The 57,671-nt window shown below is 54.4% G+C and carries 50 protein-coding genes, 4 tRNA genes and 2 rRNA genes (1 of these 56 running past the window's edge); 32 read left to right on the plus strand and 24 right to left on the minus strand.

The genetic code is table 11. The annotated features are described in order from the left end of the window. The 3 genes from rrf (BM323_RS06450) to rrf (BM323_RS06460) all read left to right on the plus strand — a co-directional run. Positions 1 to 90 (plus strand): 5S ribosomal RNA (gene rrf, locus BM323_RS06450); the annotation flags it as partial. A gap of 15 nt (positions 91 to 105) precedes the next feature. Next, positions 106 to 181, plus strand: a tRNA-Thr gene (locus BM323_RS06455). Positions 182 to 217: 36 nt separating this feature from the next. Beyond that, positions 218 to 333, plus strand: a 5S ribosomal RNA gene (gene rrf, locus BM323_RS06460). A gap of 147 nt (positions 334 to 480) precedes the next feature. Here rrf (BM323_RS06460) and BM323_RS06465 read toward each other — a convergent pair. The 15 genes from BM323_RS06465 to msrP form a co-directional block, all read right to left on the minus strand. After that, the gene (locus BM323_RS06465; protein WP_008105977.1) at positions 481 to 1,242 is read right to left on the minus strand and encodes an amino acid ABC transporter ATP-binding protein; all 762 of its coding nucleotides are present in this window, start codon (positions 1,240 to 1,242) and stop codon (positions 481 to 483) included. A gap of 8 nt (positions 1,243 to 1,250) precedes the next feature. Continuing rightward, positions 1,251 to 2,351 carry an amino acid ABC transporter permease gene (locus tag BM323_RS06470; protein WP_008105975.1) on the minus strand — a complete coding sequence of 367 codons (1,101 nt, stop codon included), beginning with the start codon at positions 2,349 to 2,351 and terminating at the stop codon, positions 1,251 to 1,253. A gap of 15 nt (positions 2,352 to 2,366) precedes the next feature. Next, positions 2,367 to 3,545 (minus strand): amino acid ABC transporter permease, encoded by a 1,179-nt coding sequence (locus BM323_RS06475; protein WP_008105973.1) that lies wholly within the window; start codon positions 3,543 to 3,545, stop codon positions 2,367 to 2,369. A 66-nt stretch (positions 3,546 to 3,611) separates the two neighbouring features. Continuing rightward, positions 3,612 to 4,637: an amino acid ABC transporter substrate-binding protein gene (locus tag BM323_RS06480; protein WP_008105971.1), complete on the minus strand. Its 1,026-nt coding sequence runs from the start codon at positions 4,635 to 4,637 to the stop codon at positions 3,612 to 3,614. Between the two features lie 544 nt (positions 4,638 to 5,181). Further along, a complete protein-coding gene (gene fis, locus BM323_RS06485) occupies positions 5,182 to 5,478 on the minus strand; it encodes a DNA-binding transcriptional regulator Fis (protein ID WP_007891954.1) in 297 nt (98 codons plus the stop codon). 24 nt (positions 5,479 to 5,502) lie between these two features. Then, positions 5,503 to 6,468, minus strand: coding sequence for a tRNA dihydrouridine synthase DusB (gene dusB / locus BM323_RS06490; RefSeq protein WP_036648759.1), 966 nt, complete (start codon positions 6,466 to 6,468; stop codon positions 5,503 to 5,505). Positions 6,469 to 6,852: 384 nt separating this feature from the next. Then, positions 6,853 to 7,581 carry a carbonic anhydrase gene (locus BM323_RS06495; protein ID WP_036648756.1) on the minus strand — a complete coding sequence of 243 codons (729 nt, stop codon included), beginning with the start codon at positions 7,579 to 7,581 and terminating at the stop codon, positions 6,853 to 6,855. Between the two features lie 204 nt (positions 7,582 to 7,785). Further along, positions 7,786 to 8,667 (minus strand): 50S ribosomal protein L11 methyltransferase, encoded by an 882-nt coding sequence (gene prmA / locus BM323_RS06500; RefSeq protein WP_008105964.1) that lies wholly within the window; start codon positions 8,665 to 8,667, stop codon positions 7,786 to 7,788. An 11-nt stretch (positions 8,668 to 8,678) separates the two neighbouring features. Continuing rightward, on the minus strand, positions 8,679 to 10,124 hold the full coding sequence (gene panF, locus BM323_RS06505; RefSeq protein WP_091003337.1) for a sodium/pantothenate symporter: 1,446 nt from the start codon (positions 10,122 to 10,124) through the stop codon (positions 8,679 to 8,681). Beyond that, positions 10,114 to 10,356, minus strand: coding sequence for a YhdT family protein (locus tag BM323_RS06510; protein ID WP_008102001.1), 243 nt, complete (start codon positions 10,354 to 10,356; stop codon positions 10,114 to 10,116). The genes panF and BM323_RS06510 overlap by 11 nt, the downstream gene beginning before the upstream one ends. Before the next feature lie 72 nt (positions 10,357 to 10,428). Continuing rightward, on the minus strand, positions 10,429 to 11,778 hold the full coding sequence (accC, locus tag BM323_RS06515; RefSeq protein ID WP_008101999.1) for an acetyl-CoA carboxylase biotin carboxylase subunit: 1,350 nt from the start codon (positions 11,776 to 11,778) through the stop codon (positions 10,429 to 10,431). A gap of 11 nt (positions 11,779 to 11,789) precedes the next feature. Then, on the minus strand, positions 11,790 to 12,260 hold the full coding sequence (gene accB, locus BM323_RS06520; RefSeq protein WP_008101997.1) for an acetyl-CoA carboxylase biotin carboxyl carrier protein: 471 nt from the start codon (positions 12,258 to 12,260) through the stop codon (positions 11,790 to 11,792). 21 nt (positions 12,261 to 12,281) lie between these two features. Then, positions 12,282 to 12,734: a type II 3-dehydroquinate dehydratase gene (gene aroQ / locus BM323_RS06525; RefSeq protein ID WP_007891972.1), complete on the minus strand. Its 453-nt coding sequence runs from the start codon at positions 12,732 to 12,734 to the stop codon at positions 12,282 to 12,284. A 232-nt stretch (positions 12,735 to 12,966) separates the two neighbouring features. Next, entirely contained in the window at positions 12,967 to 13,569 is a 603-nt protein-coding gene (gene msrQ, locus BM323_RS06530) for a protein-methionine-sulfoxide reductase heme-binding subunit MsrQ (protein WP_091003342.1), read from the minus strand. Beyond that, on the minus strand, positions 13,570 to 14,574 hold the full coding sequence (gene msrP / locus BM323_RS06535; RefSeq protein WP_008101993.1) for a protein-methionine-sulfoxide reductase catalytic subunit MsrP: 1,005 nt from the start codon (positions 14,572 to 14,574) through the stop codon (positions 13,570 to 13,572). Positions 14,575 to 14,898: 324 nt separating this feature from the next. On the opposite strand from msrP, the gene csrD reads away from it, so the two are divergent. From csrD to tldD, 8 genes are all read left to right on the plus strand, one after another. Next, positions 14,899 to 16,845, plus strand: coding sequence for an RNase E specificity factor CsrD (csrD, locus tag BM323_RS06540; protein WP_008101991.1), 1,947 nt, complete (start codon positions 14,899 to 14,901; stop codon positions 16,843 to 16,845). 310 nt (positions 16,846 to 17,155) lie between these two features. Then, positions 17,156 to 18,199 (plus strand): rod shape-determining protein MreB, encoded by a 1,044-nt coding sequence (mreB, locus tag BM323_RS06545; protein ID WP_007891976.1) that lies wholly within the window; start codon positions 17,156 to 17,158, stop codon positions 18,197 to 18,199. A 156-nt stretch (positions 18,200 to 18,355) separates the two neighbouring features. Next, the gene (gene mreC, locus BM323_RS06550; RefSeq protein WP_008101989.1) at positions 18,356 to 19,390 is read left to right on the plus strand and encodes a rod shape-determining protein MreC; all 1,035 of its coding nucleotides are present in this window, start codon (positions 18,356 to 18,358) and stop codon (positions 19,388 to 19,390) included. Further along, positions 19,387 to 19,875: a rod shape-determining protein MreD gene (gene mreD / locus BM323_RS06555; RefSeq protein ID WP_008101987.1), complete on the plus strand. Its 489-nt coding sequence runs from the start codon at positions 19,387 to 19,389 to the stop codon at positions 19,873 to 19,875. The genes mreC and mreD overlap by 4 nt, the downstream gene beginning before the upstream one ends. Positions 19,876 to 19,883: 8 nt before the next feature. Next, complete coding sequence (locus BM323_RS06560; RefSeq protein ID WP_008101985.1) at positions 19,884 to 20,477, plus strand: Maf family protein; 594 nt, start codon at positions 19,884 to 19,886, stop codon at positions 20,475 to 20,477. Continuing rightward, positions 20,467 to 21,936, plus strand: a complete 1,470-nt coding sequence (rng, locus tag BM323_RS06565) for a ribonuclease G (RefSeq protein WP_008101983.1) — start codon at positions 20,467 to 20,469, stop codon at positions 21,934 to 21,936. Before BM323_RS06560 ends, rng begins: the two co-directional genes overlap by 11 nt. A gap of 46 nt (positions 21,937 to 21,982) precedes the next feature. Then, complete coding sequence (gene yhdP / locus BM323_RS06570) at positions 21,983 to 25,801, plus strand: AsmA2 domain-containing protein YhdP (protein WP_008101982.1); 3,819 nt, start codon at positions 21,983 to 21,985, stop codon at positions 25,799 to 25,801. A gap of 64 nt (positions 25,802 to 25,865) precedes the next feature. Then, positions 25,866 to 27,311: a metalloprotease TldD gene (gene tldD, locus BM323_RS06575; RefSeq protein ID WP_008101979.1), complete on the plus strand. Its 1,446-nt coding sequence runs from the start codon at positions 25,866 to 25,868 to the stop codon at positions 27,309 to 27,311. 330 nt (positions 27,312 to 27,641) lie between these two features. Here the strand turns inward: tldD and aaeR are convergent, their stop codons facing one another. Next, on the minus strand, positions 27,642 to 28,559 hold the full coding sequence (gene aaeR, locus BM323_RS06580) for an HTH-type transcriptional activator AaeR (RefSeq protein WP_008101977.1): 918 nt from the start codon (positions 28,557 to 28,559) through the stop codon (positions 27,642 to 27,644). Positions 28,560 to 28,818: 259 nt separating this feature from the next. Here aaeR and aaeX point away from each other — a divergent pair, with 259 nt between their 5' ends. The 5 genes from aaeX to BM323_RS06605 all read left to right on the plus strand — a co-directional run bounded on the left by aaeX (position 28,819) and on the right by BM323_RS06605 (position 33,787). Further along, positions 28,819 to 29,022 carry a p-hydroxybenzoic acid efflux pump operon protein AaeX gene (gene aaeX / locus BM323_RS06585; protein ID WP_007891984.1) on the plus strand — a complete coding sequence of 68 codons (204 nt, stop codon included), beginning with the start codon at positions 28,819 to 28,821 and terminating at the stop codon, positions 29,020 to 29,022. Between the two features lie 10 nt (positions 29,023 to 29,032). Continuing rightward, on the plus strand, positions 29,033 to 29,962 hold the full coding sequence (aaeA, locus tag BM323_RS06590) for a p-hydroxybenzoic acid efflux pump subunit AaeA (RefSeq protein ID WP_008101975.1): 930 nt from the start codon (positions 29,033 to 29,035) through the stop codon (positions 29,960 to 29,962). Positions 29,963 to 29,973: 11 nt separating this feature from the next. Then, the gene (gene aaeB / locus BM323_RS06595) at positions 29,974 to 31,926 is read left to right on the plus strand and encodes a p-hydroxybenzoic acid efflux pump subunit AaeB (RefSeq protein WP_008101973.1); all 1,953 of its coding nucleotides are present in this window, start codon (positions 29,974 to 29,976) and stop codon (positions 31,924 to 31,926) included. A gap of 111 nt (positions 31,927 to 32,037) precedes the next feature. Further along, complete coding sequence (locus BM323_RS06600; protein ID WP_091003345.1) at positions 32,038 to 33,492, plus strand: NAD-dependent succinate-semialdehyde dehydrogenase; 1,455 nt, start codon at positions 32,038 to 32,040, stop codon at positions 33,490 to 33,492. A gap of 25 nt (positions 33,493 to 33,517) precedes the next feature. Further along, positions 33,518 to 33,787 carry a barstar family protein gene (locus BM323_RS06605; RefSeq protein ID WP_036647722.1) on the plus strand — a complete coding sequence of 90 codons (270 nt, stop codon included), beginning with the start codon at positions 33,518 to 33,520 and terminating at the stop codon, positions 33,785 to 33,787. A gap of 50 nt (positions 33,788 to 33,837) precedes the next feature. On the opposite strand, the gene yhcN (BM323_RS06610) is transcribed toward BM323_RS06605, so the two are convergent. The 4 genes from yhcN (BM323_RS06610) to argR all read right to left on the minus strand — a co-directional run bounded on the left by yhcN (BM323_RS06610) (position 33,838) and on the right by argR (position 35,787). Then, positions 33,838 to 34,104 (minus strand): peroxide/acid stress response protein YhcN, encoded by a 267-nt coding sequence (gene yhcN, locus BM323_RS06610; RefSeq protein ID WP_008101968.1) that lies wholly within the window; start codon positions 34,102 to 34,104, stop codon positions 33,838 to 33,840. Between the two features lie 102 nt (positions 34,105 to 34,206). Then, on the minus strand, positions 34,207 to 34,473 hold the full coding sequence (locus BM323_RS06615; protein WP_007891990.1) for a YdgH/BhsA/McbA-like domain containing protein: 267 nt from the start codon (positions 34,471 to 34,473) through the stop codon (positions 34,207 to 34,209). Between the two features lie 90 nt (positions 34,474 to 34,563). Further along, the gene (yhcN, locus tag BM323_RS06620) at positions 34,564 to 34,827 is read right to left on the minus strand and encodes a peroxide/acid stress response protein YhcN (protein ID WP_008101965.1); all 264 of its coding nucleotides are present in this window, start codon (positions 34,825 to 34,827) and stop codon (positions 34,564 to 34,566) included. 489 nt (positions 34,828 to 35,316) lie between these two features. Next, a complete protein-coding gene (gene argR, locus BM323_RS06625) occupies positions 35,317 to 35,787 on the minus strand; it encodes a transcriptional regulator ArgR (protein WP_008101964.1) in 471 nt (156 codons plus the stop codon). 424 nt (positions 35,788 to 36,211) lie between these two features. Between argR and mdh the strand changes: the two genes are divergently transcribed. Then, positions 36,212 to 37,147, plus strand: a complete 936-nt coding sequence (gene mdh, locus BM323_RS06630) for a malate dehydrogenase (RefSeq protein ID WP_008101961.1) — start codon at positions 36,212 to 36,214, stop codon at positions 37,145 to 37,147. 52 nt (positions 37,148 to 37,199) lie between these two features. On the opposite strand, the gene mscM is transcribed toward mdh, so the two are convergent. From mscM to rsgA, 3 genes are all read right to left on the minus strand, one after another. After that, positions 37,200 to 40,535: a miniconductance mechanosensitive channel MscM gene (gene mscM, locus BM323_RS06635; protein WP_008101959.1), complete on the minus strand. Its 3,336-nt coding sequence runs from the start codon at positions 40,533 to 40,535 to the stop codon at positions 37,200 to 37,202. Between the two features lie 14 nt (positions 40,536 to 40,549). Continuing rightward, positions 40,550 to 41,446, minus strand: coding sequence for an archaetidylserine decarboxylase (gene asd, locus BM323_RS06640; RefSeq protein WP_008101957.1), 897 nt, complete (start codon positions 41,444 to 41,446; stop codon positions 40,550 to 40,552). A gap of 93 nt (positions 41,447 to 41,539) precedes the next feature. After that, the gene (gene rsgA, locus BM323_RS06645; protein ID WP_091003348.1) at positions 41,540 to 42,583 is read right to left on the minus strand and encodes a small ribosomal subunit biogenesis GTPase RsgA; all 1,044 of its coding nucleotides are present in this window, start codon (positions 42,581 to 42,583) and stop codon (positions 41,540 to 41,542) included. Between the two features lie 103 nt (positions 42,584 to 42,686). Between rsgA and orn the strand changes: the two genes are divergently transcribed. The 4 genes from orn to BM323_RS06665 all read left to right on the plus strand — a co-directional run bounded on the left by orn (position 42,687) and on the right by BM323_RS06665 (position 43,862). Continuing rightward, a complete protein-coding gene (orn, locus tag BM323_RS06650; RefSeq protein ID WP_008101955.1) occupies positions 42,687 to 43,235 on the plus strand; it encodes an oligoribonuclease in 549 nt (182 codons plus the stop codon). Between the two features lie 299 nt (positions 43,236 to 43,534). Then, positions 43,535 to 43,610: transfer RNA gene (locus BM323_RS06655), tRNA-Gly, on the plus strand. A 28-nt stretch (positions 43,611 to 43,638) separates the two neighbouring features. After that, positions 43,639 to 43,714, plus strand: a tRNA-Gly gene (locus tag BM323_RS06660). 72 nt (positions 43,715 to 43,786) lie between these two features. Next, a tRNA-Gly gene (locus BM323_RS06665) sits at positions 43,787 to 43,862 on the plus strand. Between the two features lie 433 nt (positions 43,863 to 44,295). On the opposite strand, the gene queG is transcribed toward BM323_RS06665, so the two are convergent. Next, complete coding sequence (gene queG, locus BM323_RS06670; protein ID WP_008103630.1) at positions 44,296 to 45,435, minus strand: tRNA epoxyqueuosine(34) reductase QueG; 1,140 nt, start codon at positions 45,433 to 45,435, stop codon at positions 44,296 to 44,298. Between queG and nnr the strand changes: the two genes are divergently transcribed. The 11 genes from nnr to BM323_RS06725 form a co-directional block, all read left to right on the plus strand. Further along, a complete protein-coding gene (gene nnr / locus BM323_RS06675; RefSeq protein WP_071531642.1) occupies positions 45,434 to 46,951 on the plus strand; it encodes a bifunctional ADP-dependent NAD(P)H-hydrate dehydratase/NAD(P)H-hydrate epimerase in 1,518 nt (505 codons plus the stop codon). The two genes, queG and nnr, sit on opposite strands and share 2 nt — an antisense overlap. Positions 46,952 to 46,954: 3 nt before the next feature. Then, entirely contained in the window at positions 46,955 to 47,431 is a 477-nt protein-coding gene (gene tsaE, locus BM323_RS06680; protein WP_008103625.1) for a tRNA (adenosine(37)-N6)-threonylcarbamoyltransferase complex ATPase subunit type 1 TsaE, read from the plus strand. Next, positions 47,428 to 49,089 carry an N-acetylmuramoyl-L-alanine amidase AmiB gene (gene amiB, locus BM323_RS06685; RefSeq protein ID WP_008103623.1) on the plus strand — a complete coding sequence of 554 codons (1,662 nt, stop codon included), beginning with the start codon at positions 47,428 to 47,430 and terminating at the stop codon, positions 49,087 to 49,089. The genes tsaE and amiB overlap by 4 nt, the downstream gene beginning before the upstream one ends. Positions 49,090 to 49,132: 43 nt before the next feature. Further along, on the plus strand, positions 49,133 to 50,986 hold the full coding sequence (gene mutL, locus BM323_RS06690; protein ID WP_008103621.1) for a DNA mismatch repair endonuclease MutL: 1,854 nt from the start codon (positions 49,133 to 49,135) through the stop codon (positions 50,984 to 50,986). After that, entirely contained in the window at positions 50,979 to 51,920 is a 942-nt protein-coding gene (gene miaA / locus BM323_RS06695) for a tRNA (adenosine(37)-N6)-dimethylallyltransferase MiaA (RefSeq protein ID WP_036648157.1), read from the plus strand. Before mutL ends, miaA begins: the two co-directional genes overlap by 8 nt. A gap of 110 nt (positions 51,921 to 52,030) precedes the next feature. Next, positions 52,031 to 52,348 carry an RNA chaperone Hfq gene (hfq, locus tag BM323_RS06700; RefSeq protein ID WP_008103618.1) on the plus strand — a complete coding sequence of 106 codons (318 nt, stop codon included), beginning with the start codon at positions 52,031 to 52,033 and terminating at the stop codon, positions 52,346 to 52,348. An 80-nt stretch (positions 52,349 to 52,428) separates the two neighbouring features. Then, entirely contained in the window at positions 52,429 to 53,709 is a 1,281-nt protein-coding gene (gene hflX, locus BM323_RS06705; RefSeq protein ID WP_008103616.1) for a ribosome rescue GTPase HflX, read from the plus strand. 171 nt (positions 53,710 to 53,880) lie between these two features. Then, on the plus strand, positions 53,881 to 55,116 hold the full coding sequence (gene hflK, locus BM323_RS06710) for an FtsH protease activity modulator HflK (protein WP_008103614.1): 1,236 nt from the start codon (positions 53,881 to 53,883) through the stop codon (positions 55,114 to 55,116). Between the two features lie 3 nt (positions 55,117 to 55,119). After that, the gene (gene hflC / locus BM323_RS06715) at positions 55,120 to 56,124 is read left to right on the plus strand and encodes a protease modulator HflC (RefSeq protein WP_008103613.1); all 1,005 of its coding nucleotides are present in this window, start codon (positions 55,120 to 55,122) and stop codon (positions 56,122 to 56,124) included. 57 nt (positions 56,125 to 56,181) lie between these two features. Further along, positions 56,182 to 56,379: a DUF2065 domain-containing protein gene (locus tag BM323_RS06720; RefSeq protein ID WP_008103612.1), complete on the plus strand. Its 198-nt coding sequence runs from the start codon at positions 56,182 to 56,184 to the stop codon at positions 56,377 to 56,379. A 181-nt stretch (positions 56,380 to 56,560) separates the two neighbouring features. Further along, positions 56,561 to 57,671: the 5' portion of an adenylosuccinate synthase gene (locus BM323_RS06725; protein WP_008103611.1), read on the plus strand. 188 nt of this gene lie beyond the right edge of the window; 1,111 of the gene's 1,299 nt are visible here — the first part of the coding sequence; it begins with the start codon at positions 56,561 to 56,563; its stop codon lies beyond the right edge, outside the window.

Raw genomic sequence — 57,671 nt, forward strand, 5'->3', positions numbered from 1 at the left:
ACCTGACCCCATGCCGAACTCAGAAGTGAAACGCCGTAGCGCCGATGGTAGTGTGGGGTCTCCCCATGCGAGAGTAGGGAACTGCCAGGCATCAAATTAAAGTGTGCTGATATGGCTCAGTTGGTAGAGCGCACCCTTGGTAAGGGTGAGGTCCCCAGTTCGACTCTGGGTATCAGCACCAGTTTTAAAGCGTGAGTTCGGTAAATTACAGAATTTGCCTGGCGGCTTTAGCGCGGTGGTCCCACCTGACCCCATGCCGAACTCAGAAGTGAAACGCCGTAGCGCCGATGGTAGTGTGGGGTCTCCCCATGCGAGAGTAGGGAACTGCCAGGCATCAAACACAGAAGCCCTGAACGAAAGTTCAGGGCTTTTTTGTATGGATCAAAACCTTCAACGCCGCCCAAAACCCCATTAAAATTGCAGTTATAAAAAAGCCCCTGCTTTGCAGCAGAGGCGATTTTCAATCTCACTATCTGGATATTAATGAATTACTTGTGACAGAAATGCACGCGTACGTTCTGATTTCGGGTTAGCGAAGAACTCCTGAGGTGGAGCTTCTTCAACAATTTCACCGCGATCCATAAAGATCACGCGATCCGCTACGGTACGCGCAAATCCCATCTCATGGGTAACACACAGCATGGTCATGCCATCTTCTGCCAGGCCAATCATCGTATCGAGCACTTCTTTGACCATCTCAGGATCGAGCGCTGAAGTTGGCTCATCAAACAGCATAATTTTCGGCTTCATACAGAGTGAGCGGGCGATCGCCACGCGCTGCTGCTGGCCGCCGGAAAGCTGGCCAGGAAACTTATGCGCATGCTCGGCAATGCGCACACGCTGAAGGTAATGCATGGCCAACTCTTCCGCTTCTTTCTTCGGCATTTTGCGTACCCAAATCGGTGCCAGCGTACAGTTTTGCAGAACGGAAAGATGCGGGAAAAGATTGAAATGTTGGAAAACCATGCCTACTTCGGTACGAACACGTTCAATATTGCGCACATCGTGATTGAGATGGATACCATCCACCACGATACGTCCTTGCTGATGTTCTTCGAGGTGGTTGATACAACGAATTGTCGTCGATTTACCCGAGCCAGAAGGTCCGCACAATACGATACGCTCACGTGGTTTTACTTTTAAGTTGATGTCTTTTAGTACATGGAACTGACCGTACCATTTGTTAACGTTTTCGAGTGTAATCATCATGGCATCAGCCGCATTAGTCATAGTTTGTGTCATGTTAAACCTCAGTGCGATGCACGCCCGGTGTGAAAACGCTTCTCCAGATACTGGCTATAGCGCGACATGCTAAAACAGAAAATCCAGTAAACCATGGCAGCAAACACATAGCCTTCTGTCGACATCCCCAACCAGGTTGGGTCGACGGTGGCTTGCTGCACGCTACTGAAGAGATCGAATAGGCCGATGATGATCACCAGGCTGGTATCTTTAAACAGCGCAATGATGGTGTTCACCAAGCCGGGAATGGTCATCTTGAGTGCCTGCGGTAAAATCACCAGCATCTGGGTTTTCCAGTAGCCCAGCGACAGCGATTCCGCAGCTTCATATTGGCCTTTCGGTAGCGCCTGCAAACCGCCACGCACCACTTCCGCGACATAAGCTGACTGGAACAAGATCACGCCAACCAGTGCACGCACCAGTTTATCGATGGTGGTGCCTTCCGCCATAAACAGCGGCAGCATGACCGACGACATAAACAGTACGGTGATCAGCGGTACACCACGCCAGAACTCAATGAAGATGATCGAAAGTGTACGCACCACCGGCATTTCTGAGCGGCGGCCCAGCGCCAGTAAAATCCCCAACGGCAGCGCGCCGGCAATCCCCACTGACGCGATAATCAGCGTCAATGTCAGGCCGCCCCACTGGCGAGTCTCTACGCGCTCTAAACCGAAATAGCCGCCATACATCAGGAACCAAACCACAATCGGATAGACCACCGCCCAGCAGGCGATATAGCGACCGCGACGCGGCATCGATTTGATGAACATCGGAATGATCGACAGTAAGCCGATGACCAGCGACAGATTGATGCGCCAGCGCAGCTCATGCGGATAGAGCCCATACATAAACTGGCCAAAGCGTGCATGGATAAACACCCAACATGCGCCTTCTTTGGTGCAATCTGCACGGGTCTCACCAATCCAGTTAGCCTGAAATACCAGCCAGTTCAGTGCCGGAGGAATCACATTCCAGATAAGCCAGATGCTGAACAACGTCAGCAGCGTATTCAGCCAGCTGGAGAACAGATTTTTGCGTGCCCAGAGCCAAGCCTTACTGAATGGATTGGTCGGAATCGGCGGTGTTTCATGTGTAGTAACAGACATAATGATCCCGTTCTCTTAACGCTCAACCAGCGCAATTTTGCGATTGTAGAGGTTCATCAGCAGTGAAATGATCAGGCTGATAATCAGGTAAACCGCCATGGTAATCGCGATTGTTTCAATCGCCTGACCGGTTTGGTTAAGCACCGTACCAGCAAACAGCGAAACCATGTCTGGATAGCCGATAGCGGCGGCCAGCGATGAGTTTTTCACGATATTCAGATACTGGCTGGTCAGTGGCGGGATAATCACACGCATGGCCTGCGGGATAATCACCTGACGCATGGTTACTGGATTAGGTAAACCGAGCGAACGTGCGGCTTCATTTTGACCATGCGGTACCGACTGAATACCGGAGCGAATCACTTCGGCGATGAACGACGAGGTATAAACCGACAGCGCGAGAGTCAACGCGGCGAGCTCAGGGATCATCACGAAACCACCGCGGAAGTTAAATCCACGCAGTTCCGGCACATCCCAATGCATGGCAACGCCAAACAGGGTATGAGCAATCAGCGGCAGTAGCACCAGCAGGCCAACCGCAGCCGGCCAGGTGCGACGCAGTTGGCCAGTTTTTAACTGATGCTTGCGGTTGTAGCGGAACAGCGCCACGCAACCCAGCACCGCTAACGCCAGCGCGATCAGGAATGGCCAGGTGCCAGGCGCGTACTCGGGCCACGGGATATACAAACCGCGATTGCTGACGAATGCCAAATCAAACGCGTTGAGTGCCTGACGCGGGCCGGGCAGGTTACGCAGTACCGCAAAGTACCAGAAAAAGATCTGCAGCAGCGGCGGGATATTACGGAAGGTCTCGATATAAATGGTTGAAAGCTTGCGCAGCAGCCAGTTCTCAGACAAGCGAGCCAGACCAACGGCAAAGCCAAGGATCGAAGCGAAAACAATACAGAGCGCGGAAACCAGCAGGGTATTGGTCAACCCCACCATAAACACGCGCGCGTAGGTGTCGCCTTCGGTGTAATCGATCAGGTGCTGGACGATGCCGAAGCCGGCACTGCGATCCAGAAACCCGAATCCGGAAGTGATGCCACGATTGGCCAGGTTGATTACGGTGTTGTGGATTAAATATCCCACCACAGCAAGCACGGCAACAATCGCGACGATCTGGTAAAGCCAGGCGCGAACCGTAGGATTACCGAACGAAAAATCCCTTTTTACGGTTGGGCGTTGCGACATGTTAAAACCTCAGTGAAGATTACGCGTGGGCACCGCAGGATGCGGTGCCCGACTGGCAGGACGGAATTAACGAACTGGCGGAGCGTACTGGATGCCGCCCGCATTCCACAGCGCATTCTGGCCGCGCTTAATTTTCAGTGCGCTGTCTTTACCGACGTTACGGTCAAACACTTCCTGATAGTTACCCACTTGTTTGATGATGTTGTAAGCCCACTTGTTATCGAGCTTAAGGTCTTTACCGAAGTCACCTTCCGCGCCCAGCAGATGTGCCATATCCGGCGTAGTTGGCTTGGCTACCATGTCATCGACATTTTTAGAGCTGATACCCATCTCTTCCGCGTTCAGCATGGCATACAGCGACCATTTAACGATGGTGAACCAATCGTCATCACCGCGACGCACAACCGGACCCAGCGGCTCTTTGGAGATCACTTCTGGTAGTACGATGAACTCGTCTGGCTTGCCAAGTTTAATGCGCAGCGCATACAGCTGAGATTGGTCAGAAGCGAGGGTGTCGCAACGGCCGCTGTCGAGCGCTTTGGCGGATTCGTCAGAGCGGTCAAAGGTCACTGGCGTGTACTGCATTTTGTGGGTTTTGAAGTAGTCAGCCACGTTCAGCTCGGTATCAGTACCGGCCTGAATACACACGGTGGCACCATCCAGCTCTTTAGCACTTTTAAGACCGGCTTTCTGGTGAGTCAGGAAGCCGATACCGTCGTAATAGTTCACGCCTGCAAACAGGAAGCCCATGCCGCCATCGCGTGATGAGGTCCATGTGGTGTTACGAGACAAGATGTCCACTTCGCCAGACTGCAGTGCGGTGAAGCGCTCTTTCGCGGTCAGCGGGGTGTATTTCACTTTGGTTGCGTCGCCGAATACCGCTGCAGCGGCCGCGCGGCACACATCCACGTCAATACCGGTGAATTTGCCGTTAGAGTCAGCATAAGAGAAGCCTGGCAGGCCGTCACTGATGCCGCACTGTACAAAACCTTTCTTCTTAATGGCATCCAGCGTGGTGCCAGCGTGCGCCTGTTGAGCAACGGCTAACAGCGAGGCTGCAGCAACCAGAGTGGAAAGCATCATCTTTTTCATAAAGCATCCTGTGTGGCGATATCGTGTGTTGTTATGTTTGCGCGCACTTTAATGTGCGCTTTTTTCTGTCTGTGGTGGTTAGCCATCCACAACTCTGCAAACCTGATGCCAGGTTTGCAGAATCCTGAATTCTCTGGAAAGATCTTTTAATAAACTGAAGCACTCAGAAGATTCTGGCTAATATGGCGCACCAAAAGGCAGCATGACGAGACGACACGATCACAAATAGTGCAAAAAGTTTCACTATATGGAAGCAGTGTGAGCTAACGCTCAGGAGTGGATGTATGAGTTTTCACGCTTACGGCCGAAGCGGTTGATGATCACAGAGAGAGCGGGCTGAAGCGTGATGAAAGGATAAATAAGTGCGAAGTAAAATGGAGGAAAAGGCGTTGCTAAGAGGGGCGGGATATCACTGCGGCAATTGCAACTATCGTTACCATTATCGCGCCAATTGTTTCATGCGTTGCTAACGTCAGGAAATTACTCGTGATGCAGAAACAAAAACGCCAGCCGCAAGGCTGGCGTTATCGCAGCAACGAACAGATTAGTTCATGCCGTATTTTTTCAGCTTCTTACGCAGGGTACCGCGGTTGATACCCATCATCAGAGCTGCACGGGTCTGGTTGCCACGGGTGTACTGCATCACCATGTCCAACAGAGGCTGCTCGACTTCTGCCAATACCAGCTCATACAGGTCACTCACATCCTGACCGTTCAGTTGAGCAAAATAGTTCTTCAGTGACTGTTTAACCGAATCACGCAGTGGCTTTTGGGTCACCTGATCCTGAGAGTTAACGGTAGAAACGGTGAGTACGTCAGAATTTACGCGTTGTTCGAACATAGTTCTTTCAGCTCTTTATTTCGTTTACGCAAGATTTTCGAAGTATGCCTCCAACGCCTCCAGCTGTTCGCTGGCATCCTCTATGGCGTTGAATGTGCGCCGAAACTGGTCATCAGGAGCACTTTCCTGCAAATACCAGGAAACGTGTTTTCGGGCAATACGGTATCCTTTGCGCTGACCGTAAAAGTCGTGCAGCTCCCGTATATGTCCAATCAGCATTTGCTTCACTTCAGCCAGCGGCTTCGGTGCCAGCAGCTCCCCTGTGTCCAGATAATGCTGGATTTCCCGGAAGATCCACGGTCTTCCCTGAGCGGCACGGCCAACCATAAGAGCATCGGCTCCGGTATAGTCGAGCACCGCTCTGGCTTTATGCGGGTCAGTAATGTCGCCATTCGCGATGATCGGAATGGAAACGCTCTGCTTAACTGTCCGAATGCTGTCGTATTCAGCAAATCCCTCAAACAAACAGGCGCGCGTGCGGCCATGAATGGTGAGAGCCTGAATGCCACAGCGTTCAGCCAATTGGGCAATCTCTACACAATTACGATTTTCTTTGTCCCAGCCGGTGCGAATCTTCAGCGTAACCGGTACATCCACTGCATTTACCACTGCGGTGAGAATCGACTCCACCAGTTGCGGATGTTGCAGCAGCGCTGAACCTGCCATCTTACGATTCACTTTTTTGGCCGGGCAGCCCATGTTGATATCGATAACCTGCGCGCCAGACGCCACATTAATGCGCGCGGCAGCAGCCATCTCATCAGGATCGCAACCGGCAATTTGCACGGCGCGGATACCAGGCTCGTCACTATGCACCATACGCAAACGGGATTTGTCACTGGCCCAAACTTCCGGGTTCGACGACAACATCTCGGAGACAGTCATACCGGCGCCGTTCTCATAACACAGGGTGCGAAATGGCTTATCGGATACTCCGGCCATAGGCGCAGCAATGAGTCGATTACGTAGCTGATGTTGTCCAATGCGCATGAAAAAGAAGTGACCCTAACTGTTCGCAAGGCGGCGTATATTACGCATTTTTTAAAGAAGATGAAAGGCCAAACTTTGAACAATTCGCCGTTAGAGAACAGGGAAATCAACTTATCAGGCACAAGGAAAGGTATTAATCTTTATATTTCATATGATTAAAAAAATATGCTGAAATTGTGTACAAAAATTTTTCTCAAAACATGACCGAAATCACAACATAAAAACCGCCACTTCAGGTAATTAGCCAGAGAAATGACGGCAATGTGATTATTAATTGTACTAATTGGTTTTTGTGAGGAAATGAAAATGGCACATAGACATCTAAAAGAACTGCTCTATACCAATGGCATAGAGCAGAACGCAGTCAGAGCGCAATAATGCAGGTTATTCGACGATCACGCGACCATTCAGCGGTTGTACTGGACGGCTATTACCATGTTCTCCCAGTAAACTGGTGAACTTTTTCAGCTGTTCAGCCGATGCATAAACCGGTTGCTTAAGCACCAGCCAGCGTACGCCTTCGGTGCAGGGTGGCGTAGTAAGTGAACCACTAAAGCGATAGTAGTGTTTGTCGCCCGGAATTAATGCACTGAGGTTGAGAGAGTGCTTCAGGGCCATTTCCTTGTTCACTTCAGCAGGCATTTCACGCAGGATTTCTGCCAGCGCAGGGTTTACTGCGCCAGCTTCAAACATCACGCCAACCACAGCTAAATGGCCATCCTTACTGGCATGAACAAAATGCGCCGCCATCGGATAGCGTTTGCCATCAATTAGGTTTTCACTAGGGGTATGGAAGTGGAATTGGCGCAGCGTAAAGTCTTCACCATCAAGCTTAAGGGCATCACCCTCTTTCACATTAATTTGGATGGTGTGGCCATTATTGACGATCGACTCTTTCCTGGCTTGATAGCTCAACGTAAGCGGCGGAAGCTGACCATTTACTGCCTGACGTATGTCGACAGGTGATTGATTTACGCCACTTTTGCAGGTCTGAAAGTCGGTGCTTAAATTGCCCCATTCAGCCGGAGCTTCATAAGACCAGGCGGTATCATGGGCATGCGTGTAGGAAGCCATGCTCGAAAGCAAAGCGAGTAAACAAAGTTTCTTTTTCATAGTCCATTACTTAAGCGATTTATCGACGTGTAATGCCACAAAGGCATTGCCAGCAGGGATAGCGCTATCGCCTGGAGCAGGATTGTAATGACTAATATGTAAAGAAACAGCAGTAGATCAGAAGCGCCTGAGGTTTGAGACTGGTCTCAAGCCAAATGGTTACATGCCAGGCATTTAGTGCGCTGGCATGGGGGAATGAGAGGATTAACGACGTACGCCAGTGATGCGGCACCACTCTTCTTTCTCGGCAACCGGATCAAGTTCAAATTGTTCGGCGTAGGCTTCACACACGCTTTCAGCCTGGCTTGCCAGCACACCGGACAATCCAAGATGCCCACCCGTTTTTGGCAGTACGCTAATCAGCGGCGCCAATTCGCGCAGCGGACCGGCGAGGATGTTGGCGACGACCACGTCAGCCTGCAAGTTATCAGGCTGCTGATGAGGCAGATAAAGCGCCAGACGCTCAGAGACGCCATTACGTTCGGCATTATCGCGGCTGGCCTGAATCGCCTGCGGATCGATATCAATACCGATCGCCTGCGCTGCGCCTAATTTTAGTGCGGCAATAGCGAGAATGCCGGAGCCACAGCCAAAGTCGATCACCGTTTTGCCTTGCAGATCCAGGCCATCAAGCCAGGTCAAACACATCGACGTGGTGGGGTGCGTGCCGGTACCAAACGCGAGCCCCGGATCCAGCATCACGTTGACGGCATCTGGATCCGGCACATCGCGCCAGCTCGGGCAGATCCACAGACGCTCACCGAAACGCATCGGGTGGAAGTTATCCATCCATTCACGTTCCCAATCTTTGTCTTCGATCTGCTCGATCTTATGGCGAAACGCGGATCCCAGCAGCGGGTGCTGACTTAATTCGGCCACCACATCGCTCATCTCGGTTTCAGCGTCGAACAGGCCGATGACATCAGTATCGCCCCACAGCAGCGTTTCGCCTGGCAGCGGCTCATAAACAGGATTGTCGTGCGTATCCTGGAAAGTGACCGACACGGCGCCAACATCCATCAGCGCATCGCTCAGGGTTTCGGCGTTTTCGCCGGTGCTGTTAATTTTGATTTGAATCCAAGGCATAGCGTTTCTCTTTATTCCAGTGCCGCTGCATGCGTTGCAGGCGTGCGGCCAAACAGATTACCCACCAGGAAGGCCAGCAGGCTTAAGGTCAATGACGGAACGATCGGGTGGAAACCCCACCACTCAATTTTCAGGCTGGCAAGCACCGTGTAGCATCCCGCACCGAACAGCATGCCGCTGATCGCACCCGTCGAATTGGCGCGCTCCCAATACAATCCCAGTACCAGCGGCCACAGGAACACCGCTTCAAGACCACCAAATGCCAGCAGATTCAGCCAGATAATCATATCGGGCGGATTCCACGCCGCCAGCAGCAGCAGCACACCAAGCACGAAAGTGATAGTGCCTGACAGCATGCGCAGGCGCGCCTCATTTTCACTGTGCTGCGGTGCAATACGCAGGTAGAGATCTTTGATCAGCGTAGCGGAGGATTGCAGCAGCTGCGCGTTAATGGTCGACATAATGGCCGCCATTGGCGCCGCAAGAAATACGCCCGCCGCCATCGGCGGTAAAACGGTAATCATCAGCGTGGGGATCACGCGATCGGGGATGGTGAGATCGGGCAAAATCACGCGTCCCAGCGCACCGGCCAGATGCATGCCAAACATCAGGATCACCACCACAATAGTGCCGAGTACAATGCCACGATGCATCGCTTTACTGTCTTTATACGAAATACAGCGCACCGCAGTGTGGGGCAGGCCAATCACACCGAAACATACCAGCACCGCAAACGAGCTAAGGAAGGTTGGATTGATGACATTGCCAACGCCTTCCGGCGACGTCAGTTGTGGATCGATGTTATGCAGTTTGGTTACTGCGCTTTCCAGCCCGCCCGCCTGGTGAATTACCGCGAAGAGGAGCAGGAAGGTGCCGATCAGCATCACCATGCCTTGCATCGCATCGTTCAGCACGCTGGCGCGGAAGCCACCGAAAGCGGTGTAAAGCGCGATGGTGCCGCCGAAGATGAGCAGGCCGGTGTCGTAAGGAATACCCGCAGCGGTTTCCAGCAGACGCGCGCCACCGATGAACTGCACGGTCATCGCGCCAATAAACGCCACCAATAAACTGATACTGGAGAGCCAAATCAGCAACGTGCTGCCGTAGCGGCCATAAAGCATGTCGTTGAGCGTCACAGCATTGTAACGACGCGCCAGAATCGCGAATTTCTTGCCTAATACGCCAAGCGAAAGCCAGACGGCGGGCACCTGAATCATCGCCAGCAGCACCCAACCAAGACCATATTTATAGGCTGCGCCCGGGCCGCCAATAAACGAACTGGCGCTGATGTAAGTGGTGGTGATGGTCATCGCCAGCACAAAGCCGCCCATCGAACGGCTGCCGAGAAAGTATTCGCTCAGGAAGTTGCCCTGACGCTGCTTGCGCATCGCAAACACCGACAGTGCGGCGATCAGCACCAGATAGGCCAACAGCGGAAGAATGATTTCAGAGTCCATCGTTATCCTCCAGCGACATGTCGCGGAACAGCACGCGCACCATCAGCCAGCACAACACAATAAACAGCAGCGGGGCGAACAGACACGAAAGCTCGAACCATCTTGGTAAGCCAAAGAAGCCGATCTCATTGCCGCCCAGCCAGGCAGAAAGTCCCCAAACGGCAAGGTAGGCCAGCGTCAGATAAAACGACCAGCGCGCCTCTTTGTTCGCTTGTAAAAAACGCCAATCCATTATGTAACCTCAAAGGCGACAAAAATGAAAAAGGCCGGAGTTAACCGGCCTCTGTCTTGCTCTGCGCTGCGATTACTTCTCTTGCAGGCCGAGTTTTTTCTCCAGATAGTGGATGTTGGTACCACCCTGCTGGAAGTTTTCGTCGGACATGATTTTCATCTGCAGCTCAATGTTGGTCTTGATACCGTCGATGATCAGTTCCGCCAGCGCATTTTTCATGCGCGAGATTGCCACGTCACGGTTTTCACCGTAGGTAATCAGCTTACCAATCATGGAATCGTAGTACGGTGGCACGCTGTAACCGGCATAGATATGCGATTCCCAACGAACACCGAAGCCGCCCGGCGCGTGGAAGCGGGTGATCTTGCCTGGGCTTGGCAGGAAGGTATTCGGATCTTCGGCGTTAATACGGCATTCCACCGCATGGCCGCGAATCACCACGTCTTCCTGTTTGATCGACAGCGGCTGACCAGCAGCAATACGCAGCTGCTCTTTGATCAGATCGACACCGGTGATCATTTCAGTCACCGGATGCTCAACCTGAATACGGGTGTTCATCTCAATGAAGTAGAACTCACCGTTTTCGTACAGGAACTCGAACGTACCCGCACCGCGATAGCCGATGTCGATACAGGCTTTAGAGCAGCGCTCGCCGATGTAGCGACGCAGTTCCGGCGTGATGCCTGGCGCTGGTGCTTCTTCAACGACTTTCTGGTGACGACGCTGCATTGAGCAGTCACGTTCGGCCAGATAGATAGCGTTACCCTGGCCGTCGGCCAGCACCTGAATCTCGATGTGGCGTGGATTCTCGAGGTACTTCTCCATGTACACCATGTCGTTGTTGAAAGCCGCTTTGGCTTCCGCTTTCGTCATGTTGATGGATTGCTCAAGATCCTTGTCGCTGCGCACGACGCGCATACCGCGACCGCCGCCGCCGCCGGAAGCTTTGATGATTACCGGATAGCCGATGCGCTTAGCGAAGGCACGGTTTTTTTCCATGTCGTCGGTCAGCGAGCCATCAGAACCTGGCACGGTTGGTACGCCGGCTTTCTTCATGGCGGTAATCGCAGACACTTTGTCGCCCATCAGGCGAATGGTGTCGGCTTTCGGGCCGATGAAGATAAAGCCTGAGCGCTCAACCTGCTCGGCGAAATCGGCGTTCTCAGAGAGGAAGCCGTAACCCGGGTGAATAGCGACCGCGCCGGTAATTTCAGCGGCGGAGATCAGTGCCGGGATGTTCAGGTAGCTTTTGACCGAAGGTGGCGGGCCAATGCAGACGGTTTCGTCTGCCAGCAGCACGTGCTTCAGGTCACGGTCCGCGGTGGAGTGCACGGCAACAGTCTTAATGCCCAGCTCTTTGCAGGCACGCAGAATGCGCAGCGCGATCTCACCACGGTTAGCAATGACAATTTTATCCAGCATGCTTCGCCTCGTTATTCGATGATGACCAGCGGCTCGTCAAATTCAACCGGTTGGCCGCTTTCGACCAGAATCGCCTTCACAACGCCGGATTTGTCGGCTTCGATCTGGTTCATCATTTTCATCGCTTCAACGATGCACAGGGTGTCGCCGGCATTCACTTTCTGGCCAACTTCAATGAAGGCTTTCGCGTCTGGGCTTGGGGTGCGATAGAAGGTACCCACCATCGGTGAACGCACGATGTGGCCACTGATTTCTGGTTTAGCGGCTTCTGCTGCAGCCGGTGCGGCAGGTGCCACAGCGGTCGCCAGCGCAGGCTGCTGCTGCATCATTGGCGCAGCATAAGCTTGCTGCATCATTGGGTAGCCGGCATTTGCAGGCGAACGGCTGATACGAACGGACTCTTCGCCCTCGGAGATTTCCAGCTCGGAGATGCCAGACTCTTCAACCAGTTCGATCAGTTTCTTAATTTTACGAATATCCATGAGTGTGGTTCCGTACTCTGTTTAATTGGAATGTGACAGGCGTTTTACTGCCGTTTGTAAAGCCCACGAGTATCCATCAGCGCCAAGTCCACAGATGACGCCGGCAGATACATCGGAAAGATAGGAGTGATGTCGGAACGGTTCGCGTGCATGCACGTTCGAGAGATGCACCTCAATAAAAGGAATGCTAACCGCCAACAGGGCATCACGCAGTGCAACGCTGGTATGCGTGAACGCAGCAGGATTGATGATGATGTAATCCACGTTGCCGCGGGCTTCGTGAATACGGTCAATCAACTGAAACTCTGCGTTCGATTGCAAATGACTCAATTTCACATGGTGCTGATCGGCCTGTTGCGTCAGATCGCCGACGATTTGCGCCAGCGTGGTGTGACCATACTTATCAGGCTCGCGCGTTCCCAGTAAATTCAGATTGGGACCGTTCAAAAGCAGTATGTGAAATTTGTGCGCCATCTTGCTGCTATCTCCTGCAATCAGTAAGGCATCGCGTAAAATACCGCGCCATCTTGCGTTTGTCACCCTTGAGGATGAAAAAGAAGACTTCGCTTGCAATAAAGCCGGGCATTATATCCGTTTCGTCGACATTCGCAGCAAAATACTGGTCTTATCTGCGAAGTTGATCGAATGCGGCCCGAAGGCCACACTTTTTAACAGATCTCGCGGGAGGAACACAACCGTGCGGGGATTATCTGGATAGAAGTTTACGCAACTTATTGTTACGCCACGCTAACAGCGCAATGGCCAGCACGGCGTAGATCACCGGCTGCGGGGACAATACTTTCACAGACCAAAGATAGTGGATAGGTGCGAGGATCGCGACCAGATAGACGCCATTATGCAGCGTTTGCCAGCGACGACCCAGTTTGCGCTGCATGCGTTGAAATGAGGTGATGGCGAGGGCGAAGAGGATAGTCCAGCTGATCATCCCCAGTAACAAATAAGGACGAGAAACCAACTCGCTACCGAGTAAACGCAGATGATCGTAGCCAAGTTCCAGCAAGTAGTAGCTGGTGAGATGCAAACTGGCCCAGGCGAAACACCACACGCCGAGCAGGCGGCGGGTACGAATCAGCAGCGGCTGTTTCAGGTAGCGCGTTAATGGGCTGACCAGCAGTGTGGCAAGCAGCAACTTCAGCGCCATTCTGCCGGTAAAATGCTGGATATCTTTCGCCGGATCGGCGCTCAGCCAGCCCTGACTCGCCGCCATAAACAGATAAACAAACGGCAGAAAAGCCGCCAGATGCAGCACGACTTTTAACGCGGTGATGTGGCGTAAATTGAGGCGCACTTAATAGTTCTCCCGTAAATCCAGCCCGCGATACAGTGAAGCCACTTCTTTCGCGTAGCCGTTGAACAGCAGCGTAGGTTGGCGATCAACCTTCAGAATGCCGCCCGCGCCAATAAAGCGTTCGGTAGCCTGCGACCAGCGCGGATGATTCACATGCGGGTTCACATTGGCATAGAAACCGTACTCATTGGCGGCGATCTGGCTCCAGGTGGTCGGCGGGCGATCGTGCGTCAGCGTGATCTTCACAATCGATTTAATCCCTTTGAAGCCATATTTCCACGGCACCGTCAGGCGAATCGGCGCACCATTCTGCGGCGGCAGCGCTTTGCCATATACGCCGGTACTCAGCAGCGTCAGCGGATGCATCGCTTCATCAAGACGCAAGCCTTCTACATAGGGATAATCCAGCCCGCCGCCGATAAAGCGATCTTTCTGACCGGGCATTTGGTCAGGTGCATACAGCGTTTCAAACGCCACATAGCGTGCATTGCTGGTGGGTTCAGCCAGTTTTAGTAGCTTGTTGAGCTCGAAGCCGACCCACGGAATCACCATCGACCAGGCTTCGACGCAGCGCATGCGATAGATGCGCTGTTCCATCGCGAAACGCTTGAAGATGTCATCCATATCCAGCGTGATCGGTTTGGCAACTTCTCCTTCAATGCGCAGTTTCCACGGATCGGTTTTAAGCGTGCCAGCATTGGCGGCAGGATCGGCTTTATCCAGACCAAATTCGTAGAAGTTATTGTAACCCGACACTTTATCAAATGGCGTGAGCGGCAAATCAGCCTGCCATTCGGCCGGTTTAGTGAAATCTAAATCTCTACCAGCAGGCGCGGGCGGGCGGTTATTGCCTTTAAACCAGCTCAGCACATCGGCTTGCGCCGTGCCTGGCAAACTGGCTGCTGCTGCGCCTAGTCCCAACGCTTTCAGCACCTGACGGCGGCGCATATTAAAGACGCTTTCTGGCGTGACGTCGGCTTCTGTGAGCAAGTGCTTCAGGTTCATGACGTTCTCCTGTGAATAGTAAGTTATAACCAGCATGCTCAACTTCAGCGTCAGGCGCGAACTTGCGGGGAAAAATGTGAAATTTCCTGGCAAAACGCACTCTTTGAGAATAGGACGAAAAAGCCCGTAGCAAAGTCAGGCCATCACGGTTTAACGCTATACTCGCGCCGTAGCGCTTATCAAGCTGTGTTATGTGCGATTTTGATGCCAGTCTGGCGCTGAATCACACCTTGATTTGTGCTATTTTGCTCAGGTTTGCGCCAGTGGTCAGAGTGGCGCCAACGGATTAACACCGTTCATAACCGCAGTGATGCAGGCACAGGGATGCGATTAACAACTAAATTTTCTGCGTTTATTACCTTATTAAGCTTACTGGCGATGATATTGATGCTGGTGGGCTGCGCTTTTAGTTTTATCTGGCTGTCGCAGCAGCGTGTAGAAACGCGCATGCAAACGCTGGCGACGGAAGTGGATAAAGCCCTGGCTTCACAATCGCCGCAGGAGATCACGCAGTGGCTGACGCGCATGATGCCGGTGGTTAATGCCGAACAGATGCAGCTGCTGAATGGCGATACCTTAGTATTCAGTTTAGCCCGCCACGAAAATCCGATGTTAGAAGATGAGCCCAATCGCTTTGTGCAGTTCGATTTGCCCCTGACGCATTCGCCTGGCCTTGAACTGCGCGTAGTGGTGCTCGATCCTGCCAAAACCCTGTTTCGCTCCTTTACCGGCACTTATACGCTGGTGGTCCTGTTTACTGTCGTCGCTATCATGTGTGTGCTGCTGGTTATGACCAACCGCTGGCTCAATCGGCGCTGGCACAATATGGAACAACTAGAGGCGCGCGCCGATCGCATTCTGGCCGGGGAACGCCGCTCCCCGGATGAGCATGCGGCGGAGTGGCCGCCGAAAGCCAGTCGCGCCATTGATACGCTTCTGGGCGATTTGCAGGAAGCGGGCGAGCAGCGTTTACGCATCGATACCTTAATTCGCACTTTTGCGGCGCAGGATTCGCGTACCGGTCTCAACAATCGTTTGTTCTTCGATAACCAGTTGGCGACGTTGCTGGAAGATCAGGAAGATGTCGGCACGCACGGCGTGGTGATGATGGTGCGCCTGCCGGATCTCGATACCCTGCACGAAACCCTCGGGCCAACGCTGGTGGAAGAGTATCTGTTTGACCTGATTAATATGCTGTCGACCTTTGTGCTGCGCTATCCGGGCGCATTGCTGGCACGTTACTTCCGCAGTGATTTCGCCGTCTTGCTGCCGCATCGCACTTTAAAAGAAGCCAACAGCATTGCCGACCAACTGATCAATGCCGTCGATTCACTGCCGCCGATGCGCATGGTCGATCGCGATGATTTGATCCACATCGGCATCAGCGCGTGGCGCAGCGGACAAAGTGTCTCGCAGGTGATGGAAAATGTAGAGATGGCCACGCGGCGTGCGGCATTGCAGGGCGGTAATAGCTGGTCGGTTGGCGAAGGCAATACGCTGGACATGGGGCGCGGCAGTGTGCGCTGGCGGACCTTGCTGGAGAACACGCTCAATCGTGGTGGCCCGCGAATGTACCAAAAACCGGCGGTGCTGCTGGATGGAAAAGTCCATCATCGCGAATTACTGACGCGCGTGTTCGATGGCGACAAAGAAGTGGTGTCGGCGGAGTTTATGCCGCTGGTGTTGCAGCTGGGTATGACCGATAGCTGGGATCGCCAACTGGTGGCGCGCATTGCAGCGCTCTCTGAAATGTGGCCGGATGAAACCCTGGCACTACCAGTGAATATTGACTCGCTATTGCAGCGGCCTTTTCAGCGCTGGCTGCAAAAACTGCTGCTGCAGTGCAGCAAATCGCAAAGAAAACGTTTTTTATTTGAACTTGCTGAGGCCGATGTTTGTCAACACATCAGCCGTTTAGTGCCGGTTTTCCATATGTTAACGGCATTTGGCTGTCGCATTGCGGTGGATCAGGCCGGATTGACGGTGGTGAGCAGCGCTTATATCAAGCAATTCCCGATTGAAGTGATTAAACTTGCGCCGGGTTTGGTACGCAATATTGAGCGACGTACTGAGAACCAACTGTTTGTGCAGAGTTTGCTGGAAGTGTGTAAGTCATCACCAACGCAGGTTTTCGCCGCAGGTGTGCGTACGCGCGCGGAGTGGCAAACGCTGTCGGGATTGGGTGTTTCTGGAGGGCAAGGCGATTTCTTTGCGCCCTCGTTGCCAGTCAACAGTAATGTAAAGAAACACTCGCAACGTTATCGAATTTAAACCTTCAGCGCGCGAACTGCGGGCTGAAGTCTGTTTTTATCGCTTATTAGTGCCGGAGCGCGCGATGCTGGCGGCTGGAAATGTTAGATTTTATGTCGAAATTTGCCCGCTATCGCCGGGAGAATTTAGGTTAAAACGGCGTGTTAACGCCATTTAACTGCGGCTAAAGACGATACGATCAGGCCAAAAAAGTATTCAGCGTATTTTTTCACCGAAGCAGAACGTTTTTGCGCCTTGTAGCGGCTTCGCGTGGTTGGTAAAGTAGGCGGATTTTATTTTCCGCCCCCAGCTTGCAGGATTATCCCTTAGTATGTTTAAAAAATTTCGTGGCATGTTTTCCAATGACTTGTCCATTGACCTGGGTACCGCGAATACCCTGATTTACGTGAAAGGACAAGGCATCGTGTTGAACGAGCCTTCTGTGGTTGCCATTCGTCAGGATCGTGCCGGCTCCCCAAAGAGCGTAGCGGCTGTCGGTCATGACGCTAAGCAGATGCTTGGCCGTACGCCGGGCAACATCGCTGCTATCCGTCCTATGAAAGATGGCGTTATCGCCGACTTCTTCGTCACCGAAAAAATGCTGCAGCACTTCATTAAGCAAGTGCATAGCAACAGCTTTATGCGTCCAAGCCCACGCGTGCTGGTCTGCGTACCGGTGGGTGCGACCCAGGTTGAGCGTCGTGCTATCCGTGAATCTGCACAGGGTGCAGGCGCGCGTGAAGTCTTCCTGATTGAAGAGCCAATGGCTGCGGCGATTGGTGCAGGTCTGCCGGTTTCTGAAGCAACCGGTTCGATGGTGGTTGATATCGGTGGTGGTACCACTGAAGTAGCAGTGATCTCGCTGAACGGCGTGGTTTACTCCTCTTCTGTGCGTATTGGTGGTGACCGCTTCGATGAAGCTATTATTAATTATGTCCGCCGCAACTACGGTTCACTGATCGGTGAAGCGACTGCGGAGCGCATCAAGCACGGCATCGGTTCTGCTTATCCGGGCGATGAAGTGCACGAGATTGAAGTGCGCGGCCGTAACCTGGCAGAAGGTGTACCTCGTGGCTTTACCCTGAACTCTAACGAGATTCTTGAAGCGCTGCAGGAACCGCTGACCGGTATCGTGAGCGCGGTGATGGTTGCACTGGAACAGTGCCCGCCAGAATTGGCTTCTGACATCTCCGAGCGCGGCATGGTGCTGACCGGTGGTGGCGCATTGCTGCGTAACCTCGATCGCCTGCTGATGGAAGAGACCGGTATTCCGGTGGTCGTGGCAGAAGATCCACTGACCTGCGTAGCACGCGGCGGTGGTAAAGCATTGGAAATGATCGACATGCATGGCGGCGATTTGTTCAGCGAGGAGTAATTCCTCAACGGCTAAGGCCCTGGTCAAATTGCGCAGGGAATAGCGCCTATGCTGACGCTGCTGCTGCAACGCACGACGGCGAGATGCGTCCAGCCCTGGAGGCGTTGGCTATACGGCTAACGCTTCTTCCCTGATGTCGAGGAACACGCAGAATTTATGAAGCCGATTTTTAGCAGGGGACCTTCCCTGCAGTTGCGCCTCTTTCTGGCAGTCATTGTGGCTATCGCGATTATTATCGCTGATAGCCGCGTGAGCTCCTTTTCCCAGATTCGCAACTACCTGGACACGTCGGTCAGTCCATTTTATTTTTTGGCCAACGGGCCAAGACAACTTCTTGATGGCGTTTCCGAAACGCTGGCGTCACGTCAGCAATTGGAGCTGGAAAATAAAGCACTGCGCCGTGAGCTCTTCCTGAAAAACAGTGACTTGCTGATGCTGGGGCAATATAAGCAGGAAAACGCGCGTCTGCGTGAACTGCTTGGCTCGCCGCTGCGCCAGGATGAGCACAAGATGGTGACGCAGGTGATCTCCACCGGCACCGATCCTTATACCGATCAAGTGGTTATCGACAAAGGCAGCGTAAACGGTGTTTACGAAGGCCAGCCGGTTATCAGTGATAAAGGGGTTGTTGGTCAGGTGGTTGCAGTCGGTCAGGTTACCAGCCGCGTATTGCTGATTTGCGATGCATCGCATGCCTTGCCGATTCAGGTGTTGCGTAACGATATTCGCGTGATTGCCGCCGGTAATGGCTGCAGCGAAGATCTGCAGCTGGAACATCTGCCGGGCAACACCGATATCCGCGTGGGCGATGTGCTGGTCACGTCTGGCCTGGGCGGCCGCTTCCCGGAAGGTTATCCGGTTGGCGTGGTCTCCTCGGTGAAAGTCGATACACAGCGTGCTTACACGGTGATTCAGGCGCGTCCAGCGGCTGGCTTGCAGCGTTTGCGCTATCTGTTGCTGCTGTGGGGCGCAGATCGCAACGGCGTAGCACCAATGGCGCCGGACGAAGTGCATCGCGTTGCCAATGAACGTTTGATGCAGATGATGCCGCAGGTTCTGCCGCCAGCAGGCGAAATGGGCCCACCGGCACCGGACACCTTGCAGTCGTCGCAGCAAATGGGGCCACCGCAACCCGCTAATAGCAGTCGTTCGCAAGGGAATTCTGCGAACACACGCGGAGGCCAGCCTTGAGTCGATATCGCAGCCAGGGCCGATGGGTTATCTGGCTGTCCTTTCTGATTGCCCTCATCCTGCAAATCATGCCGTGGCCGGAACAGATCTTCATGTTCCGGCCTTCATGGCTGTTGCTGATCCTGATTTACTGGGTGCTGGCGCTGCCGCATCGGGTGAATGTTGGTACCGGTTTTTTCCTCGGTGGCATCATGGATCTGGTAGCAGGTTCAACGCTGGGCGTGCGTGCGCTGGCATTCAGCATCATCGCGTATCTGGTGGCCTTTAAATTTCAGTTATTCCGAAACTTAGCGTTGTGGCAGCAGGCATTAATGGTTATGGTGCTGTCCCTTGCGGTGGATGTGATTGTTTTCTGGGCAGAATTCCTGGTGATCAACGTCTCATTCCGCCCGGAAATCTTCTGGAGTAGTGTGGTCGACGGCGTCCTGTGGCCCTGGCTATTCTTATTGATGAGAAAGATTCGCCGTCAATTCGCTGTTCAGTAAGGAATACTATGATTAGCCTGTACCTCGCATCCGGTTCACCGCGTCGACGTGAGCTGTTAACGCAGCTTGGTCTGCAATTTGAACGCCTGATTACCCACGTAGAAGAGCAGCGTCAGCCAGAAGAAGCGGCCGAAGCGTACGTGCGTCGTCTGGCGTCAGATAAGGCGCGCGCGGGCGTCGCGGTAGCACCGCAGGATCTGCCGGTGTTGGGTGCCGATACCATTGTGGTACTGAACGGTGAAGTACTGGAAAAACCGCAGGATGCCGCGCATGCCGCCGCGATGCTGAGTAAGCTTTCAGGACAAACCCATCAGGTAATGACCGCCGTAGCGCTGGCTGATAAACAGCGTGAACTGGATTGCCTGGTGACCACGGACGTGACCTTCCGCAAGATGACGGCGGAGGAAATTTCGCACTATATCGCCAGTGGCGAGCCGATGGATAAAGCCGGCGCGTACGGAATTCAGGGCCTTGGCGGCAATTTTGTCCGCAAGATTAATGGAAGCTATCACGCCGTGGTGGGATTGCCGCTGGTTGAGACCGGTGAGCTGCTGAGTCATTTTCAGTCACTGCGGGCGTTAAGGGGACAAGATGACGGCTGAACTGCTGGTAAATGTGACACCTTCGGAAACCCGTGTTGCCTACATTGATGGCGGCATTCTGCAGGAAATCCACATTGAGCGCGAAGCACGACGCGGCATCGTGGGCAACATCTATAAAGGACGCGTCAGTCGCGTCTTGCCGGGTATGCAGGCGGCTTTTGTCGATATCGGCATGGAAAAAGCCGCCTTTCTGCACGCCTCCGATATCATGCCGCACACCGAATGCGTGGCGGGTGATGAGAAGAAAAATTTTGTGGTGCGCGACATCGGCGAACTGGTGCGTCCCGGCCAGGATTTGATGGTGCAAGTGGTGAAAGATCCGCTTGGAACCAAAGGCGCGCGCCTCACCACCGACATTACCTTGCCTTCGCGCTATCTGGTGTTCATGCCTGGCGCATCACACGTTGGCGTCTCACAACGTATTGAGACCGAAGCCGAGCGCGAACGACTGAAAACGGTGGTTGCGGCGCACTGTGACGATCTCGGCGGCTTTATTATTCGTACCGCCGCCGAAGGCATTGGTTCGGAAGAGTTGTCGCAGGATGCCGCTTTCCTGAAACGTTTGTGGACCAAAGTCAGCGAGCGTAAAAAGCGTAATCAGACGCGCTGCCTGCTGTACGGTGAGCTGGCGTTAGCGCAGCGCGTACTGCGTGATTTCGCTGGTGCTGCGCTGGATCGCATCCGCGTGGATTCGCGTTTGACCTGCGATTTGCTGGTGGAATTCACCAGCGAATACATTCCGGAAATGGCCAGCAAGCTTGAGCTCTACAGCGGCAAGCAGCCGATTTTTGATCTGTTCGATGTCGAGAACGAAATTCAGCGTTCGCTGGAGCGCAAGGTCGAGCTGAAGTCCGGCGGCTATCTGATCATCGATCAAACCGAAGCCATGACCACGGTGGATATCAACACCGGCGCGTTTGTCGGACACCGTAATCTCGACGAAACCATCTTCAATACCAACATCGAAGCGACGCAAGCTATTGCGCGTCAGCTGCGACTGCGCAACCTCGGCGGCATCATCATTATCGATTTCATCGACATGAGTAACGACGAACATCGCCGTCGCGTGCTGCATTCGCTGGAGAGTGCGCTGAGCAAAGATCGGGTGAAAACCGGCATCAACAGTTTCTCGGCGCTGGGTTTGGTGGAGATGACGCGCAAGCGTACGCGAGAAAGTATTGAACATGTGCTGTGCGCCGATTGCCCGGTGTGCAAAGGGCGCGGCACCTTGAAAACGGTGGAAACCGTCTGCTATGAGATCATGCGTGAAATTGTGCGCGTGCATCACGCCTACGATTCCGACCGCTTCCTGGTCTACGTTTCTCCGGCGGTGGGCGACGCGCTGAAGGGCGAAGAGTCACACGCGTTGGCGGAAGTGGAAATCTTCGTCGGTAAGCAAGTCAAAGTTCATGTTGAACCGCTCTATACCCAAGAGCAGTTTGATGTCGTCATGATGTGATCGTGAGGTTAAGTTCCGTAAGCCAACGGACAGCAAGGAGAGGTGTGTGAGGCGGTTGCCGAGGATTTTGTTACTGCTGCTCGCCGCAATCATCGTAATTGTGGCGCTGCTGGTCAGCGGGTTGCGCCTCGTGATGCCGCACCTCAACAGTTATCGCAGCGATATTCTGCAGACGATCTCACGCGTCAGCGGCGTCACGGTCGATGCCAGCGAACTGCAAGGGAAATGGGAGAATTTCGGCCCGACGCTGCAGGTGCGCGATCTCAAAATCTCGATGCAGGAAGATGGTCAACTCACCATCGGCCGCGTCAATCTGGCGCTCAACGTGTGGCAATCGCTGCTGCACTGGCGCTGGCAATTCCGCGATCTCACCTTCTGGCAGCTGCATCTCGAAACCAATCATCCGCTGTTCACCAGCGACGAACAGAAGAACAGCTTTAAACCGGCGCAAATCAACGATCTGTTTTTGCGTCAGTTCGATCACTTCGATCTGCGCGACAGCAGCATTCGTTTTCTGACGCCGTCCGGCCAACATGCCGAACTGGCGATTCCGCGCCTCACCTGGCTGAACGAAAATACCCGTCATCGCGCGGAGGGCGAAGTAAGCCTCTCCAGTTTTACCGGCCAGCATGGCGTGGTGCAGGTGCGGCTTGATCTCAACGACAACAACGGCTTACTTAGCGATGGTCGCATCTGGATGCAGGCCGATGATGTTGATGTGCGGCCGTGGATTGGTCCGTGGCTGCGTGACAACACCAGCCTTGAAAGCGCGCGTTTCAGTCTGGCTGCGTGGGCGAATTTGCGTGATGGCGATCTCTACGCCGGTGATTTGCTGCTGAGCAAAGGCGGCGCGCGCTGGCGCGGCGAGCAGGGCGATCATCAATTACAGGTCGATGGTTTAACCGCGCACTTGTCGCGGTACCAAAATGGCTGGAGCCTTTCGGTACCGCAAACCCGCTTGAGCACCGACGGCATCGCCTGGGCGCCTGGGCATTTTTCTCTGCTGTGGAAGCCGGAAGATAAGCAGATGCTCGGCGCCAACAGCGCGGCGGAAGTGCGCGTGCGTGCCACCCAACTCGACTTAGAACGTCTGGCACCGATCGTGCCGCTGTTTAAGCCACTTTCGCCGACTTTGCTGGATAACTGGCGTTCACTGCAACCGCGCGGCCACATTGATGCGCTGGCGCTGGATATCCCGTTGCAGCAGCCGGAGCAAACGCGTTTGCAGGCGAAGTGGCGCGATCTCGCCTGGCAACAGTGGGAATTGCTGCCGGGTATCAGCAATCTCAGCGGTAGCGCCAGCGGCAGCTTAAACAACGGTTTGCTGGATGTGGCGATGGGCCAGGCGGAAGTACCGTATGGCGATATGTTCCAGGCTCCGCTGCAAATCAAACAGATCACCGGCCAGCTTAACTGGCTGCGCGATGCCAACGGCTTAACGCTGGATGGACATCAGCTGGATGTGCAGGCTCGCTCGCTGTGGGCACGCGGCGATTTCCGCTACCAGCAGAATTTGGGGACCGCGCCGCGCCTTGATATTCTCGCCGGGATTCGTGTCACCGATGCCGGCGATGCGTGGCGCTATTTCCCGCAGCAGTTGATGGGCCACGATCTTACGCACTATCTCAGCGACGCGATTAAAGGCGGGCAGGTGGATAACGCCACACTGCTGTTTGCTGGCGATCCCGCGCTGTTCCCGTTTAAGCACAATGACGGCATGTTTGAAGTTTGGGTACCGCTGCGTAACTCCACCTTCCAGTTCCAGCCCGGCTGGCCTGCACTGGAAAATCTCGACATTAATCTCGACTTCCTCAACAACGGTTTGTGGATGAAAGCCGATCAAACCAAGCTCGGCGAGGTTGATGCGCACAATGTCAGCGCGGTAATTCCGGATTACCTGAAAGAGAAGTTGATCATCGATGGCGATATCAGCGGCGAAGGCAAAAAAATCGCCGACTATTTCGAGCAGACGCCGCTGAAACCAACACTTGGCGCGGCGCTGCAGGAGTTGCAGATTGGCGGCAATGTGCGCGGCAAACTCAATCTCGATATTCCGTTGGATGGCGAGCAGGTGCACGCCAGCGGCAATGTGGTGCTGAACAACAACACGCTGCATATCAAACCGTTAAAAACCACGCTGAACAATCTCACCGGCCGCTTCCGTTACAACAACGGCAATCTGGAGAGTGAAGAGTTGCAAGCCAACTGGTTCGGGCAGCCAACCGGGGTGAGTTTTAGCACGCAAGAGAATCCCAACGACTTTGGCGTGAACGTCAAGCTGCTGGGCGATTGGCAGCCAGGTAAACTTAAGGTGCTGCCGGACGCCATCGCGCGTCAGTTAGGTGGCTCTTTACCGTGGCAGGGCAATGTGGATATCACGCTGCCGCACAAAGGTGGCGCGACCTACAAAGTTGCACTGCAAGGCGAGGGCAAAGCAGTAAGTAGTCACTTACCTGCGCCGCTGGATAAAGTGGCCGGTGAAGCGATGCCGATCACCATCAATGCGGAGGGCGATCTCAAAGGCTTTACCTTGAGCGGTAGCGTGCGTGAGCACCATCGTTTCAATAGCCGCTGGATTCTGGAGCCGCAGCTGCGTGTTGATCGCGGTATCTGGCTTAACGATGCGAAAAGCACACCGAAGCTGCCGGAAAAACGCGGCATGGAGCTGAATCTTCCGCCGCTGGATGGCGAAGCCTGGATGGGAATGATGGCTGGCGCAGGCAGTTCACGCAATGCGCAAGGCGAACCTGAAGTGGGTGGCGCACTGCTGCCGGGCGACTTCATTCTGCGGACACCGGCGCTAACGCTCGGTGGTCAGCAATGGCACGACGTTAACGCCACCGTCACGCAGGGCGCAGGCGGCAATACGCGTTTGCAGCTGGAGAGCCGTGAAGCTCGCGGTAGCCTGCAGACGTCGCAGCAGTCTCCATGGCAGATCAACCTGAGCTATCTTTACTACAATCCTGAATGGGCTGAGAAAAGCGACGGAAAATCATCGCCGTTTGGCGGCAACAGCAGCAACATCAACTTCAGCAGTTGGCCAGCGTTGCAGCTTAACTGTGATGAGTGCTGGTTGCGCGGACAGAAATTCGGTCACATGCAGGCGAAGCTACAGCCGCAAGGCGATACGTTAGCACTTACTAACGCTTCGATTGATTCTGGCAGCTCGAAGCTCAACGTAGCGGGTGAATGGGTGAATAAACCCGGCGATCAGCGCACTTCACTGAAGGGCAGCCTGAGTGGCGACAATATTAATGACGCCGCCAACTGGTTTGGCATGAACACGCCGCTGCGCGACGCACCCTTCAAACTCGATTACGATTTGCATTGGCGTTCTGCGCCGTGGCAACCATCGGTAGAGACGCTGAGCGGTACGCTGAAAAGCCACTTTGGCAAAGGCCAGATCGCCGATGTTAATACCGGTCGCGCGGGACAGCTGCTGCGTCTGTTTAGCTTCGATGCCTTGCTACGTAAGATGCGCTTCGATTTCAGCGATACCTTTAGTGATGGTTTCTATTTCGATTCGATTAACGGCACCGCGTGGATTGAAAACGGCGTGATGCGCACCGATAACCTGCTGGTGGATGGCCTGGAAGCGGATATCGCCATGAAGGGCAACATCGATTTGGTGAAGCGTCAAATCGATATGGAAGCGGTGGTCGCCCCGGAAATCTCCGCCTCGGTCGGCGTCGCCACCGCCTTTGTGATCAATCCGGTGGTCGGCGCAGCGGTGTTCGCCGCCAGTAAAGTGCTGGGGCCGCTGTGGAATAAGATTTCGCTGTTGCGTTACCACATCAGCGGACCGCTGGATAAGCCTGAAATCAATGAAGTACTGCGCAAACCGCGCGAAGACGATAAGAAGTGAATTTGACGTCGTCGGGTAATTGCCGCAGGCTATGACTATCCGAGCACATAATGAGTGAGAAACGATGACTCTGAATCTGGTAAGTGAGCAGTTGCTAACTGCGAACAGCATTAATCAGCAGGACCTTTACTCCCTGTTAGGGCAGCTTTCAGAACGTCGTCTGGATTATGCCGATCTCTATTTCCAGTCCAGTTTCCACGAATCCTGGGTGCTGGAAGACAAAATTATCAAAGATGGTTCTTACCATATCGATCAGGGCGTGGGCGTCCGCGCCGTTAGCGGCGAGAAAACAGGTTTCGCCTATGCTGACCAGATTTCCCTGAATGCACTGCGTCAGTCATCTGAAGCGGCGCGTAGCATCGTGCGTGAACAAGGCAATGGCAAAGCGCATACCTTATCGGCGGTCCTGAACCGTTCGCTGTATGCGCCCGTCAATCCGCTGGATAGCCTGACGCGTGAAGACAAAATTGCCCTGCTGCATCGCGTCGATAAAGTGGCGCGCGCTGCCGATCCACGTGTGCAGGAAGTGAATGCCAGCCTGAGCGGCGTCTACGAACAAGTGCTGGTGGCGGCAACTGACGGTACGCTGGCGGCGGATATTCGTCCGCTGGTGCGCCTGTCCATCAGCGTGCAGGTCGAAGATCAAGGGAAACGCGAGCGTGGCTCAAGCGGCGGCGGCGCGCGTACCGGTTATGAATTCTTCCTCGCCGATGAGAGCGGTGATGTGCGTGCCGATGCCTGGGCGCGTGAAGCGGTGCGCATGGCGCTGGTCAATCTCTCTGCCGTGGCGGCACCCGCTGGCATGTTGCCGGTGGTGCTGGGCGCGGGCTGGCCGGGCGTGTTGCTGCATGAAGCGGTTGGACATGGTCTGGAGGGTGACTTCAACCGTCGTGCGACATCGGTGTTTAGCGGAAAAATGGGCCAGCTGGTGGCTTCAGAGCTGTGTACCGTGGTTGACGATGGCACCATTGAAGGTCTGCGCGGTTCGCTGGCCGTCGATGATGAAGGCGTGCCGGGCCAGTACAACATGCTGATCGAAAATGGCGTGTTGAAAGGCTACATGCAGGACAAGCTGAATGCGCGCCTGATGGGCGTCAATCCAACCGGCAACGGTCGCCGTGAATCTTACGCGCACCTGCCAATGCCGCGCATGACCAACACTTACATGCTGGCAGGCAAATCGACGCCGCAAGATATCATCGAAAGCGTGGAGTACGGCATTTATGCGCCGAACTTCGGTGGCGGCCAGGTTGATATCACCTCTGGCAAGTTCGTGTTCTCCACCTCAGAAGCTTACCTAATCGAGAAAGGCAAAGTGACTAAGCCAGTCAAAGGTGCCACGCTGATTGGCTCCGGCATTGAAGCGATGCAACAGATCTCGATGGTCGGCAACGATCTGGCGCTGGATAAAGGCGTCGGCGTATGCGGTAAAGAGGGACAAAGCGTGCCGGTTGGCGTGGGCCAGCCAACGCTGAAGCTGGATAAAATCACCGTAGGTGGCACCGCCTAATGCTGTAGGGTCGCCATTCATGGCGACCTTGGTGCGTCGCTGCCAGAACCACGCTGGGTTGTGGCGGTCCTCGCGCCGCTTACGCGGTGCCTTCACGCCGTTTGGCAGCCTTACGGACCGGCTCAGACGGGGCTTCCTGCCCCGGCTTCGCCTTAAGCTCGCGTCCTGCGAGCTTATCCTGGCCGCCTCACTCTGTTCAGCGCTGCGGATTGCCACAACCCAGCGCGGCTCTGTCAGCTTTTCAACATTGTTGCAGTGTTAGATAAATTCACAGTTTTCACTATCCAGTGGCAGCAGACGTTGCAGCTTCCGCACTAATCACAAAACAACTCAACCTTTCCGATGCTGCTGATACTGCTGCGCCACCTGTTTGAAATACTCGGTCAGATAATCAATACAGACCTGCACTTTCAGCGGCAGCTTATCTTTCTCGGTATAGAGCGCATAGACCGGGCGCGGCTCCGAGTGATATTGCGGGAACAGAATATCGATTTCCCCCGCGCTGATCTCATCAATCACCCACATCAACGGCACATAGGCGATACCGCAACCTGCTTTTAGCCAGCGAATCAGCGTCTGCGAATCGTTGGTGACGAAACGGCCCTGCGGCGTCAGGCGCGTCACCAATCCTTCCGGCGCAACCAGTTCAAACGTGTTATCTGGTCGCACGCTGTATTCCAGCCAGGAAAAATTATCGATCTCGCCGGGCTTCTCTGGCGTGCCGTGCTGCGCCAGATAGCTCTTCGCCGCGCACACCACCATCGGCATCGCACCCAGCCGACGCGAGAACAAGTTCGAATCCTGCAACGCACCTACGCGCACCACCAAATCCAAACCGTTGGCGATCAGATCGGGTGCAGGAATGCCCGTCACCAGATTGACGCTCAAACCCGGATATTCGCGTAACATTTCGCTGGTCATCGCCGATAAGACATTTTGCGCCATCGTCGATGAGCAGCCGATGCGTAGAATACCGATCGGCGTATTGTTAAAGGCATACAGCTGCTCGTGCACCTGCGAAGCCTCCGCTAACATGCGGCGACAGCCCTGAAAATAGATCTTTCCGGCTTCGGTCAGGCCAATGCTGCGCGTGCTGCGATTAAGCAATTTGACCTGTAACTCATCTTCCAGTTTGGCGACAATCTGGCTGATAGACGAAACGCTAAGCTGTAGCTGGCGCGCTGCGGCGGTAAATGAACCCAATTCAACCACTTTGGCGAAAATGGACATGCTTTTAAGTCGATCCATTGTTTACTCTGGCTAAAAAGTGATTTAGCTCACAATATGTAGAAAACGTATAGTCAAGCGCGTTACTATACGCGTCGCTGGGTCTCTTCACTGCACCTGTACATGGCTGTGTTAACCCGATGATACGCTATGATTAGCTCAACGCGGCCTGAATGTTGCCATCAGTTTATCCGTCATCCCCTGATCATAAACCCAACGTGCCGCACGGCATGTGGGCAGGTATCGGTGCAATCCGGCAAGGTCGAACTAAGGATCCGAAATGAGTGTGCTTCCGGTATTTGTCGTATTCGGGCTGAGTTTTCCGCCCATCTTCGTTGAACTATTAGTTTCACTGGCGCTGTTCTGGCTGGTGAAACGCGTGCTGACGCCCAGCGGGATCTACGATCTGGTTTGGCATCCCGCACTGTTTAACACCGCACTGTATTGCTGTGTGTTTTACCTTGTATCCCGTTTATTCGTCTGAGGTTCTTTAAGTGAAAGCGCTAATAAGAAAAATCGCGCGATACGCGATTACACTCCTGCTGGTTGTCATCGCCATCGTGATCATCTTCCGCGCGTGGGTGTTCTACACCGAATCACCGTGGACGCGTGATGCCAAATTCTCTGCCGATGTCGTGGCGATCTCGCCTGACGTCACCGGCATCATCACTGACGTGCCGGTGCACGATAACCAACTGGTGAAAAAAGGCGATACGCTGTTTGTGGTTGACCGTCCGCGCTACCAAAAAGCGCTGGATGAAGCCCAGGCGGATGTCGAATATTACCAGGCTTTGGTGAGTGAAAAACGCCGTGAAGCCACGCGTCGCAATCAGTTGGGTACCAGCGCTATGTCGCGTGAAGCGATTGAGCAATCCAACAACGATCTGCAAACCAGCGAGCATCAGTTGGCGAAGTCCGTGGCCACGCGCGATCTGGCGGTGATCGACCTCGATCGCACCACCATCAAAGCGCCATCTGACGGCTGGGTCACCAACCTCAATGTTTATCAGGGCGAATTTATCACGCGCGGTTCAGTCGCCGTGGCGCTGGTACAACAGCACTCCTTCTATGTGCTGGCCTATATGGAAGAGACCAAGCTGGATGGCGTGCGTCCTGGCTTCCGCGCGCAAATCACGCCGTTGGGTAGCAACGCAGTGCTGCGCGGCACCGTCGACAGCATCGCGGCAGGCGTAACCAACAGCAGCAGCAGCAGCGACAGCAAAGGCATGGCGACCATCGACTCGAATCTTGAGTGGGTACGTCTGGCGCAGCGTGTGCCGGTGCGCATTCGTCTCGATGAGCAACCGGGCAACCGCTTCCCGGCGGGTACCACCGCAACAGTGGTGATTACCGGCGCGCAGGATCGCGAAACCAAAGTCTCGCCGCTGGCGCAGTTGTTCAATCGCCTGCGTGAGTTTGGTTAAGCGAGGGCGATATGATTGAGTTTTTGCGTTTCCCGGTGAAGCTCACCTTCGCGCTGGTTGCGGCGTTGATGATTGGCTTTCACTTCAATCTGGAAACGCCGCGTTGGGCGGTGATGACCGCCGGCATCGTGGCCGGTGGTACCGCCTTTGCTGCGGGGGGCGATCCCTATTCTGGCGCACTGCGCTATCGCGGCATTCTGCGCATCATCGGTACCTTCATTGGCTGTATTGCCGCGCTCACTATCATGATTGCCACGGTGCGTGCGCCGGTGGTGATGCTGCTGCTGTGCTGTATGTGGGCTGGCATGTGCGTGTGGCTCTCTTCGCTGATCAAAGTCGAAAACTCCTATGCGCTCGGCCTTGCCGGTTATACCGCGCTGATCATCGTGGTCACGGCGGATGCCAGCGGCGGCTTAACGCTGGCTCCGCAGTTTGCGGTTGAGCGCTGCAGTGAAATCGTCATCGGTATTCTGTGTGCGATTCTCGCCGACATGCTGTTCTCGCCGCGTTCGATCAAAAAAGTGATTGAGCAGGAAGTGGATGCGCTGCTGGTGGCGCACTACAAACTGCTGCAGCTGTGTGTAGCGCATGAAGATAAAGACGAAGTGGATAAAGCCTGGAGCGCGTTAGTGCGTCGCACCACGGCGCTCAACGGCATGCGCGGCCAGCTGATGATGGAATCGTCACGCTGGAAAAACTCCAGTCGCCGCCTGCAAATGCTCAACACCTTATCGCTAACGCTGATCACCCAGGCCGCCGAAACCTTCCTGATTCAAAACTCGCGCCCGGAATACATTCCACCGCACTATCGTTTGCTGATCGAAAAAGAGGTCAACGACGTCAACGATGTGCATAAGCGCATGAAGGTGATGCGTCGCTTGATTGGTGTGAGCAGCAAAACCGTGCCGGTGACGCTGGCGAGCTGGGTGGGCGCAGCCACCGAATATCTGCTGCTGATTAACGGCATCAAAAGCAATAGCCGCATCACCACGCTGGAAGAGAGCATTCTGCAGCGCGAAGTGGTGATTCAGGCGCGGTCCGCTGAAACCCATCACGCAATGATCAACGGCGTGCGTACCTTTGTCGCCACCGCGCTGGGTTCTCTGTTCTGGCTGTATACCGGCTGGACATCCGGCAGCGGCTGCATGGTGATGCTGGCGGTGATTACCGCGCTGGCGATGCGTATGCCGAATCCGTTGATGATGGCGAAAGACTTTCTTTACGGCATGACGGTTGCGGTGCCGCTCGGCGCGCTTTACTTCATCTTTATTCTGCCCGCGACCCAGCAAAGTGCGTTGCTGTTATGTATCGCCATTGGCGCGCTGGGCTTTATCGGCGGCATCTTCGTGCAGCGCCGCCAGTTAGGTACGCTGGGCGCGTTGATTGGTACCATCAACGTGCTGGTGCTGGATAATCCGATGAAGTTCGAGTTCAACGTGTTCCTTGATAACGTGTTGGGCCAGGTGATTGGCTGCTTTGTGGCGATGATGGTGATTCTGCTGATTCGTGATAAATCGCGCGATCGTACCGGACGTAAGCTGCTGAACCGCTTTATGTATGCAGCGGTTGCCGCGCTTACCACTAATCAGGCGCGTCGTCGTGAGAACCACTTGCCGGCGCTGTATCAGCAACTGTTCTTGCTGCTCAACCTGTTCCCCGGCGATATCGATAAATACCGTATTGCGCTGACGCTGATTATCGGCCATCAACGCCTGCGTAATGCCGAAGTGCCGGTGAATGCCGATCTCTCGGCCTATCACCGCCAGCTGCGTTACACCGCCGATCGCATTATCTCCGCGACCAGCGATGACAAGCGCCGCTATTACTTCGAGCGGCTGCTGCAGGAGCTGGATGTGTATCAGGAGAAGCTGCAGCACTATGCGGCACCTGATAACGTCACCGAACCGGTGAAACGCCTGGCGCTGATGCTGGATAAGTATCAGAACACCTTAATACAAATCTGAAACTGGCCGCTGCAACCTGCAGCGGCCTTTTAGATCCCACGCTGACACAAAAACCTCTGATATTGGCATCTATACTTTCCTGACAGGACGCAAACTGACAGGAGAAAACCGATGTCCACTTCCCTGCAACAACACGAATTATTCAAGACCGGCTATTTCGCTGATGGTCAGTGGCATAACGCCAGCACCACCTTTGAGGTAACCAATCCCGCTACCGGCGAAGTCATTGCCAACGTAGCGAAAGCCGGTCAGCACGAAACCGAACAGGCGATTTCCGCCGCGCAGCGTGCATTTCCCGCCTGGCGCGACAAAACCGCCAAGGCGCGTGCCGAAATCCTCAATCGCTGGTATCAGCTGATCATCGAGAACAAAAGCTGGCTCGGCCAGTTGATGACCGCCGAGCAGGGTAAACCGTTGAAAGAAGCCGAAGGTGAAGTGGAATACGCCGCCAGCTTTATTCAGTGGTTTGCCGAGCAGGCGAAACGCGCCAACGGTGAAATCATCCCGCCAGCTAAACCGGGTTCGCGCATTCTGGCGACGCGTGAACCGATTGGTGTGGTCGCAGCGATCACGCCGTGGAATTTCCCGATGGCGATGCTGACGCGCAAACTCGGTCCCGCATTGGCCGCTGGCTGTACCGGCATCATCAAACCTGCTAACGATACGCCGCTGAGCGCCTTCGCGCTGCTGGCGCTGGCGCAGAAAGCCGGTGTGCCTGATGGCGTGCTCAATGCGGTGGCGGGCGATACGCATGCCATCAGCGACGCGATCATGGCCAGCAAAGCGGTGCGCAAAATTTCCTTTACCGGTTCCACCGCAGTGGGCAAAACGCTGATGAGTAATGCCGCCGAAACCATGAAAAAAGTCTCGATGGAGTTAGGCGGCAATGCGCCTTATATCGTGTTTGATGATGCCGATATTGATGCGGCGGTGCAGGGCGCGATTGCCAACAAATTCCGCAATGCCGGACAGGTGTGCGTTAGCGTTAACCGCTTCTATGTGCATAACGCGGTGTACGATCGCTTCGTCAATCAGCTGGCCGATGCGGTGGGTAAACTCAAAGTCGGTAATGGCGTGGAAGAGGGCGTGATTGTCGGCCCGCTGATTGAGCAGTCCGCGCTGGAGAAAGTGGAAGAGCACGTCAAAGATGCGTTAAGCAAAGGCGGCAAATTGCTGGTTGGCGGCGAACGTCATCCTCTTGGCGGCAACTTCTGGCAACCGACGGTCATCGCCGAAGCACATGAAGAGATGAAGCTGGCGCAGGAAGAGACGTTTGGTCCGGTTGCAGCCTGCTTCCGCTTTGATGATGAAGCCGAGGTGATTGCGCGCGCCAACAATACTGAATATGGCCTGGCGGCTTACTTCTACACGCAGAATTTGCAGCGGGTGTTCCGCGTCTCAGCGGCGCTGGAAGCGGGCATGATCGGTATTAACGAATGCGCGGTATCAACGGAGCTGGCACCGTTTGGCGGTGTGAAAGAGTCCGGTTTGGGACGCGAAGGCTCGGTGTTGGGGATGGAAGAGTATCTGGAAGTCAAAGCGTTGCACCTCGGCGGACTCAGCTAGCCGCGACAACTAAGAGGGCGTCATGATGAGAACCGAGCGTTTCGATTTCGATGAGATTGTCGATCAAGCCCATTTTTATCGACAGTTTAGCGATCGTTTTGCGCTAGCCGATCTCGCCATCAACGATCTTGACGATCTTTGGGATGCGATTGTGGGTGAGCAACTGCCGTTGCCGCTGGAGATTGAGTTTGTAAATCTGGGGAAAGGGCAGAAACGCCGGTATGGCGCATTGATCCTGCTATTTGATGAAGCAGAAGAGGAGCTGGAGGGCCAGCTCCGCTTCAATATAAAGTAAAAAGGGCCCCGGCGAGCGGGGCCAAAGGGTTCGTCTTAATTGACGAGGAATTACTTATACAGCTCAGCTGTCACGTGATAGCTGTCGCCGGTTTTCGCTTCAATCACTTTGTAAGCGCTGGCACCTTGCTCATCCGCTTTCTGAGAAAGCTCGGCACGATAATCCATTGGCGAACCGCCGGTTCCGCTGATTGAAATAGTGCTGCCGGTAGGTTGCAGATTCTGCGCCTGTTGTTCAGTCACCAGCTGTGCTGCAGAAGCACCAAAGGCGAACAGGGAAAGCAGAGTAGCAGTTGCGATGGTTGTTTTGATTTTCATAATTTTCTCCTCGTTTAATCAACAACCTGCGGCAGAAAAGGGGTAGGCGGGTCGTCGATCTATTGCCTGGCGCCTTCAAGGCGCCGGACGTTCAATTAGTGATTATTTGTAGAGTTCAGCAGTAACGTGGAAGGTATCACCACGGTTGCTCTCAATGATGCGGTAATGGCTAGCACCCTGCGCATCAGCTTTCTGTGACAGTTCCTGACGAACGTTGGTTTGGTCGCCGTCAACACCGCTCACGCTGATGGTTTGGTTCAGGGATTGCAGCTGTTCAGCTTGTTGGTTTGAAACCAGGCTTGCGGCGCTCGCGCCAAAAGAAAGAACAGAAGCCAGGCCCAGTACTGCGATAGCTAATTTGGTTTTCATGATTCACTCTCCTGAAATTGGGGTCGGCAACCTGAGAGGCAAGAGCGTCTCAAACGGGTCGCCGTTCACATTGCGTCTTAAGTCAGTAACTTATTTATACAGCTCAGCGGTTGCGTGGTAGCTGTCACCGGTATTCGCCTCGATCACGCGGTATGCTTTCGCACCTTGCTGATCGGCTTTATCGTTTAACTGCTGACGGATATCCATTGGAGAACCGCCCACGCCGCTGACGCTGATGGTGCCTGCGGATTGCAGATTCGCTGCCTGTTCGGCATTAATAGAATCTGCTGCAAAAGCACCAAATGACAGAGCAGATAGAACACTCAGGGTTGCGATAGTAGTTTTAACGTTCATGATATTTTTCCTCGTCGTCTATTTTTATCTTTTTCTTTCGTGTGATTTGCATCACGAAACTAAGTATAGATCTAATCACCCATGAAATTAATATCCAGCTAATAATGTTTGGTTGTAATTCTTTATCCTTATGGCACTTTTTTAGAACCTGAAGTTATAAAAAACGCCTGGATCTTAACCATAGGTGGTTATTTAGCCGTAAAAACAATGATCTACATCAAATTATCTTTTAGTGCGAAAGATCATGGTTGATCTCGCTGGCTGATACGCATGGAGAAGGGAAAGGCACTGAGCACGATGTGTAAAGCAGTGTTAAATAGCGCATAAGGTTAAGCAGGCGCAAAGGTCGTACCAATCTGTTAGCTTGAAAAGAACCGCTAAGCATATGGATAACTTATTATTTACAAAGGGGTTTGTAACGGGTTGGTTATGAATGAAGCGGGAAGGGCAAGATAACCGGCAGAGGATCTGCCGGTATGCAGCAGGGTTTTATAGCTCTTGTTCGAATAAAACCAGAATCGCATCGTACAACTGTTTTACTGAGAAGGTGCGCGCAGGGGTAATAAAGATGGTGTCATCACCGGCGATGGTGCCGAGAATCCCTTCCGCTTTGCCCAGCGAATCCAGCAGGCGCGCAATCAGCTGCGCAGCGCCCGGACTGGTGTGAATCACTACTAACGCATCGTTGTAATCGATATCCAGCACCAGATTCTTCAGCGGGCTGGTGGTGGTTGGTACGCCGAGTTCAGCAGGCAGGCAATAAACCATTTCCATCTTGGCGTTACGCGTACGCACCGCGCCGAACTTGGTCAGCATGCGAGAAACTTTGGACTGATTGATATTCTCGAAGCCGTCTTCCTGCAGCGCCTGCACGATTTCGCCCTGGGAGCTGAATTTCTCTTCCTTCAATAAGGCTTTAAACGCCTTAATCAAGTCGTCTTGTTTCGATGGGTTTCGCATAAGCTACCAATTAAAAGAGGGTTGCAGCGGGCAACAGGCCCACGGCAGATAAATTATTATGCATTTAGATGAATTTTTATGCAATAAGTCTGATGAGAGAATCGCGGTAATGACCTGCGGGGCGGGCATAATAACAGAATATGAGGTTGCACCAAAATCGCGGGTGGACGCGCAAAGCGAAGGTTGCAAAGTTGTTATATTATTGAGGTGGTAACAACAATATCGATGATCATTGCCGTCCATTGTCTGCTGGCTGCGAATGAATCATTCAGGCGACTTCTGAAGTGGAGATGTCTCGGGAGCCGATTGCGGCGTAGTGTTAAGTGCGCGACAGGTTTAGTCGCTATCGCCTGAGAAGTTGATTAAACTCGTAACCTGATGGATTTTCGGCATATCTCTGCCCCACCTTAATAAGGAGTTCAGGATGAAAGTTGCCGTTCTCGGTGCCGCTGGTGGTATTGGCCAGGCGCTCGCACTGCTGCTCAAAACGCAATTACCCGCAGGCTCAGCTCTCTCACTTTACGATATCGCCCCGGTAACGCCGGGTGTGGCGGTCGATCTCAGTCACATCCCAACGGCAGTCACCGTGGAAGGGTTTAGCGGTGAAGACGCTACGCCTGCGCTGCATGGTGCCGATGTGGTGCTGATCTCTGCAGGTGTGGCACGTAAGCCGGGCATGGATCGCGCCGACCTGTTTAACGTTAACGCCGGTATCGTGCGTAACCTGATTGAACAGGTTGCCAGCACGGCGCCGAAAGCGCTTATTGGCGTGATCACCAATCCAGTCAACACCACGGTGGCGATTGCGGCCGAAGTGCTGAAGAAAGCTGGCGTGTATGACAAAAATCGCCTGTTTGGCGTTTCCACCCTCGATATCATCCGCGCTAATACCTTTGTCGCGGCGCTGAAAGGCAAGCAGCCTAACGAGATTGAAGTGCCGGTGGTGGGCGGGCATTCAGGCGTAACCATTCTGCCGCTGCTGTCGCAGGTAAAAGGCGTGAGCTTCAGCGAGCAGGAAGTGGCGGATCTCACCAAACGTATTCAGAACGCAGGTACCGAAGTGGTGGAAGCCAAAGCCGGTGGCGGATCGGCAACGCTGTCGATGGGACAAGCGGCGGCTCGTTTTGGCCTGTCATTGATTCGCGCCATGCAAGGTGAAGCCAACGTCGTGGAGTGCGCGTATGTGGAAGGCGATGGCGAATATGCCCGCTTCTTCTCACAGCCGCTGCTGCTGGGCAAAAACGGTATTGTTGAGCGCCGTCCGTTGGGTACGCTGAGTGCCTTTGAACAGCAGGCGCTAAACGGCATGCTGGAAACGCTGAAGAAAGATATCGCGCAGGGCGAAGAGTTTGTGAAGTGATCGGCTCTGAGCTGCAATAAAAAACGCCCGGCAATTGCCGGGCGTTTTGTTTTTATAATCCGCCAGATTTGAAGGTCTTATTGGCGGGCGCGCCGTTGCTGGCGGGATTTTGTTTTCCTAGCGTCTCCATGCGTACCTGGAACGGCGGGAATGGCATCTCAATGCCGTGTTCCTCAAAGCCGCGCAGAATCAGCTGATGAAGTTCATGGCGCAGCGGCATGCGATGTCCCATCTCCGCCGCATGCACGCGCAGTTCAAACAGCTGAATACCTTGCTGCAAATCGACAAGGAACACATCCGGTGCCGGCATATCCAGCACGTAGGTGCAGCGATCTGCCGCCTGCTTAAGAATGTTGGTCACTTCATCGCTGTTGACTCTGGCCGGCGCCGGAATCGTCAGCACCACACGCGTCACCGAATCCGACAGCGACCAGTTTACGAACTGCTCCGTAATGAAGGCCTTGTTCGGCACGATGATCTCTTTGCGATCCCAATCGGTAATGGTGGTGGCGCGCGTGTTGATGCGGGTGATACTGCCGGTCAGATCGCGAATGGTTACGGTATCGCCGATACGGATCGGTTTCTCAAACAGGATAATCAGTCCCGAGATAAAGTTGGCGAAAATCTCCTGCATCCCGAAGCCCAAACCCAGACCTAACGCGGCAACCAGCCACTGTAGCTTCGACCACTCAATGCCCATCATCGAGAAGCCAATCAAGCCGCCAATCAGCATCAACGCATATTTGGTCAAAGTGGTAATGGCGTAGCCGGTGCCCGGCGCCAGGCTGAGATGCTGTAACAGCGCCAGCTCCAGCAGCGCGGGCATATTGCGCACCAGCTGCGTGGTAATAATCAGCACCAGAATCGCAATCAGCACCGCACCCAGCGTAATCGCCTGCACGCTATCGACGCCCTGAATGGTGGTGCTGGCATTCCACAGCGGAATGTTATCGAGGAAGCTAAACGCCGAGTGAATTTCTGACCACAGCACAATCACCGAAACCAGCGCGATTAGCGTCAGGATTGAACGCACCAGACGCAGCGACTGCGCGCTGATCTCATCGAGATCAATGCTGGGCTCATCGATTTCGATGGTGTCGGCATTCGTGGGCGTTGATTGCTCTTTCTCTTCTTCACTGCGCGCGCGGTTGGCCAGCATATCGGCACGACGCTGACGTGCACGGTCAAAGGCGATGCGGCGGCGCTGAATCAGCATCCAGCGGCGGATAATGTGATACACCACCAACAGGAAGAACCAGATGCCCACCGAGGTTTCCAGACGCGCCAGCAGCGCCTGCGCGGTGGCGAGATAACCGATGCAGGAGGCGAGGGCAGCAACCAGCGGCAGGGCGATCATCAGGTTCCACAGAATGCGGTTTACGAAGTTATCGCCGTTGCCCTCTTTATCCAGATAGAGCGGAATACCGGCGCGTTTCAGGCTAACGGTAACGATGCTCAGCGCGCCACAAATCAGGATGAAGCACACGCGACCCAGCGTGCCGGAGAATTGCGGATCGTCGAGATTAGCAAAGGCGATCAGCAGCATGATCAGCGGCACAATCAGCCCAACCGACAGCGAGTAATAGCGCATCGCACGCGCCACGCGCGCCTGCGGCCAGCGGAAGTGCACCACAAACAAGCCGTCGGGACGCGCAAAGGCGGCGCTGATCATAAAGGCCCACAGCAGCGGCAGCGTGGCGGTGATGCCATCGCCAATCGCCACCGCGAATGGATAAGGCCAGGCATGCTGTAAACCGTAACCAAGCGCGGCCCACAGCACCGGCAGCGGCACCGCCACCAGAATCGACCAAAATACCGTGCGCAGCGTCAGGCTAAAGCGGTCCTGCGTGACTTTGCCGACACGGCTGGCGGAGCGCTCCATAAAGGCGTTGTAGTGACGACGTGAGCTGATGCTGAAGCCCACAAGCAGCACGGCACCAATAATCGGCAACACAGTTTCGCGATTGGTGAACATCATCGCCAGCGCTTTGCCGAGCTGACCCGCCGTATCCAGCGACAGCAGACGCTTAAGGTCCTGCGCCATCTCGACCGGGAAATTCAGGCCGATGGTGTTGACGTCGGCGGTCCAGAACAGATAGCGATGCGTCGCATCTTTAACTTCGGCTAAGGCATCCTGCAGCTGCGTATTGGAAACTTTGAGCTTGGTGATTTCCAGAATCAGCGTATCGCAACCGGAAATCAGGGAGTTCAGCAGTTCGCGCTGGGTTTTGAGTTGCGCTTCGAGGATGCGCACCTGATCGCTGCTGAACGGCGTGCCATCATCCTGTTTGGACTTGCGCAAATCCTGCTGGCGCTCAAGCAGATCTTCATAATGCAGACGCTGCACGCGCAGCTGGCCCATTTCGCTGTCGATCTGCTGAGATTTCGGCATCTCAGGCAGACGCGCGACCTGCGCGCGCAAGGCTTCACCCAGCAGATTGGACGCGCCCAGCCACTGCGACTGCTCACGCAGCGTGCTCAGCGCCTGACGCACCTGCAAGGTCTGATTGGTGGCTAAACGCTGCTGCGAAGCAACTAAATCCATGCGCTGCGCTTGTTGATTGAGGTCAGCGGAGAGTTCTCGGTTAACGCGGAACTGATCGCTGATCGAACTTGGCAGATCGCCGCTGTTTTCAGCCAGTTGCTCGGTGCGCTCCAGCGCCAGTTCAGCTTCGCGCTGGCGCTGGTTGTTGAGCTGATTGCGCAGCGCCTGCAGATAGTTATCCAGTTGGGTGGCTTTGCGCTGATGCACTTCGGCGCGCATACGCGCCAGTTCCTGACGGTTATTCGCCGACAGCTGTGCCAGCTCTAACTCGTCCACGCGCGCTTTGTTGGCAGCGTTTTCCGCCTGATGCGCGTAAATCTGCGCCTGCGCTAACGGCGTGGTCGCCGCTGAGGAACTCTGCGCGCGGCGATCGCTTTCGGTCATCGCGCGGCGTGCGTCAGTTTGCTGCTGCGGCAGCTGCGACAGTGAATCGCTGATCTCACGGGCGCGATCCTGCTCCTGCTGTGCCTGGCGGCCTTCCTCCAGCAGCTGGCTGCTGACCTGCAACAACTCCTGATCCAGCTCGGCGCTGCTCATATTGCTGCGCACCGTCTTGCTGCTGTCCGTCAGCGTGGCGATCTGCTGGCGTAATTCACGCGCCAGGCGCGGGAAATCATCAATCACCTGCTGATACTGCTTCGCGCGCTCCAGCGACTCATCGCGCTCGTTAAGGAAGTTGATTGCCGCTTCCAGCGCCTGCACCTGTTCGGTTTGCGCGGGTGAGCTTTTTGCGGATTTAGCCGCATCCAGTTCCTGCTTAAGCTGGCTGGATTGCGGAACGGTCGCTGCAAATACAGAACTGCTGAGCACAAGGCTCAGCAGCAGGGAGAGGAGAACACGCACGGGAGAGGTTCCGGTTATTTGCTTAGTGAGACGCTGTCGCCAAGCTGAGGCAGGGCGATGGCCAGCGGCTGACCGAGGCGGGTTTTGCTTTCGGCTTCAAGGCTTTCCGCCAGCTTCACACGATTCGGTGCGAACAGGTTAATCACCGTTGAACCCAGCTTGAAGCGACCCATTTCCTGGCCTTTCAGCAGCACGACCGCACCGTCATGATCGGCAGACGGATAGCGCCAGCGTTTGATCACACCTTCACGCGGTGGCGTGATGGTGCCCGCCCACACGGTTTCGATGCTGCCGACAATGGTGGCACCGACAAGGATCTGCACCATCGGACCATGATCGGTATCGAATACGCAGATCACGCGCTCGTTACGCGCAAACAGATTCGGGATGTTACGCGCGGTCAGCGGATTGACGGAGTAGAGATCGCCGGGCACATAGATCATTTCGCGCAGGACACCGTTACACGGCATGTGTACGCGGTGATAATCGCGCGGGGCGAGGTAAGTGGTAACGAACTCACCGTCGTGGAACTGATCCGCCAGATCTTCGTTACCGGCCAGCAGCGCCTGCAAGCTGTAAGTGTGGCCTTTGGCCTGGAAGATCTGATCGCCGGCAATGCGGCCCAGCTGGCTGATCGCGCCATCGGCGGGCAGCGCCAGTAAAGAGGCGTCAGGATCGACAGGACGCGCGCCCTCTTTTAACGGACGCACGAAGAAATCATTGAAGGTGCGGTAGCTGCCGGTATGTGGCTTGCTGGCTTCTGCCATATCCACTTTGTAGTACCAAACAAATATGTCGATGACCGCTTTAGTGAGCCAGCCACCACGACGGCTGGCGCCCCAACCGGCGAGTTCGGTGAGCCCTTTTTTGGGCAAAATATGATTCAGGCCGAGTTTAAAACGATCAAACACCGTTGCCTCCTGGCTTAATTACGTATCGTTAACAAAAAGGGGGGCGGATTGTAGCAGCGCCCCAGCGCGTTGGCGAATGTGCCGTTGTACTGCTTAATCCGCGTCGGAGGAAAAGTTTTTACGCGTCTTTACCTGCGCCATACTTTCCAGAATTCGGTGGTAGTTATCGAAGCGCGAGATATCGATCTTGCCTTCTTCTACCGCTTCGCGGATGGCGCAGCCAGGATCGGTATCGTGCTTACAGTCGCGGAAACGGCAACTGCCAAGGAATTCACGGAATTCGACAAATCCGCGCGTCACTTGTTCCGGCTCCAGATGCCATAAACCGAATTCACGCACGCCAGGTGAATCGATCACATCGCCGCCCGCCGGGAAGTGATAAAGGCGTGAAGCGGTGGTGGTGTGTTGACCCAAACCAGAAACGTTCGACACATCATTAGTCAGAATTTCCGCCGCCACATCCAGGCCAAGCAGGTTATTCAACAGGCTCGATTTGCCTACGCCAGATTGACCGGCAAAGATGCTGACGCGGCCGGTTAAGGCACTTTCCAGTTCAACCAAACCATCTTTGGAGTGGCTGGAAACCATCAATACGCGATAACCAATATTGCGATAGATCTCCATCTGCTCATCAACAAACGCGCGGCCTTCGGCATCCAAAAGATCGGTTTTGTTAAGCACCAGCAGCGGTTCCACGCCAAGCGTTTCGCTGGCGACCAGATAGCGATCGATAATGTTAAGTGACAGTTCCGGCAGGATCGCCGAAACGATAATGATCTGATCGATGTTGGCGGCGATCGGTTTAACGCCGTCATAGAAGTCTGGGCGCGTTAGTACGGTTTTGCGATCGTGTACCGCTTCGACGATCCCTTTACCGCCGCCAATCGCGACGCGCCATAAAACGCGATCGCCGGTGACCAGCGAGCGAATGGTGCGGCGGATGTTACAGCGATGCACAACGCCTTCGCTATCTTCCACGTCTGCGTGCATGCCGAAACGGCTGATCACCACGCCATCAGCCGCTTCTCCAAACAGACTATCATCCGGCTCCGGCTTATCGCTCCGTTGCTGCAGACGACGCTGATGGTTGGCGCTTACGCGACGTTGTTGACCTTTCGACAGTTTGTTTTTACTCACGCATCCTCTCACGGCTTTCGCCAGGCTTCGCCCTGCTGGGCAAAACGTCTATGATACACCTGAAATGAGTTTAATGACGACTTTGGCAACAGGCGGGAAACGCATGACAGCTGGAAATGAAAACAACCTGATTTGGATCGACCTCGAAATGACCGGATTAGATCCGGAGCGCGATCGCATTATTGAGATCGCCACCATCGTGACCGATGCCAACTTGAACATCCTGGCAGAAGGCCCAGTGTTCGCAGTGCATCAATCAGACGAGCAGCTGGCGTTGATGGATGACTGGAACGTGCGCACGCATACCAATAGCGGTTTGGTAGCGCGTGTTAAAGCCAGCGAGCATGACGACCGCGCAGCAGAATTGGCCACCATCGAGTTCCTGAAGCAGTGGGTGCCGGCGAACACCTCGCCGATTTGCGGCAACAGTATTGGTCAGGATCGTCGCTTCCTGTTTAAGTACATGCCTGAACTGGAAGCCTATTTCCATTATCGCTATCTTGACGTCAGCACGCTGAAAGAGCTGGCGCGTCGCTGGAAACCGGATATCTTGCCTGGCTTCAAAAAGTCCGGTAGCCATCAGGCACTGGATGACATTCGCGAGTCCGTCGCCGAGCTGGCGTACTATCGCGAGCACTTCTTGCAGCTTTAATCGACAGTGGGTGCGCAGGAAATCATCAGGTTGTCGATAAAAGCAGCGAACGCGCGGAAAGCGCAAAATTTTGCTTTTAGACTCTTGCGACTGAAAGGATTTCTCGTATAATGCGCACCCCGTACCGGTGAAGAATTTGATTCGGAATTCGGAACGGAGAAGTAAAACGAAGTTCAGAATCGAGCATGTTTGTTTGATGCAAGGCGGCAACTGAACGAGTCACAGCGAGCTTACATCAGTAAGTGACCTGTGCGAGTGAAGGCAGCCAACGCAGCAGCAAATAAACAGGCGAAGATTATGCGGGAATAGCTCAGTTGGTAGAGCACGACCTTGCCAAGGTCGGGGTCGCGAGTTCGAGTCTCGTTTCCCGCTCCAAACTTTCGTTGCGTAGTAAACCTCTAATGCGGGAATAGCTCAGTTGGTAGAGCACGACCTTGCCAAGGTCGGGGTCGCGAGTTCGAGTCTCGTTTCCCGCTCCAGAGTTGCAGTAAACCATCCAAATCACGGATTTAGTTTGCCAACGCAGTAGCGAACTAAAATACGAAGATTATGCGGGAATAGCTCAGTTGGTAGAGCACGACCTTGCCAAGGTCGGGGTCGCGAGTTCGAGTCTCGTTTCCCGCTCCAAATTTTTATATTCACTAATGTTATTTGCCCTTAGGCGCAATCAGAATTAAAACTGCTGCTGATATTTTTATCACATGCAAAACCGTTTTTTTCTGGAAATTTTGCACGCCTCGCTAGCACGGATAATGCTTGTTGTCTGACGCAGTTATCTTACAGGTTATCCACAATGTGCCTGCAAGGTTCTGACGGCGTTTTCCCCGTTGTTTAAAACTGTTTTGAACAGAGTTATCCACAAGCTCTGGACAAACCCCTGCGCGCTAAACACGACGTGAGTATTTACAATAATCGCTTAATTGATTGATTTATAAGTGGTTAAACATATTTCAGACTGTGATCCTACCCTTTAGACGAAATTACGATCTCCGTCACTATTCCGTTGGATAATTTTATTCACAGCATGTGGAAAAGCGTTTTATTCTGTGCGACTGCTCAATCAAGCATCACGTGGCAGGCCTTTTTCAACCGCGCGCACCAGCCGCTGTTTCTTCGCTGGCTGCACTTCCACCGCTTGTGCCGCGCGCTTCTGCAACTGCTGTGCAATCGCCCATTCAATATGTTCATCAAGCAGTGGATGTTCGCCGCTACGCGATGCTAATGCCGCCATATTTTCTTCTGCCCAGGGCGCATTGCCCAATGCCACCGCAATGTTACGCAACCAGCGCAAATGCCCAATACGCCGAATCGCTGAACCTTCAGTGATGCGCAGAAATTTGGCTTCGTCCCATTTGAACAGTTCGGTGAGCGGTGGCGCATGTAGCACCGCGCGCGGTGAGAAATCATCTTCATCGGTTAACTGGCCGTAACGATTCCATGGGCAGATCAGCTGGCAATCGTCGCAGCCATAAATTCGATTCCCAATTAGCGGACGGAACTCTTCAGGAATTGCGCCTTCCAACTCGATGGTGAGATAGGAGATGCAGCGACGCGCATCGACCACGTAAGGTTCGACGATAGCGGAAGTGGGGCAGATAGTGATGCAGGCGACACAGCGCCCACACTGCTCTTCCAGTGGCTGATCAACCGGTAACGGCAGATCAATCAGCAATTCGCCGAGGAAGAACCAGGAACCCGCTTCACGGTTAAGGATCAGTGAATGTTTGCCGGTCCAGCCTAAACCGGCTTTAGCGGCAATCGGGCGTTCAAGAATCGGCGCGGAATCGACGAACGGGCGAAAATTGAGTTCGCCACAGTGCGCCTGAATCATTTCTCCGAGCTTTTTCAGTCGATTGCGCAATACTTTGTGATAGTCGCGGCCCAGCGCATAGCGGCTTACATAGCCCAGCTGCGGATTTTTCAAGGTGCTGGCAAAGGCGGCTTTGGCTGGAAGGTAATTCATGCGTACGCTAATCACGCGCAGCGTGCCGGGCAGCAGCTCATGCGGCCGTGCGCGCATCATGCCGTGGCGCGCCATCCAATCCATCTCGCCGTGATATTGCTTATCCAGCCACGCCTGCAGTTTGGGCTCTTCGGCGCTCAGATCGGTATCGCAAATACCCACCTGCTGGAAGCCGAGGTCGCGTCCCCACTGTTTGATTTGTTGAGCGAGCTGTTGAAGATCGAGAGGATATGACATGAGAAACCAGGCAATTGAAGCAAACGCGCGCAGTTTACCACACTCTGTCTGGCCTGCGCAGGCGATGGCACAACTGGAACGCGATGCCGCCGATAGCCTGGGCTTAACGCTGTTTGAGCTGATGCAACGCGCTGGCCAGGCCAGCTATGAATTAGGCCGCCAGCTGTGGCCGCAGGCGCACCATTGGTTGGTGCTGTGCGGGCACGGCAACAATGGCGGCGATGGTTTTGTAGTGGCGCGACTGGCGCAAGCAGCAGGCTTGAACGTAACGCTGATGGCGTGCGCCGGCAGCAAAGCCTTGCCAGAAGAGGCGCAGCAGGCGCAAGACGCATGGCTGGCGGCGGGCGGTGTGATTCACGCGGCAGATGCGCCGTGGCCGGAAAAGGTTGATGTGATTGTTGATGCGCTGCTCGGCACCGGCCTGAATCGTGCACCTGCGGATCCCTACGATCGCCTGATTACGCTGATTAACGCGCATGCCGCACCGGTGCTGGCGATCGATATTCCCTCCGGTTTGCTGGCGGCTAGCGGCACGGCGCCGGGCGAGACGGTCATCGCCGATCACACGCTGAGCATGATTGCGCTGAAACCCGGCCAACTGACCGGTAAGGCGCGTGATTACGTTGGTGTGCTGCATAACCACGAGTTGGGTTTGTCGGCGTACCTTGCCGCTGAACAGGCACCGATTTCACGCTATGACGCCGGGGACTTAACGCGCTGGCTGAAGCCGCGCCGCGCGACCTCACACAAAGGCGACCAAGGCCGGCTGTTGGTGGTCGGCGGCGATAGCGGCACGGCGGGCGCGATTCGCATGACTGGTGAAGCCGCATTGCGAAGCGGTGCCGGACTTGTGCGCGTGCTGACGCATGAAGATAATATTGGCCCGATTCTCACCGCACGACCGGAGCTAATGGTTGATGCGCTGAGCGATGAACGTCTGGATCAGGCGCTGGAGTGGGCGGATGTAATCGCCGTTGGGCCGGGGCTTGGCCAGCGTGATTGGGCTCAGAAGGCACTGAAAAAGATCGCGGCCAGTGAAAAGCCGATGCTTTGGGATGCGGATGCGCTTAACCTGCTGGCAATCAAGCAGGATAACCGTCAGAATCGCATCATTACGCCGCATCCCGGCGAAGCTGCACGCTTGCTGGGAGTGAAAACCAGCGAGATTGAGAGTGACCGCTTACATGCTGCGCGCGCCCTGGCGAAACGCTACGGCGGCGTGGTGGTATTGAAAGGTGCGGGCACGGTGATTGCCAGCGCGGCGGATGACATCGCGATTACCGATGTTGGCAACGCGGGCATGGCGTCCGGTGGCATGGGCGATGTGCTGAGCGGGATTATTGCCGCTCTGCTCGGCCAGAAACTGACATTACTTGATGCAGCCTGCGCAGGCTGTGTCGCGCATGGGGCAACAGCCGATGCCGTCGCGCGTCAGCGCGGTACTCGCGGCATGTTAGCCACTGATTTGTTCGAGCTGCTGTGGCAGTTTGTTAATCCAGAGATGATCCAACAATAAAGCATGAAGACCTGTGTTATCCCTTTGCCCGATGAGGCGGCAACCCTGAATCTGGGTGCGCAATTGGCGCGCGTCTGCAACAGCGCGCTAGTGATCTATCTTTATGGCGATTTGGGTGCCGGTAAGACCACCTTTAGCCGTGGTTTTCTGCAGGCGCTCGGCCATCAAGGCAATGTAAAAAGCCCAACTTATACGCTGGTCGAGCCCTACGAGCTCGGCTCTCGCACGCTGTACCATTTCGATCTCTATCGTCTTGCCGATCCTGAAGAGCTGGAGTTCATGGGCATCCGCGACTATTTCACCGGCGATGCGCTTTGTCTGGTGGAGTGGCCGCAGCAGGGAACTGGCGTATTGCCTGAGCCCGATTTAGCGCTGACGTTGCGCTATGTTAATGCGGCGCGTGAAGCCGAAATTAGTGCGGTTTCCGCCACGGGCGAAGCGCTGTTAACCCAATTCCAGCAAGGCAGGGATCCGGCATGATGTCACGGATGAGAATCATTGTACTGGGCTTGCTGTGCCTGTTTTCTGCCTCGGCGTTGTCTGCCACGTTATCAGATATCAAAGTTGAAAATGGCGATAGCCAGGCCACCGTCACGCTGAGCTTTAACGGTCAACCGGTGTATGGCTTTTTCCCGCTGCATAATCCCAATCGTGTGGTGCTGGATATTCGTCAAAGCGGCGCGATTAAAGGTTTGCCGCTGAATTTTAGCGGCGAAAATATTGTGCAGCGCATTCGCCATAGCCAGCCGAAAGATAAGCAAAGCCTGCGTCTGGTGTTCGAACTGACGCAGCCTGCACAGACGCGCGCCAGCACGCAGCGCGATGGCAGTAATTATCGCGTGGTGTTCACCATTCGTGGGACGCAGCCAGCGAAGCGTCCGGCCGTTGCCGCACCTGTCACCACGGCGCGTGAAAGCCAGCCGCAAAGCAGCAGCCAGGGCAATCCGTTCAACGCCAATCAGGTGACTGCGGTGACCAGCAGCAATACCACCGTGCGTCCCGGCAACTCGGTCAGCCGCAACGATGTGGTGATTGTGGCGATTGACGCCGGACACGGCGGCCAAGATCCCGGTGCATCAGGTCAGCACGGTTTGCACGAGAAAAATGTCACCATCTCGATTGCGCGTAAATTGAAAGCGCTGATGGATCAGGATCCGATGTTCAAACCGGTGCTGACGCGTAACGGCGACTATTTCATCTCGGTGATGGGCCGTTCGGAAGTGGCGCGTAAAGAGAACGCGAACCTGCTGGTATCCATTCACGCCGACGCCGCGCCAAACCATTCCGCCACCGGCGCATCAGTTTGGGTGCTGTCTAACCGGCGCGCAAATAATGAAATGGCGAACTGGCTGGAACAGAAAGAAAAACAATCTGAGCTGCTGGGCGGCGCAGGCGATCTGCTGGCGAACAGCCAGGCCGATCCCTATCTCAGCCAGGCGGTTCTGGACTTGCAGTTTGGTCATTCACAGCGTGTAGGCTATGACGTCGCCGTCAAAGTCCTGCAGCAGCTGCGCGGTATTACGCCGCTGCATAAACGTCTGCCGGAACATGCCAGTCTTGGCGTTTTACGTTCCCCGGATATTCCTTCTTTACTGGTCGAAACCGGCTTTATTAGTAATGCCGCGGAGGAGCGGCTGCTTGGCAGCAGCGCGTATCAGGAGAAGATTGCTCAGTCGATTTATAAAGGCCTGCGCAATTATTTCCTTACGCATCCGCTGCAATCGATCCCAAAGGAGGAAAACCGGCCGCTGGACAGCGCACCAGCGGTTAGCGTCGCCAGCAACCCGGCAACCGGCACGGTGCAATATACCGGCGCGACGCAGCGTCATACCGTGACGCGTGGCGAAACGCTGTCCGGCATCGCGGCAAAATATGGCGTGAGCATGGCGACGTTACGTGAGATGAATAGCCTGAAGCGCGATGTGGTTTGGGTAGGACAGCGCCTGAAGGTGCCCGCTAAATCCAGCGTTAGCGTGGCGGCGGCGAGTCGTCCAACCCGGCATAAAGTGGTGCGCGGCGATTCGTTAACGGCCATTGCCGCGCGCTATGGTGTGAGCTCGAAAGCCATCATGCAGGCGAATAATATGAAGTCGAGCAATGTGATGCTGGGGCAAAACTTAAAAATTCCGCAATCCTGATTGTTGGCTCCTCGTGAGCCAACCAGCCAGAAGGATCACCACCATGCCAATACAAATTTTACCGCCGCAGCTGGCGAACCAGATTGCCGCAGGCGAAGTGGTTGAGCGCCCGGCATCGGTCGTAAAAGAGCTGGTGGAAAACAGCCTGGATGCCGGTGCCACGCGCATTGATGTCGATATTGAGAAAGGTGGCGCGAAGCTCATCCGCATTCGCGACAATGGCTGCGGCATCGCCAAAGACGAACTGGCGATGGCGCTGGCGCGGCATGCGACCAGCAAAATAGCCTCGCTCGATGACCTTGAAGCGATCATGAGCCTCGGTTTTCGTGGCGAAGCGCTCGCCAGTATCAGTTCTGTTTCTCGCTTAACGCTGACTTCACGCACCGCCGATCAAAGCGAAGCCTGGCAAGCCTATGCGGAAGGGCGCGACATGGATGTGACGGTGAAACCGGCTGCGCATCCGATGGGTACATCACTGGAAGTGCTCGACCTGTTCTATAACACGCCCGCCCGCCGCAAATTCATGCGCACTGAAAAGACCGAATTTACCCATATCGATGAGGTGATTCGTCGCATTGCGCTGGCACGCTTCGACGTCGCCATCTCGCTTAGCCACAACGGTAAGTTAATGCGCCAATATCGCGCGGTCAGTGAAGATACGCAGCGGGAGCGGCGTTTAGGTGCCATTTGTGGCACTACGTTTATGCAGCACGCTTTGCGTATTGAGTGGCAGCACGACGATTTAGCGCTGCGCGGTTGGGTCGCCGATCCTAACGGCTCGCGCCAGGTTACCGACCTGCAATATTGCTACGTCAACGGACGCATGATGCGCGACAAGCTGATCAATCACGCAATTCGTCAGGCGTATCAAACGCAGCTTGGCGATGATCAGCAGCCGGCTTACGTGCTCTATCTGGAGATCGATCCGCATCAGGTGGATGTTAATGTTCATCCAGCTAAGCATGAGGTGCGTTTCCATCAGTCGCGTTTGGTACATGATTTTATCTGGCAAGGCGTGATGAGTGCGCTGCAAGCCAGCCGCGCGCCGGAATTGCCCATCGCCCACGCCGAAGAACCGGCACCGAAGTGGCAGCCAGAAAACCGCCAGGCAGCAGGCGCGAACCACTTTGCCCAGCCCAGCAACACGCCACGCAGCGGCGGCGCTTCTGCAGCGGCGGGTGCGAGCTGGCAGAGTAATGAGCCGGTTTACAGTGCGCGTGAAGGCAATGCGTATAAGCAGTTGATGAAAACGCCGGTGGTAGAAACGCCGCGCGCTGCGCCAGTTCCTGCAACGGCTCCGGTGCGTCAGCCGGAAACGCGTGAAGCACCGCTGGCCGCCCACGCGCAAAGTTTTGGCCGCGTGTTAAGCGTTTTACAGGATCGTTATGCGCTGCTGGAACGTGGCAGTGCGCTGCAATTGTTATCGCTGGCCGTGGCTGCACGCTGGTTAAAACAGGCCCAGCTGCAACCAGGCGAAGAGGGCTTAAAACCGCAGCCATTGCTGATCCCGGTACGGCTGAAAATTGCCGCGCCGGAGCTGGCCGCTATCGCCGAGCACGCCGCGCTGCTAAGCCAGATGGGCATTGATTTACAACGAGAAGGGCAGCACGTGACGCTACGTGCGGTGCCTTTACCGTTACGAACACAAAATTTACAAATCTTGATTCCAGAACTGTTAGGCTACCTGGCCCGGCAGCAAGAGGTTTCTGCATCCACGTTGGCCCAATGGCTGGCGCGTCGCGATGATGCAGAAGACGCTCACTGGAATCACTCGCAGGCGATTGCACTGCTGGCAGAGCTGGAAAGGCTTTGCCCGCAACTGCTGAAGTCGCCGCCTTCAGGTCTGTTACAGACCATTGAGATTGAGAGCGCGCTGAACGCGTTGAAGCATGAGTGAACTAAACCAGGCTAGCCGGCCAAAGGCAATTTTTTTGATGGGGCCTACCGCCTCCGGTAAGACGGCATTAGCGATTTCGCTGCGTCAGCAACTTCCGGTGGAACTTATTAGCGTTGACTCTGCCTTAATCTATCGCGGGATGGATATTGGCACGGCGAAACCGTCGGCAGAAGAGTTAGCACTGGCGCCCCATCGTTTGCTGGACATTCGCGATCCGGCGGAAGCCTATTCCGCCGCTGAATTTCGTCGCGATGCGTTGGCAGAAATGGCGGAGATCACCCGGAAGGGGAAGATTCCGTTGCTTGTTGGTGGAACCATGCTCTACTTCAAGGCGTTGCTTGAAGGATTGTCGCCGTTGCCCTCGGCCGATCCCGAGGTGCGTCAGCGAATAGAGCAAATGGCGGCGGAGAAAGGGTGGGAAGCCCTGCACCGTCAGCTGTGTGAAATCGATCCGGTCGCCGGTAGTCGTATTCATCCGAATGATCCGCAGAGACTTTCGCGAGCACTGGAAGTTTTTTTTATTTCGGGTAAAACTTTAACGGAACTGACAAAAACCTCCGGCGAAGCGTTACCCTACGACGTGTACCAGTTTGCTATCGCACCTGCGAGTCGCGAACTGATACATCAACGCATTGCGTTGCGTTACGACCAGATGCTAGCGTCAGGATTTGAAGCGGAGGCTCGTGCACTGTTTGCGCGAGGTGATTTGCATACGGACATGCCTTCCATTCGTTGTGTAGGTTATCGCCAGATGTGGTCTTATTTATCAGGCGAAATCGATTACGACGAAATGGTTTATCGGGGAATTTGCGCCACTCGGCAGCTCGCTAAACGCCAGATGACCTGGTTACGTGGCTGGCCTGAAGTACACTGGTTAAACAGTGATGAGCCAGAGTTAGCGCGTAATGCGGTGCTTAAGGTAGTTAGTGCGTAGCAGGGATGATTGTGTACAATTGATTGGTTATCGTGCGCAAATTTTTACGCAGTTTTTCTGAACCACGGTTCTTAAAGCAACAAACAACAAGCATATAAGGAAAAGATAGAATGGCTAAGGGGCAATCTTTACAAGACCCGTTTTTGAACGCATTGCGTCGTGAACGTGTACCGGTTTCGATCTATTTGGTGAATGGTATTAAGCTGCAAGGGCAAATTGAATCCTTTGATCAGTTCGTCATTCTGTTAAAAAACACGGTCAGCCAGATGGTGTATAAGCACGCCATCTCTACAGTGGTTCCTTCTCGTCCAGTGTCGCACCATAGCAATAACGCGGGCGGCAGCGGTGGTAGCAGCAACTATCATCACAGCGGAAGCAACCAAGGCGCTCAGTCGCAGCCACAACAAGACGGCGATAACGCAGAATAATTTTGCGCTGCCGTAAAGCCAGGGCTGGAGAACGAGCACGTTTTCCTGTCCTGGTTATTTTATTTTAGCGAGGTTATAGCTTGTTTGACCGTTATGAAGCCGGTGAGCAGGCCGTACTGGTACACATCTGGTTCTCCCAAGACAAAGAGCTGGAAGATTTGCAGGAGTTTGAAACTCTTGTCTCTTCTGCGGGCGTTGAAGCGCTGCAAGTCATTACGGGCAGCCGTAAAGCGCCACATCCCAAATATTTTGTCGGTGAAGGAAAGGCAGTTGAAATTGCCGATGCGGTGAAAGCGAGTGGAGCATCGGTCGTTTTATTCGATCATGCCTTAACTCCTGCCCAGGAACGTAATTTAGAGCGTGTGTGCGAATGTCGTGTCGTTGACCGCACCGGCCTAATTCTTGATATTTTCGCTCAGCGCGCCCGTACCCATGAGGGTAAATTACAGGTCGAGCTGGCACAGTTACGCCATATGGCAACACGTTTAGTGCGTGGATGGACGCACCTTGAACGCCAAAAAGGTGGTATCGGTTTACGTGGTCCGGGTGAAACCCAGTTGGAAACGGACCGTCGTTTACTACGCAATCGAATTAGCCTGATCCTTTCCCGTCTTGAGCGTGTTGAGAAGCAGCGCGATCAGGGCCGCCAATCACGTGCTAAAGCTGACGTGCCAACCGTTTCTCTGGTGGGCTACACCAACGCAGGCAAATCTACCCTGTTTAATGCAATAACCTCCGCTGATGTTTATGTGGCAGATCAACTGTTTGCGACGCTTGATCCGACTTTACGTCGCCTGAATGTTGCAGACGTTGGTGAAGTGGTTCTGGCTGACACAGTGGGATTTATTCGTCATTTGCCACATGACTTAGTGGCTGCGTTTAAAGCTACGCTGCAGGAAACGCGTCAGGCAGCGCTGCTGCTCCATGTCGTTGATGCGGCTGATTTACGTATCAATGACAACATCGAAGCCGTGAATGAAGTGCTGGCAGAAATAGAATCCGATGAAATTCCAGCACTGATGGTCATGAACAAAATCGATATGCTGGAGGACTTTGAGCCGCGTATCGATCGCAACGAAGATAACCAACCGATTCGCGTTTGGTTATCTGCACAGAGCGGCGTGGGTCTGCCGTTACTGTGGCAGGCGCTTTCTGAGCGTTTAGCCGGTGAGATTGCACAGTACGATTTACGTCTGCCGCCGGAAGCGGGCCGTTTACGCAGTCGTTTTTATCAGTTGCATGCTATAGAAAAAGAATGGAATGAAGATGATGGCTGTGTGAGTTTACACGTGCGTATGCCGATCGTTGATTGGCGTCGTCTGTGTAAACAAGAGCCGTCGCTAGCCAGTTATATTGTTTGACCGTTGCCTAACCGATCTTACCCAAAAGATTTCAGGTTGTAGCAAGGCGGCAATTGAACGAATTCCCGGGAGCTTACATCAGTAAGTGACCGGGATGAGTGAAAGCAGCCAACGCCGCTACAATCTGAAAGATGAAGGGTAAGCCGTAAATACAATAAATGGAGTAGAAACATGGCGTGGAATCAGCCCGGAAATAACGGACAGGACCGCGACCCGTGGGGAAGCAGCAATAATCAAGGCGGCAACTCTGGGGGAAATAAAGGAGGTCGCGATCAGGGACCACCTGATCTGGATGATATCTTCCGAAAGCTGAGTAAAAAACTCGGCGGACTGGGCGGTGGCAAACAGAATGACAATGGCCAACGCAGCGGCGGTAGCGGTGGCAAAATAGTTGGCATCGTTGCCGTAGCGGCGGTCGTTATCTGGGCGGCTAGCGGTTTCTACACCATCAAAGAAGCGGAACGTGGCGTCGTCACGCGCTTTGGCAAATTTAGCCATCTGGTTGAGCCTGGCCTCAACTGGAAACCGACTTTCGTCGATCAGGTTCGTGCCGTAAACGTAGAAGCCGTACGTGAACTGGCCGCGTCTGGCGTGATGTTGACGTCGGATGAGAACGTGGTGCGCGTTGAGATGAACGTACAGTACCGCGTGACCGATCCTGAGCGTTATCTATATGCCGTGACCAGCGCTGACGACAGCCTGCGTCAGGCCACTGACAGCGCCTTGCGTGGCGTTATTGGTCGCTCAACCATGGACCGCATCCTGACGGAAGGCCGTACCGTGGTACGTAGCGAAACTCAGCGTGAGCTCGACGAGACCATCCGTCCGTACAACATGGGTATTACCCTGCTGGACGTAAACTTCCAGGCGGCGCGTCCACCGGAAGAAGTTAAAGCCGCATTTGACGATGCGATTGCCGCGCGTGAAAACCGTGAACAGTACGTGCGTGAAGCTGAAGCTTATTCGAACGAAGTTCAGCCGCGTGCTAATGGTCAGGCGCAGCGTATCCTCGAAGAGGGGCGTGCTTACAAAGAGCGTACGGTGTTAGAAGCGCAAGGTGAAGTGGCTCGTTTTGCCCGCTTGTTGCCGGAATATAAAGCTGCACCAGAAATCACGAAAGAGCGTCTCTACATTGAAACCATGGAACGTGTGCTGAGCCATACCCGTAAGGTGTTGATCAGCGATCGTGGTAACAATTTGACGGTTCTGCCACTGGATCAACTGATGCGCGGTGGTCAGGCATCTGGCCAGGGCGGTCAGAAAATGACGAATTTAATGAAGTCTCCTTCGTCGTCCGATAGCAATGCGAATCGGGGAGATACTTCATCTTACAGTCCAGACAGCATCATGGATCAGCGTCGCGCCAATGCGCTGCGCAACGATACCCAGCGCCAGGGGAGGGAGTAATCGATGCGTAAGCCAATCATCGCCGTAATTATTGTAGTGCTGGTGGTGCTTTACGCGTCACTGTTCGTGGTGCAGGAAGGCCAACGCGGCATCGTGCTGCGCTTTGGTAAGGTTCTGCGTGATGACGAAAACAAACCGCTGGTGTACGCACCGGGTCTGCATTTCAAAATTCCGTTTATCGAAACCATGAAATCACTGGATGCGCGCATTCAGACCATGGATAACCAGGCTGACCGCTTTGTTACCAAAGAGAAGAAAGACCTGATCGTTGATTCTTACATCAAATGGCGTATCAGTGACTTCAGCCGTTACTACCTGGCAACCGGTGGTGGCGACGTTTCTCAGGCTGAAGTGCTGCTGAAACGTAAGTTCAGTGACCGTCTGCGTTCTGAAATGGGGCGTCTGGATGTGAAAGACATCGTGACCGATTCGCGTGGCCGTTTGACCACCGACGTGCGTGATGCCCTGAACACCGGTAGCGCAGGCAATGATGATGACGTTCAGACGCCAGCTGCGGATGACGCAATTGCGAATGCGGCAGCACGTGTAGAACGTGAAACCAACAGCAGCGAGCCTGCTCCAAACCCGAACAGTATGGCTGCGTTGGGTATTGAAGTTGTCGACGTGCGCATCAAGCAGATCAACCTGCCGACTGAAGTTTCTGACGCGATCTACAACCGTATGCGCGCTGAGCGTGAAGCGGTAGCGCGTAGTCAGCGTTCACAAGGTCAGGAAGAGGCAGAGAAACTGCGTGCGCAGGCCGATTATCAGGTCACGCGTACGCTGGCAGAAGCACAGCGTGAAGCGCTGATTTCTCGCGGTGAAGGTGATGGTGAAGCGGCAAAACTGTTTGCGGATGCCTTCAGCCAGGATCCGGATTTCTATGCCTTTATCCGCAGCCTGCGTGCCTATGAGAATAGCTTCTCAGACAATCAGGATGTGTTGGTGCTAAGCCCGGATAGCGATTTCTTCCGCTATATGAAAGCGCCCTCTAACGCCACGCGTTAAGAACTGATATAAAGTCCAGGCCGACAATGTTGTCGGCCTTTTTTTTGGGAAAAAATCATGAATTCAACCATCTGGATGGCGCTGGCTTTGGTTTTGGTGCTGGAAGGACTTGGACCGATGTTTATGCCCCGCGCCTGGCGACGCATGATCCTGGCGATGACGCAGTTACCCGACCGCCTCTTGCATCGTTTTGGTGGCGGTTTAGTGGTGGCCGGCGTGGTGATCTACGCGATGATCAGTATGCACGCGCGCTAATCAGCGTAAATTTTTTGTGATGCTGCGCGACTCAATTGTGTCTGTTGGCCGCTGTTCCCCCAACATGTTGTGAGCTGAGCAAAACTCAGGCAAAAAACAGCGCAATCGTATGCTAAAAGTGCTGAAAGAGTAAAAGTCAGGTGGTAGAATCCATTTTTAAGCAATCGGTGATTTTGAAAAAATGGGTAAGAACGTCGTCGTACTGGGCACCCAATGGGGTGACGAAGGTAAAGGTAAGATCGTAGACCTTCTGACAGAGCGCGCGAATTACGTCGTGCGTTACCAAGGTGGCCATAATGCAGGCCACACACTTGTCATCAACGGTGAAAAAACCGTCCTCCACTTAATTCCATCTGGCATCCTGCGTGAAAACGTCACCAGCATCATTGGTAATGGCGTTGTATTGTCGCCTGAAGCGCTGATGAAAGAGATGAAAGGTCTGGAAGAGCGCGGTGTGCCGGTACGTGAACGTCTGTTGATCTCTGAAGCCTGCCCATTGATTCTGCAATACCACGTAGCAATGGATGTGGCGCGCGAGAAAGCGCGTGGCGCCAAAGCTATCGGCACCACCGGTCGCGGTATCGGTCCTGCCTATGAAGATAAAGTGGCACGTCGCGGTCTGCGCGTGAGCGATCTCTTCAATAAAGAAACCTTTGCTGTGAAGCTGAAAGAGATCGTCGATTTCTACAACTTCCAGCTGGTTAACTATTACAAAACTGACGCTGTTGACTACGAAAAAGTGCTGAGTGATACGCTGGCGGTTGCCGATATCATTACTAGCATGGTGGTTGATGTGTCTGATCTGCTGGACGGCGCGCGTAAGCGTGGCGACCTGATCATGTTCGAAGGTGCACAGGGTACGCTGCTGGATATCGACCACGGTACCTATCCGTACGTGACCTCATCGAACACCACCGCAGGTGGCGTAGCGACGGGTTCAGGTATTGGTCCACGCTATGTTGATTACGTGCTGGGGATCGTGAAAGCCTACTCAACGCGCGTTGGTGCAGGTCCATTCCCGACCGAACTGTTCGACGAAACCGGCGAGTTCCTGTGTGCACAAGGTAACGAGTTCGGCGCGACCACCGGTCGTCGTCGTCGTACCGGCTGGCTGGATGCGGTTGCCGTTCGCCGTGCAGTACAGATCAACTCGCTGTCAGGTTTCTGCATGACCAAGCTGGACGTGCTGGATGGCCTGAAAGAAGTGAAAATCTGTGTGGCTTATCGCATGCCAGATGGCCGCGAAATGACCACCACGCCGCTGGCGGCTGAAGGCTGGGAAGGCATTGAGC

The organism is Pantoea sp. YR525 (assembly GCF_900116775.1).
GTDB lineage: Bacteria > Pseudomonadota > Gammaproteobacteria > Enterobacterales > Enterobacteriaceae > Pantoea > Pantoea symbiotica.

What these genes read in the sequence shown, in the direction of transcription:
- BM323_RS06470 (WP_008105975.1), bottom strand. Translation starts at nt 2,351, where the DNA reads ATGTCTGTTACTACACATGAAACACCGCCGATTCCGACCAATCCATTC.
- BM323_RS06480 (WP_008105971.1), bottom strand. Translation starts at nt 4,637, where the DNA reads ATGAAAAAGATGATGCTTTCCACTCTGGTTGCTGCAGCCTCGCTGTTA.
- mdh (WP_008101961.1), top strand. Translation starts at nt 36,212, where the DNA reads ATGAAAGTTGCCGTTCTCGGTGCCGCTGGTGGTATTGGCCAGGCGCTC.
- prmA (WP_008105964.1), bottom strand. Translation starts at nt 8,667, where the DNA reads ATGCCTTGGATTCAAATCAAAATTAACAGCACCGGCGAAAACGCCGAA.
- aaeR (WP_008101977.1), bottom strand. Translation starts at nt 28,559, where the DNA reads ATGGATCGACTTAAAAGCATGTCCATTTTCGCCAAAGTGGTTGAATTG.
- mreC (WP_008101989.1), top strand. Translation starts at nt 18,356, where the DNA reads ATGAAGCCGATTTTTAGCAGGGGACCTTCCCTGCAGTTGCGCCTCTTT.
- amiB (WP_008103623.1), top strand. Translation starts at nt 47,428, where the DNA reads ATGATGTCACGGATGAGAATCATTGTACTGGGCTTGCTGTGCCTGTTT.
- tsaE (WP_008103625.1), top strand. Translation starts at nt 46,955, where the DNA reads ATGAAGACCTGTGTTATCCCTTTGCCCGATGAGGCGGCAACCCTGAAT.
- yhcN (WP_008101965.1), bottom strand. Translation starts at nt 34,827, where the DNA reads ATGAACGTTAAAACTACTATCGCAACCCTGAGTGTTCTATCTGCTCTG.
- rng (WP_008101983.1), top strand. Translation starts at nt 20,467, where the DNA reads ATGACGGCTGAACTGCTGGTAAATGTGACACCTTCGGAAACCCGTGTT.
- queG (WP_008103630.1), bottom strand. Translation starts at nt 45,435, where the DNA reads ATGTCATATCCTCTCGATCTTCAACAGCTCGCTCAACAAATCAAACAG.
- mreB (WP_007891976.1), top strand. Translation starts at nt 17,156, where the DNA reads ATGTTTAAAAAATTTCGTGGCATGTTTTCCAATGACTTGTCCATTGAC.
- nnr (WP_071531642.1), top strand. Translation starts at nt 45,434, where the DNA reads ATGAGAAACCAGGCAATTGAAGCAAACGCGCGCAGTTTACCACACTCT.
- aaeX (WP_007891984.1), top strand. Translation starts at nt 28,819, where the DNA reads ATGAGTGTGCTTCCGGTATTTGTCGTATTCGGGCTGAGTTTTCCGCCC.
- dusB (WP_036648759.1), bottom strand. Translation starts at nt 6,468, where the DNA reads ATGCGCATTGGACAACATCAGCTACGTAATCGACTCATTGCTGCGCCT.
- yhcN (WP_008101968.1), bottom strand. Translation starts at nt 34,104, where the DNA reads ATGAAAATCAAAACAACCATCGCAACTGCTACTCTGCTTTCCCTGTTC.
- tldD (WP_008101979.1), top strand. Translation starts at nt 25,866, where the DNA reads ATGACTCTGAATCTGGTAAGTGAGCAGTTGCTAACTGCGAACAGCATT.
- accC (WP_008101999.1), bottom strand. Translation starts at nt 11,778, where the DNA reads ATGCTGGATAAAATTGTCATTGCTAACCGTGGTGAGATCGCGCTGCGC.
- argR (WP_008101964.1), bottom strand. Translation starts at nt 35,787, where the DNA reads ATGCGAAACCCATCGAAACAAGACGACTTGATTAAGGCGTTTAAAGCC.
- BM323_RS06510 (WP_008102001.1), bottom strand. Translation starts at nt 10,356, where the DNA reads ATGGATTGGCGTTTTTTACAAGCGAACAAAGAGGCGCGCTGGTCGTTT.
- aaeB (WP_008101973.1), top strand. Translation starts at nt 29,974, where the DNA reads ATGATTGAGTTTTTGCGTTTCCCGGTGAAGCTCACCTTCGCGCTGGTT.
- hflC (WP_008103613.1), top strand. Translation starts at nt 55,120, where the DNA reads ATGCGTAAGCCAATCATCGCCGTAATTATTGTAGTGCTGGTGGTGCTT.
- csrD (WP_008101991.1), top strand. Translation starts at nt 14,899, where the DNA reads ATGCGATTAACAACTAAATTTTCTGCGTTTATTACCTTATTAAGCTTA.
- mutL (WP_008103621.1), top strand. Translation starts at nt 49,133, where the DNA reads ATGCCAATACAAATTTTACCGCCGCAGCTGGCGAACCAGATTGCCGCA.
- hfq (WP_008103618.1), top strand. Translation starts at nt 52,031, where the DNA reads ATGGCTAAGGGGCAATCTTTACAAGACCCGTTTTTGAACGCATTGCGT.
- fis (WP_007891954.1), bottom strand. Translation starts at nt 5,478, where the DNA reads ATGTTCGAACAACGCGTAAATTCTGACGTACTCACCGTTTCTACCGTT.
- BM323_RS06720 (WP_008103612.1), top strand. Translation starts at nt 56,182, where the DNA reads ATGAATTCAACCATCTGGATGGCGCTGGCTTTGGTTTTGGTGCTGGAA.
- panF (WP_091003337.1), bottom strand. Translation starts at nt 10,124, where the DNA reads ATGGACTCTGAAATCATTCTTCCGCTGTTGGCCTATCTGGTGCTGATC.
- accB (WP_008101997.1), bottom strand. Translation starts at nt 12,260, where the DNA reads ATGGATATTCGTAAAATTAAGAAACTGATCGAACTGGTTGAAGAGTCT.
- BM323_RS06615 (WP_007891990.1), bottom strand. Translation starts at nt 34,473, where the DNA reads ATGAAAACCAAATTAGCTATCGCAGTACTGGGCCTGGCTTCTGTTCTT.
- miaA (WP_036648157.1), top strand. Translation starts at nt 50,979, where the DNA reads ATGAGTGAACTAAACCAGGCTAGCCGGCCAAAGGCAATTTTTTTGATG.
- BM323_RS06605 (WP_036647722.1), top strand. Translation starts at nt 33,518, where the DNA reads ATGAGAACCGAGCGTTTCGATTTCGATGAGATTGTCGATCAAGCCCAT.
- BM323_RS06465 (WP_008105977.1), bottom strand. Translation starts at nt 1,242, where the DNA reads ATGACACAAACTATGACTAATGCGGCTGATGCCATGATGATTACACTC.
- BM323_RS06475 (WP_008105973.1), bottom strand. Translation starts at nt 3,545, where the DNA reads ATGTCGCAACGCCCAACCGTAAAAAGGGATTTTTCGTTCGGTAATCCT.
- BM323_RS06600 (WP_091003345.1), top strand. Translation starts at nt 32,038, where the DNA reads ATGTCCACTTCCCTGCAACAACACGAATTATTCAAGACCGGCTATTTC.
- BM323_RS06560 (WP_008101985.1), top strand. Translation starts at nt 19,884, where the DNA reads ATGATTAGCCTGTACCTCGCATCCGGTTCACCGCGTCGACGTGAGCTG.
- orn (WP_008101955.1), top strand. Translation starts at nt 42,687, where the DNA reads ATGACAGCTGGAAATGAAAACAACCTGATTTGGATCGACCTCGAAATG.
- aroQ (WP_007891972.1), bottom strand. Translation starts at nt 12,734, where the DNA reads ATGGCGCACAAATTTCACATACTGCTTTTGAACGGTCCCAATCTGAAT.
- hflK (WP_008103614.1), top strand. Translation starts at nt 53,881, where the DNA reads ATGGCGTGGAATCAGCCCGGAAATAACGGACAGGACCGCGACCCGTGG.
- BM323_RS06495 (WP_036648756.1), bottom strand. Translation starts at nt 7,581, where the DNA reads ATGAAAAAGAAACTTTGTTTACTCGCTTTGCTTTCGAGCATGGCTTCC.
- msrP (WP_008101993.1), bottom strand. Translation starts at nt 14,574, where the DNA reads ATGAACCTGAAGCACTTGCTCACAGAAGCCGACGTCACGCCAGAAAGC.